This window comes from Pseudomonas agarici, assembly GCF_900109755.1.
Classification (GTDB): Bacteria; Pseudomonadota; Gammaproteobacteria; order Pseudomonadales; family Pseudomonadaceae; genus Aquipseudomonas; species Aquipseudomonas agarici.
Genome location: NZ_FOAR01000011.1, coordinates 115344 through 165334, shown reverse-complemented (window position 1 = coordinate 165334; position 49991 = coordinate 115344). Strand labels below are relative to the sequence as shown.

Sequence of the window (49991 nt, the reverse complement as noted above, 5' to 3'; positions counted from 1 at the left end):
CCCGTGAGGCTTGACCCTATAACACCCAAGCAATTTGTGAACTTGAGCCTGAGGGCCAGAGAGCAGATTGCGGGGTGTGAAGACGAAACGAACCGAAAGTTTGTGCTGATTCGCATCGAAAATACCTGATCACATACCCGATTTGCTGAAGCGCGGCCGATGGCCACGACTCGGTACCCGAATTTCTTGACGACCATAGAGCATTGGAACCACCTGATCCCATCCCGAACTCAGCAGTGAAACGATGCATCGCCGATGGTAGTGTGGGGTTTCCCCATGTGAGAGTAGGTCATCGTCAAGATTGAATTCCGAAACCCCTATCTGCTCAGCAGATAGGGGTTTTGTTTTTTATGCGCGAAACTTTGAGCGGGCCAGAGGTGCTAAAGTCCCGCTTTCGTTTTGAATTTTCCAAGGAAGTCGGCATGCCGGACGCGACGTCACTCAACCCTGCCTTCATGGTTGTCCAGAGCAACAGCCCTGAAGAACTGCGCAGCCTAGTGATCAACGTGATGCGGCGTTACCCCTTGGGTCCCCTTGAGAATGAAATCGCCCTGGTCCAGAGCAACGGTATCGCCCAGTGGCTGAAACTGGCCCTGGCCGAAGACGCCGAGGCCGACGATTTGGGAGGCTGCGGCATCGCCGCCGCCATCGATGTGCAATTGCCCGGTACCTTCATGTGGCAGCTCTACCGCATGGTCCTGGGCCGTGATGAGATCCCGGCCAAGTCGCTGCTCGACAAAGACCCGCTGACCTGGCGGCTGATGCGCCTGCTACCGGAACTGATTGATCAGCCGCACTTCGAACCACTGCAACGTTTCCTGACCCATGACAGCGACCTGCGCAAACGCTACCAGTTGGCTGAGCGCTTGGCCGACCTATTCGACCAGTACCAGGTCTATCGAGCCGACTGGCTGGAGGACTGGGCTCGTGGGAGCCACCAGTTGCGCGGTGGTCGCGGTGAAATCAAGCCGCTGAGTCCGGCCAACTGCTGGCAGGCCGAACTCTGGCGTGCACTGTTGCTGGATGTTGGCAGCGCCGGAATGGCCCAGAGTCGAGCGGGTGTACACCAGCGCTTTATCGAGCGCATCAACACCCTGACAGTCGCACCGGCGGGCTTGCCTGCACGGGTTATCGTCTTTGGCATTTCGTCATTGCCGGCCCAGACTCTCGAAGCCCTCGCCGGCCTGGCTCGTTTCAGTCAGGTGCTGCTCTGCGTCCACAACCCGTGTCGTCACCACTGGGCTGATATCGTCGCCGACAAGGATCTGCTGCGTAACCAATACAAGCGTCAGTCGCGTAAAGCCAGCATGCCGCTCGCTCTTGACCCCGAGACATTGCATCAGCATGCACACCCGCTACTGGCTGCCTGGGGCAAACAGGGCCGCGACTACATCAACTTGCTCGACAGCTACGATGATCCGAACAGCTACCGAGCGGCCTTTCGCGATGGTCGTATCGACCTGTTCAGCGAGAACATGCCCACGACCCTGCTGAACCAATTGCAGGACGATATCCTCGAACTGCGTCCTCTGGGCGAAACCCGCGAACTGTGGCCAGCCGTCGAACTCGGACAGGACCGCTCGATCCGTTTTGAGATCGCTCACAGCGCCCAGCGCGAAGTGGAAATCCTCCACGACCAGTTGCTCGACCGCTTCAGCGCCAATCCCGACCTGCGGCCTCGTGACGTGATTGTCATGGTCCCGGATATCGACAGTTACGCCCCGCTTATCCGTGCGGTCTTCGGCCAGCTCGAACGCAACGACCCGCGCTTTATCCCGTTCACCCTGGCCGACCAGGGCCAGCGCGGTCGCGATCCTTTGCTGATTGCCGTCGAGCATCTGTTGAAACTGCCGGATAGTCGCTTCCCGGTCAGCGAAATTCTCGATCTGCTGGACGTTCCCGCCTTGCGCGCCCGCTTCAATATCGACGAGCGCGACCTGCCGACCCTGCACCGCTGGATCGAAGGCGCCGGCATTCGCTGGGGGTTGAACGCCCGGCAACGAGCCGACCTCGGTCTGCCCGGCGAGCTGGAACAGAACAGTTGGCGTTTCGGCTCGCGACGCATGCTGCTGGGCTATGCGGTCGGCAGTGGCGACGGTTGCGAAGGTATCGAACCCTACGACGAGATTGGCGGTCTCGATGCCGCGTTGATCGGCCCGTTGATCGCGCTGCTCGATGCCCTGGAAATCGCCCACCGGGAATTCTCCGAACCCGCTCGCCCACAACAGTGGGGTGAGCGCTTGCAGGCGTTGATCCAGTTATTCTTTCAGGCCGGCACCGAGCATGACGATTATCTCCTGATCCAGCTCGAACAGTTGCGTGCCACTTGGCTGGAAACCTGCGAAGCCGTTGAGCTACGAGAGGAACTGCCGCTGACCGTGGTGCGCGAAGCCTGGCTGGCCGGCCTCGATCAGGGGCGCCTGTCCCAGCGTTTCCTCACCGGCGCGGTGAACTTCTGCACGCTGATGCCGATGCGAGCGATTCCCTTCAAGCTGGTCTGCTTGCTCGGTATGAACGACGGCGATTATCCTCGGGCCCAGCCGCCGCTGGATTTCGACCTGATGGGCAGCGACTACCGTCCCGGCGATCGGTCGCGACGCGAAGACGATCGTTACCTGCTGCTCGAAGCCCTGCTCTCGGCCCGGGAACAGTTGTATATCAGTTGGATCGGTCGCAGCATTCGCGATAACAGCGAGCGCCCGGCCTCGGTGCTGATCGGCCAACTGCGTGACCATATCGCCAGCGGCTGGCGCCTGCCCGACGCAAACGGCGAGCATCTGTTGGCGGCCCTGACCCAGGAACACCCACTGCAGCCGTTCAGTGCCCGCTATTTCCTCGACGACGACAGCCGCCTGTTCAGCTATGCCCGGGAATGGCAGCCGCTGCATGAGCCGCGAGGCCCCGGCCAGACTATCGGCGAACTGGCCGACTACCACCAGGAAGAACCGCTGACCCTGGCGCAACTGCAAGACTTCCTGCGCAACCCGGTACGACACTTCTTCAGCCAGCGTTTGAAAGTGTTCTTCGAGTCAGCCCAAGCACCGCTGGCCGACGAAGAGCCCTTTGTCCTCGATGCGCTGCAACGCTACAACCTCAGCGACAGCCTGCTGGGCGCGGCCCTGATGCATGCGGACCATCCCGAGCAGGCGCTGTGGCGGCAAGCCCGGCGCCTGCAAGGCAGCGGCCTGCTGCCGATGGCTGGCTTCGGCGAACTGCTGCAACACGAGTTGATCGAGCCGCTGCCCGAGCTGCTGCAACGCTACCAACAGTTGCTGATGCTGTGGCCGAGTCCAGTGACCCGCTCGGTACCGGTGAGTGTCGATACCAGCGGTGTGCGCCTCGAAGGCTGGCTCGCCGGTTTGCACCAGCGCGGCGATGGCGGCTACCTGGCCGTTACCACCATTGCCAACAGCATCGGTTCGCTCAAGACGCGCAAATGGCACCGCCTGACCAAGCCCTGGATCGAGCATCTGGTGGCCTGTGCCTGTGATTTGTCGATGACCACGGCTCTGGTTGCCAGTGACGATACCCTGCTGTTGCCGCCGTTCGAAGCGGAGCGGGCCGAAGCCATTCTCGGCGAGCTCTTGCTGGCTTGGCGGGCAGGCATGCGGCGCCCGCTGCCGGTGGCGGTGAAGAGCGCCTTCGCCTGGCTGTCGCAGCCTGACCCGCGCAAGGCCGACGCCGCCGCGCGTAAGGTCTATGACGGCGACGGTATCAACAGCGCGGGTGAGCGCCGTGAAAGCGCCGCCCTGGCCCGGCAGTTCGCCGACTACGACGCACTGATCGCCAGCGAGGAGTTCGAAGGTTGGTGCGAGACCCTCTATCGACCACTGCTCGAAGCGCCCTGGCGCTCGCTGGCGATCGAGGAGGCACGCCCATGACCGCTATCAAGACGCCGCTGGCCCTGGCCTTTCCGTTGCGCGGCAGCCAGTTGATCGAGGCGAGTGCCGGCACCGGCAAGACCTTTACCATCTCCGCCCTGTACCTGCGGCTGGTGCTCGGCCATGGTGGCGAAGCGACCGGTTTCGGGCGCGAGCTGCTGCCACCGCAAATCCTTGTGGTGACCTTTACCGATGCCGCCACCCAGGAGCTGCGCGACCGCATCCGCACCCGCCTCGCCGAAGCTGCGCGGTTCTTCCGTGACGAGACGCCGGCACCGGACGATCTGATCGGGCAATTGCGCGCTCAATACCCAACCGAGCAATGGCCCGCCTGTGCCAACCGTCTGGACATCGCCGCACAATGGATGGACGAAGCGGCCGTCTCGACTATTCACGGCTGGTGCCAGCGCATGCTGCGCGAACATGCCTTCGACAGCGGCAGCCTGTTTACCCAGACCCTGGAAACCGACCACAGCGACCTGCTCGGCGAAGTGCTGCGCGATTACTGGCGGCTCTATTGCTACAAGATGCAGGGCGAGGCGCTGAACTGGGTACGCGCCAACTGGGTCGGCCCGGTGGCCTTGTTGCCCAGGGTCAGGGCCCTGCTTGGTAGGGAAAGATCCACCAGTGCACGACAGGATGACCCCGAGCCTGGCGAACTGATCGATGCCTGCCTGGAGGAACGTCGCGCCGCTTTGGTGCAGCTCAAGGCACCGTGGAAACAATGGGCCGCGCAATTGCGCGAGATCTGCCGGCAAGGCGTGGCGAACAAAACGGTTGATGGTCGCAAGATGCAGGCGCGCTACTTCGAACCTTGGTTCGACAAGCTCAGCGCCTGGGCCGAAGACGAAACCCTGGAACAACTGGACATCGGCACTGGCTTCAGTCGCCTGACCGCCGATGGCCTGGCCGAAGCCTGGAAAGGCGAAGCCCCACGGCATCCCGGCCTTGACGCCATGTCCGGTCTGCAAGCCCGTCTCGAGGCCTTGCCGACTCCCGACGCCGCCGTGCTGGAACATGCTGCCTGTTGGGTCGGTGCCCGTTTCGAGGACGAGAAGCGCCGCCGCGCCGAAATGGGTTTCGACGATATGCTGCTGCGTCTCGACGCCGCGTTGCAGGCCGAAGGCGGCGAACGTTTGGCGAACCTGATCCGCGAACAGTTCCCGGTGGCCCTGATCGACGAGTTCCAGGACACCGATCCCGTGCAGTACCGGATCTTCGAAAGCATCTATCGCATCGAAGACAACCACCCCGACGCTGGCCTGTTTCTTATCGGCGACCCCAAGCAGGCGATCTACGCCTTCCGTGGCGCCGATATCTACACCTACCTGCGCGCCCGCCTCGCCACTCGCGGTCGCCTGCATACCTTGGGCACCAACTTCCGCTCCAGCCAGGCGATGGTCGATTCGGTCAACCATGTTTTCGCGCGGGCCGAGCAGCGTGAGCGGGGACGCGCTGCGTTCCTGTTTCGCGACGGCGAGCAGAACCCGGTGCCGTTCCTGTCGGTGGCCGCCCAAGGCCGCAAGGACGTATTCGAGATCGATGGGCAGCCACCGCCGGCACTGCATCTCTGGCACCTGGCCTCCGAGCAGCCGGTATCTGGCGCGGCCTATCGCCAACAACTGGCGGCGACTTGTGCCAGTGAAATCGTCGGTCTGCTCAATGGTGGGCAACAGGGCCGCATCGGCTTCAACCGTGATGGCGAGTTCAAGGGCGTGTTGCCATCCGATATCGCCATCCTGGTCCGTGACGGCAAGGAAGCGCAGGCGGTGCGCGGCGAACTTGCCGCTCGCGGTGTGCGCAGTGTCTACCTGTCGGATAAGGACTCGGTCTTCGCCGCCCAAGAAGCCCACGACCTGCTGGCCTGGCTCAGGGCCTGCGCCGAGCCGGATGTCGAACGTTCGCTACGGGCGGCACTGGCCTGTATCACCTTGAACCTGCCATTGGCCGAGCTGGAGCGACTGAACCAGGACGAACTGGCCTGGGAAGCGCGGGTCATGCAGTTTCGCGGTTATCGAACGCTGTGGCGGACCCAGGGTGTGCTGCCGATGTTGCGTCGTTTGTTCCATGACTTTCAATTGCCCAAGGCACTGATTGCCCGCAGCGATGGCGAGCGGGTGCTGACCAATCTGTTGCATCTGTCCGAGTTGCTGCAACAGGCCGCTGGCGAGCTGGATGGCGAGCAGGCGCTGATCCGTCATCTGAGCGACCACCTGGCACTGTCCGGCCCGGCCGGCGAAGAGCAGATTCTGCGTCTGGAAAGCGACGAGCAACTGGTCAAGGTGGTGACTATCCACAAGTCCAAGGGCCTGGAATACCCCTTGGTGTTCCTGCCCTTTATCTGTTCGGTCAAACCGGTGGACGGTAGCCGGCTGCCGCTGCATTACCACGACGGCGAGGGGCGGGCCCAGGTCAGCCTCAAGCCTACCGCCGAACTGATCGCCCAGGCCGACGACGAGCGCCTGGCCGAGGATCTGCGCCTGCTCTACGTGGCCCTGACCCGGGCGCAGCACGTTTGTTGGCTGGGTGTTGCCGACTTGAAGCGAGGCAATAACAACAGCTCGGTGCTGCACCTGTCGGCCCTCGGTTATCTGCTGGGCGGCGGCGACGTACTGGGCGAGTCCACTGGCCTGGTTCGCTGGTTGGAGGCGTTGCGCCAGGACTGTCCGAGCCTGGCCTGCGAGCAACTACCCGTTGCCACCGATGCGCCGTTCCAGCCGCCGCGCAACCCGGCGAACTTGCGCGAGCCCCTGCTGCCCAAACGTCGTGCCTCGGAGCATTGGTGGATTGCCTCCTACAGTGCCCTGCGCATCGGCAATCAGTTCAGTGCCGAGCGCGACGAAGCGCCGGAAAGCCCCCAGGCACAGAAACTCTTCGACGATGAGCACCTGGACCCGGATGCTCCCCGCGAAGTTGCCACCGGCGGCGGCGATATCCATCGTTTCCCCCGTGGTCCGAATCCCGGCACTTTTCTCCATGGCTTGCTGGAGTGGGCCGGCAGCGAGCGCTTCACGGCTGATCGTGGGGTTATCGAAAAAGCACTGGCGCCACGCTGCAACCTGCGGGGCTGGAAAGGCTGGATCGAGACCCTCGTCGATTGGCTTGCACATCTGCTGCAAGTGCCGTTTCGCCTCGGTAACGACCAGCCTGCGGTGGTTCTCTGGGACCTGGACAACTATCAGGTCGAGATGGAGTTCTGGTTCGCCAGCCACAAGGTCGATGTGCATCAGGTCGACGAACTGGTGCGTCGCCACACCCACGGCGGCGTGACGCGGGCGGCGGCGGAGCCGGTGTTGCTCAACGGCATGTTCAAGGGCTTTATCGACCTGACCTTCGAGCACCAGGGGCGTTATTACGTGGCCGACTACAAGTCTAACTGGCTGGGCGCCGACGACGCCGCCTATACCGAGCGCGCCATGGCCGCGTCGATCCTGGAAAACCGCTACGACCTGCAATACGTGCTCTACCTGCTGGCCCTGCATCGCCAGCTCAAGGCTCGTCTCGTCGATTATGACTATGACCGGCATATGGGCGGCGCGCTCTATCTGTTCTTGCGCGGCAGCCGCTCGCCGAGTCAGGGCGCGTATTTCGTCCGGCCACCGCGGGAGCTGATCGAGCACCTGGACCTGTTGTTTCAGGGCAAACCCGTCGCGAAATCCGAGCCCGCCTGGGAGCAGGGGAGTCTGCTATGAAACGTACTTTTGCCCAATTGCTGCCGACGGCGCTGAGCGATGCCAGCCTGGCCGAACTGGCGCCACTGAGCCGCGTGGAAGACCTGCTGCTGTTGCTCGAACGCTGGCTCGAACGGGGCTGGGTACGAGCACTGGACAAGGCCTTCGTAGCCTTTCTCCATGAGCTCGATCCGAGTGGTGAGCCGCTAGTGCTACTGGCGGCAGCCCTGACCAGCCACCAACTCGGCCACGGACATGTTTGCCTCGATCTGTTCGAAACCCTGAAAGAGCCGGACTTCGCCCTATCATTACCCCCGGAAGGCGATGTGCAGAGTGGTGCGATGCTACTGCCGTCGCAACTGCTGGAGGCCCTGGACGGTGAAGCCTGGTGCCGGGCCTTGCAGGCCAGCCCGTTGGTGGCGTTGGCCGCCGATCATGGCGTCGAGACCGGGCAGCGGCCACTGGTCTTGAGTGGCCGACGCCTGTACCTGCGACGTTATTGGAGCTATGAGCGGCGTATCGACAACGCCTTGCGCCAGCGCCTCGCCGAACACGAAGCAACGCCCGACGATCTACACCGGCGCCTGAGTGAACTGTTCGGCGCGGCAGGCGCAAGCGAGCGCATCGACTGGCAGAAGTTGGCCTGCGCCCTGGCAACCCGTGGCGCCTTCAGCATCATCACTGGCGGTCCCGGCACCGGCAAGACCACCACCGTGGTGCGTCTGCTGGCGTTGCTTCAAGCCCCGGCGGTAGAGGCCGGGAAACCGCTGCGCATTCGCCTCGCCGCGCCGACCGGCAAAGCGGCGGCGCGCCTGACCGAGTCCATCAGTGCCCAGGTGCGTTCGTTGCGCGTCGATGAAGCGGTGCGTGCCCGAATCCCCAGCGAAGTGACCACCGTGCACCGGCTGCTGGGCAGTCGTCCCGGTACCCGGCACTTTCGCCATCACGCTGGCAATCGCCTGCCGTTGGATGTGTTGGTGGTGGATGAAGCCTCGATGATCGACCTGGAAATGATGGCTAATCTACTGGACGCCTTGCCGGAGCATGCGCGGCTAGTGCTGCTGGGGGACAAGGACCAATTGGCCTCGGTAGAAGCGGGTGCGGTGCTCGGCGACCTGTGCCGCGATGCTGAAGAGGGCTGGTACGGCGCGCAGACCCGCCATTGGCTGCAAGCGGTCAGCGGCGAGGACCTGAGCGGCAGTGGCTTGCGCGAAGACCTCGATCACTCCCATCCGTTGGCCCAGCAAGTGGTGATGTTGCGCCACTCGCGGCGCTTTGGTGAAGGCAGTGGCATCGGCCAGTTGTCGCGTCTGGTCAACCAGCAGGCGGCTGATGAGGCCCGGGCCTTGTTGGCGGCGGGCAGTCATGACGATCTGTTTGCATTGGCTCTCAAGGGCGAGCAGGACCGCAAGTTCGAGACGCTGGTGCTCGACGGCCAAGGTGTCGAACGCAAGGGCTATCGGCACTACCTCGGGGTGATGCACGGTCAACGCCCGGTGGCGGGGGTCGATCTTGATGACCCGTGTTGGTCGGAGTGGGCCAGCGCCGTGTTGCAATCCTTCGACGAGTTCCAGTTGCTCTGCGCCGTGCGCAAGGGACCTTGGGGGGTCGAAAGCCTGAATCAGCGCATCACTGGCGCGCTGTTCGCCCGACGCCTGATCGACAGCGACCAGCACTGGTACGAAGGTAGACCGGTGCTGATGACCCGCAACGACTACGGCCTGGGCTTGATGAACGGCGATATTGGCATCGCCTTGCGCCTGCCGGAGCGCGGGGGGCCGACGGCAGGCCAGCAAGTGCTGCGCGTAGCGTTCCCGCGTAACGATGGCCGGGGCGGAGTGCGTTTTGTCCTGCCGAGCCGGCTGAACGACGTGGAAACCGTCTACGCCATGACTGTGCACAAATCCCAGGGCTCGGAGTTCGCGCATACCGCCCTGATCCTGCCGCAGGTGCTGAACCCTGTGCTGACCAAGGAGCTGATCTACACCGGAATCACCCGGGCCAAGGGCTGGTTCAGCCTGATCGAATCCCGTGATGGTGTGTTCGAGGAGGCGGTGCGGCGCAAGGTCAAACGGTTGAGCGGGTTGATGCTTGAGCTGGGGTAACTGTACAAGCGATTAGTTCGCAGGGGCATCCGTGGCGCCGGGGCGTGACAGCCCACGGACATAGAGAAGAATAGATGCCCTCAAATCCATATTTCAGAGGTTTATGAACCCGTTAGCCTGCGATCTACTGCTTCGGTTTAACGCTGGTTAGCCAGTGATATGCTATCGTTGCGGCTTTATTCCTACGTTGTTTTAAGAGAATTCCTGCATGGGCTTGGCGGTCTGGGCGACTGGAAGATTGTTTGGTTGGAAACAGTTAGGAATGTCCGCCGTGCTCTGGTTGTTCTCGCACATGAGCATTGCCCAGGACACCGTCTTGTCTGGCACCGCCGACCGGCGTGCCGAGGCCGTGACCCAGGTGGTGCTCGGCATCCTCAGTTATGCGCGCTGGCCAGTCGAGCCCGCGCAACTGCAGTTATGCATCATTGGCCCCACCGAATACACCGACGACCTGATCAAGGGCACCACTCAGGTCACTGGCCGACCGGTGCTGGTTCGGCGCTTGATGGTTGATAGCATTGCCGTCGCCAGCACTTGTGACGCGGTGTATATCGGCAAACTGACCCGCGACGAACGCAACCACCTGTTCAGCACCCTCGATGGCCATGTCGTGCTGAGCATCAGCGAAGGCGGCGATCAATGCACGGTCGGTAGCCTGTTCTGCCTGCGCGTGGCGGACAACCAGGTGTCGTTCGAGGTCAACCTGGACTCAGTGGCCCGCAGCGGTGTACGCATTCATCCCAGCGTCCTGCAACTATTCCGCCGCCGGGCCGTGCAGCCATGATCGGCCTGCACGAACCTGAAAGCCGCCGCAGCCTACGTTCGGTGGTGGGGAGTGGGCACCTGATGGCCGCGCTGGCGGCAGTCGGCTTGGTCAGCGTATCCCTGACCTTTCTCGGTGTGCTGGCGCTAAGAGTCTATGCCGACCATAACCTGCACCTGATCGCCCGCTCTATCAGCTACACCGTCGAAGCGGCGGTGGTGTTCAACGACAGTAGCGCCGCAGCCGAAGCCCTCGACGTGATCGCCATGACCGAAGAAGTGGCCGATGCCCAGGTATTCACCGTTAGTGGCCAGAGCCTGGCCCATTGGCGGCGACCGGAGACCGGCCTGATGTCGCGGGTGGAAATGCAGTTGGCTAGCAGCCTGCTCGAACAACCTATCGAGCTGCCGATCTTGCACCGGGACCGCGAGATCGGCGTTGTACGCCTGACCGGTCATGGTGGCAGTCTCCTGCGTTTCTTGCTCAGCGGCCTGGCGGGAATTCTGGTCTGTAGTGTGTTGGCCGGCTGGCTGGGGCTGTATCTGGCACGTCGGCTGTTGCGCGGGATCACCGAGCCACTGCGCAGCCTGGCGGAAGTGGCCCACGCGGCTCGTAGCGAGCGGGCCTTCGACCGCCGCGTGCCGCCGGCGCAGATTGCCGAGCTGGACAACCTCGGCACCGACTTCAATGCCTTGCTCGATGAACTGGAAGCGTGGCAAACCCACATCCAGAGTGAGAACGAATCCCTCGCGCATCAAGCCAGCCATGACAGCCTGACCGGCCTGCCCAACCGGGCGTTTTTCGAGGGGCGGCTAATGCGCGCCTTACGCAATGGTGCCAAGCAGGGCGAACGGGTCGGCGTACTCTTTCTCGACAGCGACCGTTTCAAGGAAATCAACGACAACTTCGGCCATGCGGCGGGCGACGCGGTGCTGGTGGCCGTAGCCACACGGGTACGTGCGCAGTTGCGCGAGGAGGACCTGGTGGCCCGTCTGGGCGGTGACGAATTCGCCGTGCTGCTGACGCCGCTGCACAAGATCGAAGACGCTGAGCGGATTGCCGACAAGATCATCGCCAGCATGGAAATACCGATTGCGGTGCCTGGCCAGGCGCAAATCTTTAGCTCCCTCAGTATTGGCATCGCCGTCTATCCCGAGCATGGTGCCACGCCCGGTACTTTGCTCAATGCCGCCGACGCCGCGATGTACCAGGCAAAGCGCCTTTCCCGAGGTGGTCAACACACTGCGGAGTCGGAGCACCCCGTAGCCTCTGTACCGGTCAGGAGTTGAACCGTTGTCCACATTGATCCAATGTTCTCTACGATTTTTCGGCATGGTCCTGTTCACCGCATTGCTGGCTCTGGCCGGCTGCCAGACCGCCCCGCAAAAAGGCCCGAACCCGGCGCAGATTGCCGTTCTCAAGCTGCAGGGTTTTGAACTGACGGATGAAGGCTGGGCCTTCGGCCTGTCGGGCAAGGTGTTGTTTGGCCGTGACTTGGGAGTGCTGAACCGGGAAAGCCACGATATCGTCGAACGCATCGCCAAGGCTTTGATCAGCGTGGATATCCAGCGTGTGCGAATTGACGGTCACACCGATGCGTCGGGCCAGGAGGCCTACAACCAACAGCTCTCCGTGCGGCGCGCCAACAGCGTGGCGACAGTGTTGGCGCAGACTGGCATGAAGCAGGAAAACATCGAGACTCGTGGCCTGGGCAGCCGCCAGCCGGTGGCCTTCAACGATACGGCGGCCGGGCGCACGGAGAATCGCCGGGTGTCGATCGTGGTGATTGTTGACTGAGTGTCCCAGTAACCGCGGGTTCGGATGGAGGTCACGTCTGCCACCCATGCCTTGTTCACCGTCTCGGGCTCGAACTGGCGATTCAATACATTCTCGGCAATCGGCAAGTCCTGATGACTATCGGTTGTATGCACAAGTTTGCGTTTGCAGGCCGAGCGCAAGCCGTTGGTTCGCATCAAACAGCGGACTTTATAAAGACCTATCTCCATCCCTCTGACGTGCGGGGCTTTACGCAGCGGACGACCGCCGTAGCAACCGCCACTTTCGCTAAACGAGGCCTTGAGCTGCCGTGACCTTGCAAAAGCTCTGGAGTTGCCGAATAGTCAGAACAACGCCGGTTGCATCGGCTAGGCCCTCAGAAACGTCGTTGTTTTGTTACCGACAATCATCATGTGGTAAGCCTCGTTGCTATCCATATTCTCAACTCCACAATATCTGTTGTTAAGGGTGTACATGCTGCCGGGCTGTTAGATCGAGGCCCATAGCGCGCATTACAGCCAACATGGTTTTCAAAGTCGGATTACCCTTTGCGCTGAACGAGCGGTAAAGCTGTTCGCGCGATAGCCCGGACTCTTTTGCAAGTTCCGTCATGCCTTTAGCACGGGCGACCACCCCTAGCGCCTGGGCGATAAAGGCCGCGTCTGCGGTCTCGAAAGCATCAGTCAGAAAGACTGCAATGGATTCAGGGTCGGTCAGTGCTACCGCTGGATCGTAATCATAGATTGGCTCTTTCATTCATCTTCACCCCACTGACTAGCTAGTAACTTGGCGGTTTCAATATCGCGGGTTTGACTGCCTTTGTCGCCGCCGCATAGCAACAGACCGTTGGCAACTCGGAAAACTCGAGCCGCAATAATCGCCTTAGCGCGATGGTCCTTAAGCTTGCGCTCCCAGGTCAAGAACGTGGCGGTTTGCTTGATCGTTTTCATAGGCGTAATGTAGTTTATAAATTACATTTGCGCAACATGGTTTAGCCTTATGGGGCAACGGAATTTTCGGCGATTCTGGCTTTAGACCCCCTACCAGGTTAAAAGGAGGTCACTGACATGTCGTCAGAAAAGTCGATCTCGAGTAACACTCGCCACGCAACGATTCCTATTTAGTCCGAGGATCATTTCGATTATTACAAGTGATGTCACAAGCCATTGCCACACAGGCCACTAGGTTATCCTTTGTAGACACTCAATCCGCAAACCGCAGCTCCCGCGTTTCGCCCAGCAACAACGGGTGATTCAGCTCGGTCACCTCCCTGATGTAATCCCACAGCAGGGTGATCCGCTTGAGCTTGCGCAGGTCCTCGCGGCAGTACATCCAGAACTGCCGGGTGACACTCACCTCATCGGGCAGCACCGGTAGCAGGCGTGGGTCCTGGGCCGCCAGGAAGCATGGCAGGATCGCCAGGGCGTGGCCCTGCTGCGCCGCGACAAATTGGGCGATCACGCTGGTGCTGCGCAGGCTGGCGGCGGCACTGGGCAGGACATTCGCCAGGTACAGCAACTCGTTGCTGAAGGCCAGGTCGTCGACATAACTGACAAAACGATGCCGCCCCAGGTCGCTGGCGCGGCGGATCGCCGGGTGCTGGTCGAGGTATTCCCGGGTCGCGTATAGCTGCAAGCGGTAGTCGCAGAGTTTGCAGCAGACGTATGGCCCGTGCTCCGGGCGCTCCAACGCAATGACGATATCCGCCTCGCGCTTGGACAGGCTGATGAAGTGGGGCAGCGGCAGGATGTCGACGGAAATCGCCGGGTAAGCTTCGACGAAATGACTCAGTTGTGGGGTGATGAAAAAGCTGCCGAAGCCTTCGGTACAGCCCATGCGCACATGCCCTGAAAGCGCCACGCCGGAACCGGAAACCTGCTCGCAGGCCATGTGCAAGGTGCTTTCGATGGACTCGGCGTAGCCCAGCAGGCGCTGGCCTTCGGCGGTCAGGACAAAACCGTTGGTCCGCGATTTCTCGAACAGTAAGGTGCTGAGTGCCACCTCCAACGAGCCGATGCGCCGCGACACCGTGGTGTAGTCCACCGCCAGGCGCTTAGCCGCGCTGCTGGCCTTGCGGGTTCGAGCGACCTCGAGGAAAAACTTCAGGTCGTCCCAGTTCAATGAACCCAACGTGATGTTTTTTTGCATGTTGATCCGGTTTTTATGTGCGTTTTTATTAGAGGAATGCACACCTATACTCCAAAAACAGTCCGGTCACCATGTTCGGGTGCTGCCGTGCCCGCGTCGGACACGCTCCCAGGATTCGTCCCTACAATAATCATTCAGGAGACTTCCATGAACGTTTCTCTCAAGCCTGACGCTACTCTCAAGACCGCTAGATTGCTGATCGATGGCGAGTGGGTCGAATCCAAAACCAGTGAATGGCATGACATTGTCAATCCGGCGACCCAGGAAGTCCTGGCCAAGGTCCCGTTCGCCACCGTCGATGAAGTCGAGGCCGCCATTGCCGCCGCGCAGCGGGCCTTTCAGACCTGGAAGCTGACTCCGATCGGTGCCCGTATGCGCATCATGCTCAAGTTGCAGGCACTGATCCGCGAACACGCCAAGCGTATCGCCATGGTCCTCAGCGCCGAGCAGGGCAAAACCATCGCCGACGCCGAGGGCGATATTTTTCGCGGCCTGGAAGTGGTGGAACACGCCTGTTCCATCGGCACCCTACAAATGGGCGAGTTCGCCGAGAACGTCGCTGGCGGTGTCGACACCTACACCCTGCGCCAACCCATCGGCGTCTGCGCCGGGATTACCCCGTTCAACTTCCCGGCGATGATTCCGCTGTGGATGTTCCCGATGGCGATTGCCTGCGGCAACACTTTCGTGCTCAAACCCTCTGAGCAGGACCCCCTGTCGACGTTGCTGCTAGTGGAACTGGCGCTGGAAGCCGGAATACCGCCAGGAGTGCTGAACGTGGTGCACGGCGGCAAGGATGTGGTCGATACGCTGTGCACCCACAATGACATCAAGGCGGTGTCCTTTGTCGGTTCGACCGCGGTCGGTACTCATGTGTACGACCTCGCCGGTCGCCACGGCAAGCGCGTGCAGTCGATGATGGGCGCGAAGAACCATGTGGTGGTGCTGCCCGATGCCAACCGCGAACAGACCCTCAACGCTTTGGTCGGTGCCGGTTTCGGCGCTGCCGGCCAACGCTGCATGGCCACCTCTGTGGTGGTGCTGGTGGGCGCGGCGAAACAATGGCTGCCGGACCTTAAGGCCCTGGCGCAGAAGCTCAAGGTCAACGCCGGTAGCGAGCCGGGCACCGATGTCGGTCCGCTGATTTCCAAGAAGGCGAAAGCGCGCGTGCTGGGCCTGATCGAAAGCGGGATCAAGGAAGGTGCCCGGTTGGAGCTGGATGGTCGCGATATCCGGGTGCCGGGCTTCGAGCACGGTAACTTCGTCGGTCCGACCCTGTTTTCCGGGGTAACCACCGAGATGCAGATCTACACCCAGGAAATTTTCGGTCCGGTATTGGTAGTGCTGGAAGTCGCCACCCTCGATGAGGCGATTGCCCTGGTCAATGCGAATCCGTTCGGCAACGGCACCGGCCTGTTTACCCAGAGCGGTGCGTCGGCGCGCAAGTTCCAGAGCGAAATCGACGTCGGCCAGGTAGGAATCAATATCCCGATTCCGGTGCCGGTGCCGTTCTTCAGTTTCACCGGTTCACGCGGTTCCAAACTCGGCGATCTGGGCCCTTACGGCAAGCAGGTGGTGCAGTTCTACACTCAGACCAAGACAGTCACCAGTCGCTGGTTCGACGATGACACCGCTAATCACGGTGTGAACACCACCATCAATCTGCGCTGAAGAAGGGACAGGCCATGAAGATCGCATTTATCGGGCTGGGCAACATGGGCGCGCCGATGGCGCGCAACCTGATCAAGGCCGGGCACAGCCTTAACCTGTTCGACCTGAACAAGACCGTGTTGGAGGAACTGGCGGCCTTGGGCGGGACAATCAGCCAATCGCCGAAAATCGCGGCACAGGGCAGCGAGCTAGTGATCACCATGCTCCCGGCCGCCACCCATGTGCGCAGTGTCTGGCTGAGCGAAGACGGTATCCTGGCGGGTATCGCCAGTGGTGTACCGGCGCTGGACTGCAGCACCATCGACCCGCAGACCGCCAAGGATGTCGCCGCCGTCGCCGCGAAACAAGGTGTGGCCATGGCCGATGCGCCGGTGTCCGGCGGTACCGGCGGTGCCGCAGCCGGTACCCTGACTTTCATGGTCGGTGCATCGAAGGAACTGTTCGCGACCCTACAACCGGTGCTGGCACAAATGGGGCGCAATATCGTTCATTGTGGCGAAGTCGGCACCGGGCAGATCGCCAAGATCTGCAATAATCTGCTGCTGGGCATTTCCATGGTCGGTGTCAGCGAAGCCATGGCCCTGGGCGCCGCGTTGGGGATCGACACCCAGGTGCTGGCCGGTGTGATCAACAGCTCCACCGGGCGCTGCTGGAGTTCCGATACCTACAACCCATGGCCAGGGATCATCGATACGGCGCCGGCTTCGCGGGGTTATACCGGGGGTTTTGGTGCCGAGTTAATGCTCAAGGACTTGGGGCTCGCCACCGAGGCCGCACGACAGGTCCACCAACCGGTGGTACTGGGTGCCGTGGCGCAGCAGTTGTACCAGGCCATGAGTTTGCGCGGGGAGGGTGGCAAGGACTTCTCGGCGATCATCAATAGTTATCGCAAGCCCGAGTAACGTTTTTTCGAAGGCTCGCGTCGGGCGGGCCTTTGGTTTTTCCGTGGATGAAATAAACGCTGCGCTCAAAGGTTGTCCGCTCAACACCCGACGTAATGAGCGCGTCACGTACTATCACTTCTGCTGGACCGCCTGATCAATGTAGCGTGCCGACTTCAATAGGCGGACCCAAGAGCGCGCGATGCCCGATGAGTCGCGCGACGGTAATCTGCGGAATTTTCCGATCGATGCCCGAGTCAGGGTGCCGAAAGCGTCTAGACTGCCCCCGATACGCTCCATAAGACCGTGCCACAAGCTGCGCACACTTGAGCGTGCCGTGCCATTAGGCACCGATATTAACCTGGACCGGGACTCGATGTGACCTGCTTATGGATAAGCCTGTACTGCCGTTCTCCTATGAACAACTGGACCGTTGGGTCGCTTCGCTGCGCTCTCGGCTGGCCGACGAAGCCTTCGCCTGTGTGGTGGGCATTCTACGCGGTGGGGCGCCGCTGGCGCTGATGGTGTCGCACGCCACCGGTCTGATGCCGGCCTTCCTGCGCTATGAGCGTGGCAGTCGCCTCGTCAGATGGGATTCGTCGTTGCCGATACCCGCACCGGGCAGCAAAGTGTTGCTGTGCGAGGACATCGCCGGTGCCGGATATACCCTCGCCGACTGTATCGAATTCCTACAAGGTCATGGCTTGTCCCTGAAAACCATGACTGCGGGTTTCGACGACCTCAGCCGTATTCGTCCGGACTACACCCTCGATGGCCGTGGCGCGTTCCTGCTGTTTCCTTGGGAACGCCATTCCCACACCGCTGAATACCGTGCTCGCTGGCAGGCCACCGCCGGCGGGCAGACCGGGCCGGTGGGCGACGATCACGACTACGAAACCTACGGCATCGACCTCGACGGTATCCTGTTGCCGGATATTGCTCGGCAGCGTTATGCCGCCGACCTGCATCAGGCATTACGTGAGCGAGACCGCCTGGAGCCGTTCGATCCCCCGGCCTGGTTGGCCTTGTCACGGGTCAGGGCAATTATCACCGGGCGTCCGGAGATGGACCGAGCGCGCACCCAGCATTGGCTCGACCTACACGGTTATAGCGGGATTTCGCTGCTGATGCGCGATGTTTCCACCCACGACGACAGTCTGGAACAGGTATCTGCCCACAAGGCGACGGCGGCGTTGCAACTGGGCTGCACGCACTTTGTCGAAAGCGATGCACGACAGGCAATCCTGATCTCGACGCGCCTGCCGCTGTTGCGGGTGATCTGGTGGGAGGCTCAGGTGCGTAGGGGGCGCGTGATCGGTGCCCATGACTGGGGTCATGTCCCCCAGCAACTGGAAGGTGTACAAAGGGCGTGAGAGAAGGGCTCCCTGGCAGGCAATGACGAGTAGAATTACCGCCCAGAAACAGTTTTGAGGTGGCGGTGGTGGATCTACAGCAGGGTTTTGTCCTGACCCGGCATTGGCGCGACACCCCCGTGGGGACGCAGGTCGAGTTCTGGCTGGCGACCGATGACGGGCCGCGCCATGTCCGCCTGCCGCCGCAACCCTCGGTTGCTTTTATCCCCGTTGCCCAGCGCGAACGCGCCGAAATCCTGTTGCGCAACGAGCGCGGCGTCGAGTTGCGCCCGCTGCAATTGCTGGATTTTCATCACCGCCCGGTACTCGGCGTCTACTGCCAGCAACATCGACAGCTGATAAATATCGAGAAACTACTGCGATCAGCCGGCGTGGATGTCTACGAAGCCGATATTCGTCCGCCTGAGCGCTATCTGATGGAGCGCTTTATCACCGCGCCGGTGCTGTTCGGCGGTACGGTGCACGGCGCTGGGCCGCTGCTCGACACCCAGATGAGGCCAGCGCCGAACTATCGACCACGGTTGCGGCTGGTGTCCCTGGATATCGAGACGACTATGCAGGGCGACCTGTATTCCATTGCTCTGCAAGGTTGCGGCGAACGCCAGGTGTACATGCTCGGGCCGGAAAACGGCGAGGCTGGCGAACTGGATTTCAAGCTCGACTATCGCCAGAGCCGTGGCGAACTGCTTGAGGCCCTCAACGAATGGTTGGACCGCCACGATCCCGATGGAATCATCGGCTGGAACCTGGTGCAGTTCGATCTGCGGGTTTTGCATGAACATGCCCAGCGCCTGAAAGTGCCGCTGCGCTTGGGGCGCGACGGCAATGTCATGGGCTGGCGGGACAACGGCGCGCGTAACACTCACTACTTCGCCGCCGCCGCCGGGCGCCTGATCATCGACGGTATCGAGGCGTTGCGTTCGGCGACCTGGAGCTTTGCCTCGTTCAGCCTCGAATACGTGGCGCAACAGCTGCTGGGCGAAGGCAAGTCGATCGACAATCCCTACCAGCGCATGGACGAGATCGACCGCATGTTCGCCGAAGACAAGCCCGCGCTGGCGCGCTACAACCTCAAGGACTGCGAGCTGGTGACGCGGATCTTCGACAAGACCCAGTTGCTGAGCTTCCTGCTCGAACGCGCCACCATCACGGGCCTGCCTACCGACCGCAGCGGTGGTTCGGTGGCGGCCTTTACCCACCTGTACCTGCCGCTGATGCATCGCCAGGGCTTCGTCGCGCCCAACCTCGGCGAGCGCACGCCCGAAGCCAGCCCCGGCGGTTTTGTCATGAATTCCCAACCTGGCCTGTACGAGTCGGTACTGGTGCTGGACTACAAGAGCCTTTACCCGTCGATCATCCGCACCTTCCTGATCGACCCGGTAGGCTTGATCGAGGGCCTGCGCCATCCGGAGGACAACGAGTCGGTGGCGGGCTTTCGCGGGGCGCGGTTTTCCCGCACCCGGCATTGTCTGCCGGCGATTGTCGAGACGGTCTGGCAGGGGCGCGAGGCGGCCAAGCGCGAGCACAATGCGCCGCTATCCCAGGCGCTGAAGATCATCATGAATGCCTTTTACGGGGTGCTCGGTTCCAGCGGCTGCCGTTTCTTCGATACCCGGCTGGCATCCTCGATCACCTTGCGCGGGCACGAGATCATGCGCCGTACCCGGCAACTGATCGAGGCCCAGGGCTACACGGTGATCTATGGCGACACCGATTCGACCTTCGTCTGGCTCAAGCGTGCCCATGACCGGCAAGAGGCTGGGCGGATTGGCCGCTCGCTGGTGACCGGGGTCAACGACTGGTGGCGCGAGCACCTGCGCCAGGAGCACGGCCTGACCAGTGCTCTGGAGTTGCAGTTCGAAACCCACTTCAGCCGCTTCCTGATGCCGACCATTCGCGGTACCGAAGAGGGCAGCAAGAAGCGTTATGCCGGGCTGGTCACGCGAGCCGATGGCACTCAAGAGATGGTCTACAAGGGCCTGGAGACCGTGCGCAGCGACTGGTCACCGCTGGCTCAGGAGTTCCAGCAGCAGCTGTACCTGCGTATCTTCACTCACCAGCCTTACCGGGACTATGTGCGCGATTATGTGCGGCGAACCCTGGCGGGCGAGCTGGACGCGCTGCTGGTGTACCGCAAGCGCCTGCGCCGGCAGTTGGCTGACTATCAACGCAACGTCCCGCCCCATGTGCGGGCGGCGCGATTGGCCGATGAGTACAACGATGCCCAGGGACGTCCACGGCAGTACCAGAATGGTGGCTGGATCAGTTACGTGATCAGTCTGGCCGGACCTGAACCGCTCGAGGTCCGGCGTGCGCCGATCGATTACGACCACTACATCACCCGGCAACTGCAGCCGGTGGCGGATGCGATCCTGCCGTTCGTGCAGGACGATTTCAGCACTCTGATCGGTGGTCAGCTCGGCTTGTTTTGAGACGGGCGGATCGTTCCCACAGTGGTGGTGTGGGCCTTGGGCTTCGGAACGGACAGGGTCGGGCGCTGGTGTAGGCCGGAACCAGCGAAACCGATCGATACCATGGCGAATGACCTCCGCCCTTGACCGTCAGTTGAGTGTTTTTGTAACGCGTCGCAGTCGGTGGAATAAGGCTCAAGAGGCTGATTTCGTCGGCCCGTTGCCGGTCGTGTCTAATGGCCATGATTTGTTATTCTCCGGTCATCACGCCTGTACTGCAGCGCGAGCATGATGGGACAAGTTTTGGTGGCGCTCGCCGGTCGGAAAACCGGCTTGCTTCAGGCTGAGTGGTCCGCACGGCGAAATGAGTTCCATGAAAAGGTACTCCTGGGCACTTCCACAGTCGAGCTGGTGGCCTTCTAACATTGGCAGTGAAGAGTTGGTAATCCCATCACTTTGACATTAGCCGTACATTTCCTGAGTATTTTGCCCACTACCCGATATTTGAGTTTCAGTCTTTGAATAAGGGTAGAGGAGAATAGCTTCCACCTGGATCTGTCGACGTAAGATTACGGTTGACAGGCATAAGTACGAATGTATTCTTTGCCCACTGCCGGGTGTTAGCTTGTCTGCCGGCCTCCGTATCAAGGGATGCCGATCTTTATCGGTAATGGAATATGAGTGATCAAGCAATCTTTCAAACGTTTGTACGAAACTCTCTCAGAAGATCTTTTTAGGATTTTTTGTGTGCGTAATCTTGTTTAATACGCTGTTAATACTGCCCGCTTCAGAGTAGTGAAATTGTTGAGTGGCAGCATTCGTCGGTTTGTTTCAAGTTTATGACGCTGATGTAGTCCTAAATAAAGTGAGCTGCCAGATTTTAGGCGCTCCCGGAGTGTCATGATATTTTTTTGACGTTCTAGAGAATAAAAACTAATGGATTCTTCCGCTCGGTAAGTTGTTCCGGGTGCGAGGTTTTGTTGGCGATAGCCATCGGGTGAAATGTCACTAGATGGTGACAAAAGAAGCGGCAGTCTCGCTTGATGGAAAATTTAATTGAGCGGATCGATCTGGAGATCGTAGATGGGTGTGTATGATTGCTTTGATTGTGAGTTTGACTCCGAGAAGGAGATTCCCAATATAAAGATCATTGCGCAAAGTACCTCTCAACTGGGCATCGATTTGCTGCTTTCGGGCGAGACGGGGACCGGCAAGGATACCTTGGCCCAGCGTATCCATGAGCTCTCGGGACGCAGTGGGCCTTTTGTGGCGATGAACTGTGCGGCGATTCCCGAGTCACTGGCCGAGAGCGAATTGTTTGGTGTGGTCAGCGGGGCCTTTACCGGGGCCAATCGGTCACGGATGGGCTACATCGAGTCGGCGCAGGGTGGCACCCTCTATCTCGACGAGATCGACAGCATGCCGCTGAACTTGCAGGCCAAACTGTTGCGCGTGCTTGAGGTGCGGGCCATCGAGCGCCTGGGGTCGACTACGGTCATTCCGCTGGAGTTGTGTGTGATCGCTTCGGCGCAGCGGCCATTGGGAAAAATGGTCGAGGAGGGGCTGTTTCGGCGCGACCTGTACTTTCGCCTCAACGTCCTGACCATCCAGTTACCGGCCTTGCGCGAGCGCCGCGAGCAGATCATCCCGTTGTTTTCCAAGTTCGTCAGCGCCGCCAACCGCGACCTCGGGCGGGGCCATAAGCCGTTGAGCGCCTCGTTGGCGCAAATGCTGCTCAGTCATTCCTGGCCGGGCAATATCCGTGAGCTGAAATCGGCGGCCAAGCGTTTCGTCCTGGGCTTTCCGTTATTGGGCGGCGATGGGTCGGACGATGTCGAGGGGCAGAGCCTCAAGGCGCAGATGCGGGTGATCGAGCGCACGCTGATCCAAGAGGCACTCAAGCGCCACGGTCAGTCCGTCGATGCGGTCAGCATGGAGCTGGGCCTGCCCCGGCGCACGCTGTACCACCGAATCAAGACCTTGGATATTTTTCTGAAGAGCGATGGCCTGGAAAAAAAGATGGAACTCAAATCGACGAGGGATCCACACATGGATATCCCACACTAACGTGGGTGAATCAGGAGCGGTGAAAATTATGAACCTTGCAAATAGAGTCACTAATGGCGCCAACACAGCGGTCAATGGTTACAACTCTGTCAAAGAGACCGGTAACTCCATCAAGGGCAATGCACAAAACCAGTCTGCTGCTGCGGATCTGGCGGGGGGGGGCAAGGCCGCTGAAGCACAACTGGCGATGATGAAGATGCAGGACGAGCAATCCGCGCGCAATATCATGTTGCAGGGCCAGGCGGCCATGCAAACAGAACAACGTAACACGCTGCAGGCCATTAGTTCCGCTCAAACTGACGCCGCGAACAAAGAAATTTCCAACGTGGCGCAAACTGCCAAAGGCATCAGCTATTAATCATCCCCGGCCCCTTGATTGTTCAGGGGGCATTGTGATCGCTAGCGAGATTCTTCTATGTTGAATTCTGTTTCCGGCTCTGCCGGCGCATTTGGACGGGTAGGTACTGTCATTCCATCCGCTTCAACTTCGGGCGCTTCTGACTCGCCCAGAACCCTCAAGGAGGTTATCGAAAAGTTAGCCGATACCTTAATGGCAGGCGGTCATCTTTCTACCGATTCGCCACTGGGTAAGATGATTGAACAGCAACTAAAGAAAAATAATTCGCTGATGGAATTAACGGGCAATAATGATGTCGATGCCGTTAAAAAAGCCTTGGGCGAAGTTATCCAGGACAAACTGGGGGGTAAGGCCGGTGCCGCTGCCGATGCCTCGATGGCCGTCGGGCAAGGCGGTCTTGACCTGCTGTCGCAGGTTATGCACGGCCTGAGCAAGGCCATCCTCAATCATGCCCTGACCGATAAGGGCGATGGGTCGACTTTTGCCAGTGCCGACAAGCCGATCTTGCAGCAGATCGCGGACTACATGGACAAGAACAAGGCGGTGTTCGGCGCGCCCAATTCCGGTTCGTGGAGCAAGGAGCTGGACGAGGACAATTATCTCGACAAAGGCGAAACGGCGAAATTCAAAGCCGCTCTCGAGCAGGTTTCCCAACTGTTCGGCGCGGGCGACGCGCCCGCCCATCAAGCTAATGCTGGCGGTCTGGGTAGCCTTGCGCCGGCGTCGATCGGTGGCGATGCGAATAATGCCTTAGGGGATGTCAAGGAGCAGTTGGCGAATCTGTGGGGGGCGAAGAGTCCGGTGGATATCTTCAAGCAGGGATTGGAGATGGGTCTTGGCCTGGCCAGTGGTTTGCAGTCTGGCGCCCTGGCGCATCAACTGCAGCAACATGACCTGCGCAACTCCGCCGCCGAGGCGGCGCAAAACATTCTCGACGTGATGACCAGCAACCTCGCCTAGGCTCTGTAGAAAATGTATCTGCGCTCGCCGTGCGGCTTCGAAAGCGGGCTCGCCATGCTCATTGACCACTTGTCAACTGCGCTGGCTTGCCTGCTTTCGCCTGGCCCGGTCTTCGCTGGAAAATATTTCGTACAGGCCCTAGTGGCGTTATTTTATTCTTTGCTACCGTTTGCCGGAGAAACCCCATGACCCTCGCCCCCATCCACACTTTCAAGGGTTTGCCTGTCGATCATGATCAGGGACTGGTTTCGGGGCCTGCGCAGGCGGATGTCGATCTGTTCAACCATGCCATGAGTCACTCCTCTGAGCCCTCCGGGCACCTGGCCGACGACATGGTTCAGGCCCTATCCGACCGCTTGCAGTCCCAGGGGCGCTTGTCTGAGCAGGCCATGCGGGCGATGAAGGTCGCCGCCGGTTCGTCCGATCCGATGGACGTGGTCAAGATGAGCCGCTCGTTGTCGCAGTATTCCCTGCAAATGGCGATGACCACCAAGGTGGTAAACAAGGGTGCCCAGGCACTCGATAAACTCACCAACCTGCAATAGGGCCGTCTGTGAGATTTTTCGGCCCGATCCTGCTGCTGTGCCTGACGTTGCTCGCCGGTTGCAGCGATGAGAGCAAGCTCTTCGGCGCGTTGTCGGAGCAGGATGCCAATGAAGTAATCGCGCAACTGGCCGACCAGCATATCGAGGCGCACAAACAGTCGGAGAAGCTGGGTGTGACAGTAATCGTCCCCAGCCATGAGATCAACCGCGCGGTGCGCATTCTCGATGCGGCAGGTTTGCCTCGACGGACACGCACCAGCCTTGGAGAGATCTTCAAGAAGGAAGGTGTGATCTCCACGCCGCTTGAAGAGCGCGCGCGTTATATCTATGCCCTGTCCCAGGAACTGGAGTCGACCCTGTCGCAGATCGATGGGGTGGTGGTGGCTCGGGTTCATGTGGTGCTGCCCGAACGCATCGCCCCCGGCGAGCCAGTGCAGCCGGCGTCGGCGGCGGTGTTTATCAAGCACACCGCCGTGCTGGATCCCGATAGCGTGCGTGGACGTATCCAGCAGATGGTCGCCAGCAGTATTCCGGGAATGTCCCAGGAGGCCCTGAACTCGAAGAAATTCGCCATCGTCTTCGTACCCGCCGTGGAGTTTGAAGACAAGCAGAAGCTGGTGCAGTTCGGACCGTTCCTGGTGGACAGCCGTGACCAGGGCTTCTGGAACATGGCCCTGATCGCGTCGTTGGTCGGTGCGCTGTTGTTGGTGGTGCTGATTGCCCTGGCCTTGCGGGCCGACTGGCGCCAGGCGCTGCTGGGACGCTTGCGTCCGGGGCGCAGCGGCTCTGGCGGTTACCCGGCGCGGCTGTGAACGAACTCGACTGGATCAACTGGTGGTGCTGCACCTGGCGTTGGGCGCACCCTGACTGGCGGTCGGGGCTCCTGGCGGCGCACGGGCTGGACGGCGATCACGATGCTGCCTTGGCCAGCAGCCGGCACGCCGCGCTGATGAGCGCGCTAGGAGTGACCCCGTGCCAGCCCCCGCCCCTGGATGCCAATGTCGCGCTGTGGTTGTCGCTGACCGTCGAGCAGCGCGAGCAGGCGTTGTTACTCGCCCGTTCGATCTGTGCGGCGTCGGTGGCGAATCAGCCGACCGTCCCCGAACGCCATGGGCACTGGTGCCGCAGCCTGGCGAAAGCGCTGCGCCCGGGCTTGTGGCTCGATCACTCGAACGTGGATCCGCGGGTGTTGTTAGCCAGTTGGCTGGGAGCACCGTTCTGGTCGCGCCTGCGCCTTGCCTGGGCGCCGGGGGAGCAACTGGAGCCTTTGGTCGATCTGCCACGGCACAAACTCGATACCCTCTGGCGCGCCGTGCTCTGGCGGGTCGATACACCATGAGTCGTTTGCGGAGTCCCTTATCGTGTTGAGTCTCAGGCGCTTGTCTCTCGGCGTGTCGCCGCTGCCGCAGTCGCCCATTGTGCGGCTGGAGCAACTGGCCCAGGCGCAGGAAGCCACGGATGTCCTGGCGGCGGCCCGGGAAGAGGCCGAGCGGTTGCTGGCGAACGCCCATGAGCAGTGCCAGCGTTATCTCGACCAGGCCTTGGGGCAGTTCTGGGAGCAGGCTAATGGTTTTCTCCAGGCCCTGGACAACGAACGTGCGGTCTTGCACCAGGAAGCTGTCGCTTCGGCTGAGAGTGTACTCGCTGCTGCCATGACCCAACTGTTCAGCGAAGTCGGGCCCGTTGAGCGGGCTCGGGCATTGGTCGGCCATCTGGCGAGCAGCCAGCGCCAGGCGGTCAGCGCGGTCCTCAGTTGTTCTCCGGAGCTGTTCGACGAGGTTCAGGGCTGGTTGGCCAGCAGTCGCTTTGCGGCGCTCTGGCAACTGCGCGAGGACGCCTTCCTGGGGCCCCAGGCATTGTGCCTGAGCAGCGACACCGGCACTTTCGAGCTCGACTGGGAAGGGCTGGTGCGTTGTTTGTCCGGGCGCGGTGAGTGACTTGTCCGAGTTCGTTAAAAAAGTGGAACCCAGCGGTCGTTTTGTTCCACTCACAGGCATCACCTCGCTGGAGCGACCTCGATGATCAGTTTCAAAGCCTTGCAGCATCGCCTCGATCACTCGTTTACCCACAACCAGACGGGTACCGACGACGCTGCCATAGCGGCCGCCGAAAGCGGTTCGGTGGAGGACATGAGAGCGTTTACCGACGCGGCGCAGAAAATGGCCACCGCGACCTCGGTGATGAGCGAAGGGCTACGCGCCCAGCATGGCCTGACAAAGTCGATTATCGATGGAATTCAGTGACTTCACAGCGATTGTCGTCCAATGGTGCGAACAACCTTCCGGCGCTCTGGACTGCTGGATCGATGACGCCAATGCCCAGCTCGTCGTCACTGAAGGCGGGGTGCGCTGCAGCATCGATCTACTGGACCCCTACGATGCGACCGATCCGCAGCGGATGGATGCCCTCCTGAGCCAGGGCGCCGCTAGCGCTGCCTGCCGGTGCGAGGGGGCGTTGGGCTTCAACCCCGACAGCCATTGTCTGGTCCTGGTCAGTTGGCAACCGCGACCGTGTTCGCCGCAGCGCCTGCTGGAGCGTCTGGAAAATCTGGCCAATCAGCGAGCGGCGATGCTCAGTCTAATGCGTACCTCCCTCGACGGTCCGGCGAGCAGTACCGCCGGACGTCCCCTCCTTTATAACTGGCAGCCGGGAGTCTGAAATGCATAGGGTTGCCTGGTGGTTGCCGTGGTTGTTGATATGGCTCAGTGCCCCGGCCCTGGCGGTGGTCCCACCTGCCTGGAAGCACACCGCGTATGCCTATGAGGCCAAGCAGGTCGATGTGACCAAGGCCCTGGAGGATTTCGCCCGGGAGTTTGGCGTTGGCCTGGAAATGGGAGCGCTCGATGGGGTGGTCGACGGTCGTATCCGTGCGCCCAGCCCCCAGGCCTTTCTCGACCGGCTGGGGCAGGAACACCATTTCCAGTGGTTCGTGTACAACGAAACGCTGTACGTCAGCCCGACCGAACAGCAGACCTCAGAACGCATCGAGGTGTCGCAGGACGCGGCGGATGATCTTAAGAGCGCTTTGACCGATGTCGGTCTGCTCGACCCGCGCTTTGGCTGGGGAGCCTTGCCCGACGAGGGCGTGGTGCTGGTCAGCGGGCCGCCGCGTTACGTCGAGATGATCCGCAACTACAGTCGCAAGGTCGAGACCCCGGAGGAAAAGCAGGATGTCGTGGTGCTGCCGTTGCGTTATGCCAACGCCGCCGACCGGGTCATTCGTTATCGCGATCAGCAGCTGACGGTGGCCGGTGTGGCGACCATTCTCCAGGACCTGTTGGAAAGCCGCTCGCGGGGCGACTCGGTGAACGCCGCCAACCTCCTGCAAGGCGCGGGGCTGGGTGGCGGTCAAGGGGGCAACCCATATGGTGCGTCCTCGACGCTACTCGGCGGTCTGGATACCGAGAGCCTCCAACAGGGGCTCGACCGGGTACTGGCCAACACCACCGCCGGGGGCAAGAACAGCCATGGCGCACTACCTGGCGGCGGCAAGTCGCGAATTCGCGTCAGTGCCGATGTGCGCAATAACGCGGTGCTGATCTATGACTTGCCCAAGCGCCGGGCTTTGTACCAGACATTGGTCAGGCAGCTCGACCAACCGCGTAACCTGATCGAGATCGACGCGATGATCCTCGACATCAACCGCGATGACCTGGCCGAGCTGTCCAGCAGTTGGAACGTCTGGGCCGGCGGGACCAATGTCAGCGGTTCGTTGCTCGATTCGGGGGCGACCCTGTCGGCGGAAAACTCCGGTCGATTTGCACTGGCGGTGCATTCCTTGGAAGCCAAGGGGGCGGCGACGGTGGTGGGCAACCCGTCGATCCTGACGTTGGAAAACCAGCCGGCGGTGATCGATTTCAGCCGCACCGAGTACCTCACCGCCATCGGCGAGCGGGTCACCGATATCCAACCCATCACTGCCGGCACCAGCCTGCAGGTGATCCCGCGTTCGCTGACGGGTAACGGCAAGTCGCAAGTGCAACTGATCCTCGATATCGAAGACGGGCAGATCGACCAGTCGGTGCTCAATGTTACCCAGCCCAGCGTGCGCAAAGGCAATGTCAGTACCCAGGCGATCATTGCCGAACGAGGTTCGCTGGTGGTCGGCGGTTTTCATGGACTGGAGTCCAACGACAAGGTCAACAAGATTCCCTGGCTCAGCGATATTCCGTGGATCGGTAAGGTATTGTTCACCTCCACCAGCCATCGCACGACCAAACGCGAGCGGCTGTTCATTCTTACGCCGCGCTTGATTGGCGACCAGGTAGACCCGGCGCGTTATGTCGAGAACGGCAACCCCGACGATATCGATGCGGCTGATCAGCGCATTAAAAGGCGACGCAGCGAAGAGTGGCCGACGCGGATTCAGGTACAGAACGCCTTCAGTCAATTGCTCGACGGCCTGCAGCCAAGCGGTTTCAGCAGCGGCGGCGCCTTGCCGTTCGTACCGGACAGCCTCTGCGACTCCGGTGGCGGCCTGGTTATCGACCGTCAACGCGCCCAATGGTACGGCCATAAGACGTGGGGTGTGGCGGTGGTAGTCGCGCGTAACACCGGCACTCAGCCGGTGCGTGTCGACGAGAGCGGCTGTGGTGGGCGTTGGGTGCTTGGAGTCGCGGTCTGGCCCCATGCCTGGCTGCGGCCAGGAGAAGAGAGCGAAGTGTTTATCGCCCTGCGCCAGCCTCGCGCCTCCCAGGGCAATAGCCCGGTGCGGGCCTCCCTGCTCAAAGGAGCACAACCATGAACAAGTTCGTCCGTTTCGCGTTGGCGGGACTGGGAACCGTACTGTCCGGCTGCGTCACGGCGCCGCCACCAGTGGGGTGTTCGGGCTTGGCGTGTAGCCGACCGGATTCTACCGATCGGAGCCTGGTGATCTGGTGGCCCGAGGAAATGCGCCACGGTTTGGAAGGTTCCGAACGAACATCGGATTTTACTGTCATGTCATTGAAGGACTAAGCGTCATGATTCGCGTTTCCGGTAAGGCGGCGTTTTACGAGCGAGTAGCAGCAGAGCAGGATGCGATTTGGCCTCTGGTCAGCGGGGTATCCTTCCTTAGTCGACGGGAGCATCATGATTGGGGGATTGCACTACATATCGAGAAGAGTGCGCTAAAACCTCAACAACTGCGTGAAACCCTTGAACGGCGTTTCAACCAATCGCATCGGTTTCCCGATTATTTTTTATTTCTCGATCCCCAGCGTAACTTCGTCGTGTGGCACGCTGTGTCGAACAACGGCGAGGGGAACCTGTCACTCGATCAAATCCGCCAGCATCAACTGATGCTGGCGGGGCTTGAACACCTCAACGACCTCCCTCGCTGAAGCACCCTACGACGCGTCCCCCTCAATGGTGGCGCGGGCGTTGGGGCGCCGGTTGACCAGGCCTGCCTGTGCCTCGATCCGTGCTTGTGCCGGTTCAACCGCTACGGCGGTCGCTGGCCTGGCCTCAATGGCTTTGCGCACGCTGCCATGAGCCTGGACCGTCTGACTCATGGTGCGATAAGCCAACCCCATGGCCAAGGCGGTGCCGGTGTTGCCGAGGAAGCTGGACAGGGCCGGCGCGGTCGTGCCCCGCGTCAGTTCGCCCATGGCCATGTTGACGGCACTGGCCAGCGAGGACCATGCCACCCGTACCGGCGACTGATCCAACAGACGACCATAATCCTTGAGCGGTAAACTCGCCTTAAACCGCTGGGTGGTGCCCGCCTGCCGGGTGTCGAGATGCTTTTGCAGGTGCCCGTCGAGAATCGCCGTGACGGTGTTGAATGCGGCGCGGGTACCGGCCAGGGTCTGGATCGAGCGGGCCAAGGCTTCGCCGCGTAGTGGCCGGTGGTCGGCACCGGTCAGGGCCGGGCTCGATAGGGTCTGGCCAGGCGGCAGAGTCCTGGGGCTGATGGAGTCCTGAATAAACCCCATGCTCAGGGTCATGGCGCCGTAGGCCCAGCCGAGCATCGCCATGTTGTCTTCGTTGACGCCATAGGTCTTGGTGTGGTCGTGCTTGCCGGTCAGGCTCAGGCTGGCTTGCAGGGTTTCGCGCGACACGGCGTAGAGCACGTTGCGCAACTGGGTCGCCAGGATCCGAGCGCTCAAAGCGCCGTCACCACGGGCCGTGCCGAGGGCGCCGAGACCGAGGTAGATCGCTTCGGCGGCGATCTGATTGCGCGTGACGTTGCGCGAGTCGCGCTGCATCTGTTCGCGTCGGGCCTGCTGCTGGTCGGCACCGAGGGCGTTCCATTGCGATTCGCTGAGCGCGAAATGCCCACGCACGGCGACAGTGGATTCGGTACCGAGGCGATCCAGGCGGGGCTGACGCACGTAGACATGGCTGGCCACGGTGGCCAGTGAAATGGCCGCCTGCAAGGCTAAGGCGCCACCTGGACTCTTTTGTGCCAGGCCGTCGGCGAGGGCGCTGTAGGTGTGCATGAAAGCGACTTCGCGGGCATAGGTCGGCAATCCACAGGTGACCATCTGTTGCAAGGTCTGCCCGGCTGCCGCCAGGGTGCTGCGTCCGGACGGTAGGTTGGCCGCTGTGTCAGCCCAGCTTTGCACGGCGGTGTGCTTGATAGTGTTGCCGGCACTGACACCGCCCTGGTAGGCCGCAGCTCCAGCGGCACTCATGCTCTTCCAGGCCGGAGCCAGGCACTGGCGATGAAATGCTTGGCTCAGCCCACTCGCTGCCTGGGCGGCACGTGCGGCGAAGCCCGGTGGTGGGGCGGCAATCTGGGCATTTTCCATATCGCTGGCGGTGCGCGCCACCAACTCGATGGTCGCTGCCGGTGGCGTAGTACTGACCGCGGGTGTCTGTATTCTCATGACCATGTCGGGCTCCTTAGCGTAGTTTTGGTAACGGAAGGAGGGGCGAAGCTATCGGCGAGTGCGACGAAGTCCAATAGCCAATCGACCCAGGCTTCGGCGTCCAGCCCCTGGCTGTCCCAGCGCGCCTGCAGGCAGGCGCCTTGTGGCGCGAGGGCGATAGCGCAGCCGGTCAACGTCATTAGCTGCAAGTTGGCTCGCAGGGCGAGTTCGCGTTGATCGCCATGCTGCAGCGGGGCATCTACCATCGTGCTGACCAGCAGGTGGCGTTGGTCGCTGTCGGCAATGATTTCCAACGCACGACCCTTGAGCCGGATCACGCCGACGGTCTGTGGGGCCGTGGCGGGTGGTGCGATGCCCAGATGGTGCAAGGCATGCTCCAGCAACGGGCGATGCCAGGTTTGTGCCATGGCCATTTGCGCCTGCTCCTGGGCGGCGGGGCTGGCCGGCGTTGGCGGCCCGGCAGGGGTGTCGTGGGGGGCCAGAGGTGAACTCAGAGCGGTGGCGCCCGCAATCAGACTTTCGCCCAACGCCAGCAAATGACTGAGCTCGGCAGCCAGATAATGGCTGTCCGAGTACGGTCGGTATTGCAGGCGCGCGACCAGCATCGCATCGCCGCCATCATCCAGCGCGGTGGTGCAGGCCGTCATCGCGCTGGTAGCGCAATTGGCTCGCAACAGCAGTTCGTACCAGAGTGTGGGGGGGCAATCCGCAGGTCGTGGCAAGCTGGCCAGCGCCAACCATTGTGGCACTGGTTGCGTCTGCCACTGAAACAGTTGCAGGCTCAGGCCCGGCAGCGGTAATTGACCGTTTCGGGCGAAGTCGCGAGCCTGCGGATCCGGTAGCCCGAGCTGCTTGGCAGCATTGAAAAGCCAGCTCGCAGCTGCGTCTGGAATAGGCGGACGAGGGCCTTTTTCGGCGGAGGGGTGAACACGTGGCTGCATGGGCTCTACCTATAGGAGTTTGCCGCCCATTTTAGCGTAACAATGTGTCGATATAATTAAGGAGGAGGCTCTAAATCAGGCATCTTCAAGCTGAATAATGTCTTCGGTGACTTCATCGAGCTGGCGAATCACCTGGTAGATATGGGCCACGTCGAGTAAGGTCGGACGTGGGATGTATTTGCCGGTCCTGACCTTGTACAAAGTGCGTGCTAGCCACACGCTTTGCACCACCGGAATCTTCGCGCGCCGGGCACGTTCGATCAGGGCCAAGGCTTCGGCATCCTCACCCTTGCAATGGATCAGCGGTAGCGGCGTTTGACCGGGGCGGTAGTACAGCGCCACGGCGAAATGGGTCGGATTGACCAACAGCATGTCGGCGTCCTCCACGGGCTTGGTCGGTGTGTGGGGCTCCTCGTTGAGCAGTTCATGAGCCAGTTGGCGGCGATGGCCCTTGACGTGCGGATCGCCTTCGGATTCCTTGTATTCCTTCTTGATATCCTCGTGGCTCATGCGCATTTTCTTGGCGTGAAAGTACTTCTGCATGGCAAAGTCGATCATGCCGATCACCAGCAGCAAGCCGAGGGTGGTGCGCAAGACACTGCGCAACAGCGCCAGTAACGCATGCCAGTAGGTGGTCAAGTCCGAGTCCGCCAGCAGCACCAGCGAGCCCAGCACCGGCTTGATCGAGACGTAGAGCGTGGTGCCGATGGCCGTCGCCTTGAGGATGCTCAGCAATAGGTTCATCAGGTTCTGTCCGGAGAACATCTGCTTGAGGTGGCCGAGCGGATTGAGCTTACCGAAGTCGATCTTCAGCGCCTTGGGCGCGAACAGAAAACCGATTTGCACCCAACTGCCGACCATGCGCATCAGCATCGCCAGGCCGACGCTCATCAAAATGAAGTGGATCAACAGCTCAGCAGCCTCGCCGGTTATTTCGGTGAGGCTGCTCAGGAAGTGCGAGTTGATGCGCTGCAGAGGCAGCGCCAGCAGATGCTCTAGACGCGCCACGCTGTCGTCGGCCTGGCCTAGAGCGACCTCGCTGACCACCATCAGCACCAGCAATTTGCCCAGGTCCTGGCTTTGTCCCACCTGGCCTTTTTCGCGGGCGTCACGCAGCTTCTTGGGCGTGGCCTTTTCGGTTTTTTCGCTCATGGCACTTGCACCAGCAAGCCGAGCACATGCTTGAGGTCCAGTAGCTGTCGCAGTTGGCCGTTGCCCATTTCCAGCAGCGTCGGCAAGTAGATCAGTAGGAATGCCAGGCCGGCCATGCTCTTGGCCGGCATCGACATGATCGAGACGTTCAGTTGCTGGGCGTAAAGGCCAATGATGGCGAAGGCCACGTCGATCAGCAGCAGCAGGCCAATAAAGGGCGCGGCATACAGCATCGCGTGTTGCAGGGTCTGGTTCAGTTGCTCGAGAAAGATGTCCAGCCCGCCGATATTGAGCCCTGGCAACCAGACAGTGGGCGGCCAGATTTCATAGCTGTCCCAGATCACCTGGGTGATCAGTGAGAGCCCGCCGCTGAGGATCACCAGCATGATCAGTGCTTCCTGGAACAGCTCGCCCAGAGGCGTGGCGTCCGGCCCCAGCGAGGGGTTGAGCTGACCACCACTGAGGGCACCGCGCTGGCTGTCGAGCAAGGCGCCGACGGTGGCGAACATCCAGAACGGCGCGTATAGCAACAGGCCCAGCAGGATGCCGAGGACCGACTCCTTGAGCAGTAGCCCGGCGATGGTGAACCAGGCGTCGTTTTCCAGGGCCAGGGCACGACCGATACTCGGCGCCGGGATCAACGCCAGGGCACAGGTCACGCCATAGCGCAGCGGGCCCTTGAGGTGTTTGAAGCAAAACGCCGGAACCAGGATCAGGCACGGCAGCAGGCGGGCCATGGCCAGGCCCATACCGAGCATCAACTCGAAGGCGCTCTCGGCATTGAAAGGCATCAATGGGCGCCACCGGTGCGGGCGATCAGGTCGAACGACAGGTTGATAAACTGGATCAGTTCCACGCCGATCCAGCGCCCCGTCGCGGCGAGGGTCAGGCCGACGGCGGCCAGCTTGATGCCGAACGGCAGCGTCTGGTCCTGGATCTGCATCAACGCCTGTAACAGCGAGGTGATCACGCCGACCAGCACCGCCACGCCAAGGGGCGGCGCGGTGAGAATCACCACCAGGAACATGCCTTGCTTGAACAGTGCCAACGCTTCCACGGCAGGTCTCACAGATAGGAATAGAAAAGGCTGTCGAGCAAGCGCGACCAGCCCTGTACCAGCACGAACAGCAACAGCTTGAGGGGCAGCGATATGGTCATTGGCGAGACCATCTGCATGCCCAAGGCCAGCAGCAGGTTGGAGACGATCAGATCGATGACAATAAATGGGATATAGATCAGAAAGCCAATCTGGAATCCGGCCTGTAGCTCCGACAACACGAACGCCGGGATCGCCAGCAGCAGGTCGCTGCTACTGGCCTTGGCGGCCATATCGGCGGGCCACATGCGATGGGTGTTTTCCAGTAGGTGGGCCTGTACATCGGGATCGGTGTTGCGGAGCATGAAGTGCTCAATCGGCTCCATGACGGTGTTGGCGCTCACTTGCAGCTTTTCCGTGGTGCCGATTTCCAGCGGATTGTCATGCACCCGTTGCTGGATCTGATGCGCGACGGGCGCCATGACGAACAGGGTTGCCGCCAGGGCAATACCGTACATTGCCATGTTCGGCGGTACCTGCTGCACGCCGATGGCATTGCGGGTGATCAAGAGCACCATGGAGATCTTCAGGAATGCGGTGCAGACGATCAGGAAGAGGGGGATCAGGGACAGCGCGCCGAGAAATAGCGCGAGCATGATCGGATTCATGCCATCAAGGATCATCGGTCGAATACCATCCGGGTGATCTGCAAGCCCAGTTGGCCTTCCAGGTCCACCAGTTCACCATGGGCCACCACGCGCTCGCCATGGCACAGGGTCGCCTGGCCGGGAGTCACACCTGTGACTTCCAGCACGACTCCTGGCGCCAGGCGCTGCAGGGCGTATAGCGGCAGACTGATGCTGCCGCTACGCACGGTCAGGTCCAGATTGAGGCCCGCGAGGGGTGATGGCGGTGGCTCGGCTTGCTGCTCCGTTGAGGGCTCTGGTGTCGGTGCCGGAGCCTCGTCGTGGTCCTCGGGTGCGACCGGCATGTCTTCATACACTGCATCATTGTCCATCGGGCGGGGTTTCCTCATGGTTGAGCTGTACAAACAGTGTGTCGTTAGAGACGTCGGTGGCGACGCGCCAGGTCTGGGCCGCAAGGTGCATGACGCCGTGCCCCGCGCAATCGAAGTACGCGCGGTCTGGCAGCAGTACATCGCCAGGGCGTAGCGAGCGCAGCTCGTTCAGGGTCAGGCTCAGCTCGCCAAGGACCACTGGCGTGAGCAGCGGCCAGTCCTCGGGCAACGGCTGTTCGATGGCCTGCCAGGGCAGGGCGTCCAGCAGGCGGATCAGGGTCTGTGCATCGCAACCGAGACGGGCATGCACCGACTCGTCGGCCCCATGCACCGCGAGTCGGCAAACGAAGGGCCAGGAGCGGTCATGGTCTGCCCGCACGCGGGGCTCCAGGGGGGTCAGCAACTGGGCCAAAGGCGGGCTCAGTTGCTGGTTCAGGTATTGCCAATACCAGGTCTGCACCGGGCCGCCGGTAACCGCCGGCACTTCGCCGAACAGGCTCAAAACGGCGTTGGCGTCGGTCAGGTACAGCGGACCCAGGGCGCTGTCGAAGGCGGCCCAAGCGGGGTCGTCGGGCGCGAGTTGATCGGCGTCGATCAATGGGCTCAGGCTCAGTCGAGCCGTGGCGCCGCGCAGCGGATAGTCCAGCCAGCGGCCACGGCCGAGCAGGCGGCTGGCACTGGCCAGTACCCGGGACACCGGGCGCAATGCCAGGGGCGTCATGCGTTGCCGATTCCCTGCAAGGACAAGCTCACGTCCTGACCCAGAGCCTCGCTGAAGGCGTCCTCGCATACTTGTCGGTTGCTGCGCAGGCGACCGAGCACATCGGCGCGTTCAACGTCCAGATCGATGTTCCAACGGTTGTCGCGCTTGCTGGCCCGAACCTGGATCTTGCCCAGATTGGGCATCAGCAAGGTGGCGCTGAAGGGCCGATCGCTTTGGACCGGCAGTTGCATCGCCAGCTCATCGATCAATTGTGTGAGCACTTCGTCAACCGGGTGGAACAGGCTGAAGCCGGCACCGCCGTGACGATCCGAGGAGTCGCCCTGGTCGGTGGTGGAGGGCACCAGCAACTGTTCGAAAAACAGGCCGTCGGCGGTTATCTCGTTGCTGGTGTCGCGGCGGGCGCCGAACGCGCTGCCGGCCTGGCGCGAACGTTCAGTCTCGGCGCGCCGCGAGAGGGGCGCCGATGGCAATCGGTTGTCAGTCTGCGGCGCTCGTGCCGCGGGCGCTGGCTTATGTGGCGGGGGCGCGGCGGCAGGCTTGATCGTCGTGGTCATGGCGGATTTATTCCTCACTCAAGTTCTCGCTCATACAGGCGAGTTTTTCCACGGCACGCTGGCGGGCCTTGGCTTCGATTCGGGCCTGCTCCAGGCGTTGCTGTTGCAGCTCGATCTCATGGCGTAACTGGTTGATGTTCTGCTGGATATAGGACAGCCGGTCGAGCATGCGGCGCTCTTTTTCATGCCAGCGCTCGATCTCTTTCAACGCCAGCTTCTGCTGCAAGTGCGCGTCGGATAGCTGTTGGCGGCGAGCCCGCTGGTTGTCGCGCTCCTGGACCCAGGACTGTTCGCTGTGCAGAAGCTGTTGGCGCATCGTCTCCAGTGCCTCCTGTAAGCGCCGCTGCGCACGCTCGGCGCTGGCCTGGCGGTGCTGGCGCAACGGCGTGAGAATCTGGATCACTTGGGCCAGGGCGACGCGGTTGGGGTCGGCTTCGAGTTCTTCGTCCATGGTCACTCGGGCAACTGCGATGTCAGGTGGGTGAGCAGATCCAGGGTGGTCTCCAGCGGTACCGGTTCACGCAGGTCCTGGCGCAGGAAATCATTAATGGCATCGTTGAGCCGCACCGCACAATCGGTGACCGGATCGGCACCGGGTTGGTACTCGCCCAGGCGTAGCAGCATTTCCACCTGGCGATAGGCGGCCATCAGCCGGCGCAGGCGGTTGTTGGCCTGCTGGTGTTCGCGTCCGGTGACGTTGCTGAGGATTCGGCTGATGCTGGCGGGGACGTCGATGGCCGGGTAGTGCCCACGCTCGGCGAGTTTGCGCGACAGCACGATATGGCCGTCGAGCAGCGAGCGAACTTCGTCGGCCACCGGGTCGTTCATCGAGTCTTGTTCGATCAACACCGTGTAGAGGGCGGTGATCGAGCCGTTTTCGCTCATGCCGGCGCGCTCCACCAGACGCGGCAGCAGGGTGTACACCGACGGTGGCAGGCCGCCGCGCCCCAACGGTTCGCCAGCGGCAATGCCGATTTCGCGTTGAGCCCTGGCGAAGCGGGTCAGTGAGTCGATCAGCAACAGGACCTTCATGCCGCGTTGCCGATAGGCTTCGGCGATAGCGGTGGCGGTAAAAGCCGCACGGGCGCGCTCCATGCTCGACCGGTCGGATGTTGCGCAGACCAGCACCGAGCGCCGACGCAGGGTGTCGTCCAGCTCATGGTCGAGGAACTCGCGCAGCTCCCGGCCACGCTCGCCGATCAGGCCGAAGACGATCACGTCGCAGGCCATGTTGCGGGCCATTTCCGCGAGCAGGGTGGTCTTACCGCAACCGGCTCCGGCAAACAAGCCGACCCGTTGACCCTCGCCCAGCAGAATAGCGCTGTCGATGGCGCGGATGCCGGTGGGCAGCGCAGCGCTAATCCGTGGTCGTTGGGTCGGTGGTAGCGCGTCGGCGATCACCGGCGTGGTGTGCCGGGTATCATGGGGGCCGGCAAAAGCGCCCTCGCCGTCGCCCAGCAACGGCCTGCCGAAACCGTCGAGCACGCAGCCCAGCAGACTGTCGTCGACGCCGATCCGATGGGCCATGCCCAGGGGGCGGATCAGTGCACCGGTTTGGATGCCATCGGGCGTGCCCAAGGCGCTGAGCAGGGTGCACTGGCTGGTGAAGCCGACGATCTCGGCGAGTATGCAACTGCCGTCGGCCTTGCTGACTTCGCACAGGTCACCGATCTTTGCTGCGGGAATCTGGCACTCCAGCAGGATGCCGTTGACCGCCGAAACCCGCCCGCTGATCCGTACTGCCGAGCGTTGCGTCAGGCGAGCGGTCTGCTCGCGAGCCCAATGAGCAAGGGCGGCGGTCACCAGCGCACCTCGTAGTGCTGGTCGCCGTCGAACTCGATACGCTGGTCGTCGATGCGGGTCAAGCGCAAGCCGTTGAATTCGTCGCCGATATACAGGCGATGGCCGTCGGCGGTGACCAGGTGGCCGTTGGCGCCGGAGATCACCTGGACGATCACGAAGGGCAAGCCGCTGCTCGCCGCAACCACGTTGTCGACAATCGGTATGGACGACTCATAGCGCTCGTGGAAACGCTCCAGCATCCGTTGGTATACCGACAGGGCGTCGCCCTTGAGTCCGCCTTCGAGGGTTAGGCCATCGGCACTGTTTACGATCTGGACATCGCTCAACAGGCGATCGCTGAGCAGCGTGTTAAGCCGACGCCGGACTTCGTCACGGCTGCTCAGGCGGGTTTTTCCTGGCGCCGGCGGGGCGATGCGCGTGGCTACCGTCGGGTTGTCGATGGGCGGTGCCGGTGCTTCGACAGTCGGTCCGACACCGCTGCGATGCCATGCCCAGGCGCCACCGAGAACGCTCAGCAACACGCCGATGAGTAGCGCATGACGCCGACTGAATCGGCCGGCGGAGCTGGCCTTTTCCAGCGGTGCCGAAGCGGTGAAATCATCGGGCTGAGGGTCGAAGGTCGCCGAGGAGGAAGCATTGCCGTTCGCCACTGGAACCAGCGGCCACGCCTCCTCGGCTGGCGCCAGGCACAACCAGACATTGCCCAGGGCGAAGGTCTGATTCGGTGCCAGCTCGGTGACGTGGTGGGCATGGCCTTCATCGTCGTTGATCAGGCTGTCTTCGGCGTTCAGAGTCCAGCCGTCGGCGCTACGCGTCAGCCGGCAGTGACGGGGTGCCACGCCAGGATCGTAGAGAGCCAGATCCTGCTCGGCGTCGGCACCGATCAACCACTGTTCGCCCACCAACGGCAACGCGGCACCCTGGTGCAGGCCATTCAAGACCCGCAGCTCGTACATCATGCACAACTCCCTGGATCATCAGGCCGCATACTCGTCCTCCAGTGGTTGCATATCGTCTTCCAGATCGAAGCGCCCCAGTACCTTGACTTCGGCGGCGTTGCTGATTTCGGCGAACGACAACACCGGTACATGATGGAACTCGTCTTGCAGCAGGGTCCGCAACGGACTGCGCAAATCCTGGGCCACCAGTAGCACCGCGCGTTCGCTGGTGCGTAGGGGAAAGGCGATGCGCAGTTGCTGCACCAGCAGCAAGCTGGTCTCGCTGTTCAAGGCAAAGAAGGTTTCGGTCTGGGTCTGGCGCAGGCCGTCGCGCAGGATACCTTCGCTTTCCGGGGTCAGTAGCCACACCAGCAGACCTGCGGGGCTGCTGTACTGGTTGTAGATCAGCGACTTCAAGGCGATGCGCACGTAGTCGGTAAGGGCGGTGACATCTCGTTCGTGCTGGCCGTGTTCGATCAGAGTTTCGGCGATCACGCGAATCGCCCGCAGCGGTACACACTCCGAGGCCAGGCGTTGCAGCACGGCAGAGAAGCGCGCTAATGGCAGAACCCGCTGCATCTCCTGGGCCAGCTCGGGTTGCTCGGATTCCAGCCAGCTCAAAATCGCCTTGGTTTCCTGCAAACCGATAAATTGCGGGCCACAAGCCTGCAAGGCGCGCTCCATGCGTTCGACGATCAGGGTGCTGGCGCTAACGGTTTCCAGTTGCTCGACCTGTAGCTGAGGCGCATCGGCGGGCATCCACACCCATTGGCTTTCCTGGCGGTCGAGGCTGCCGGCCACCGCCTGCTCGAACAAGCTTGCATCGAGCGCTTGGGCATCGACCGCGACGTGGGTCTGGTTGAAAGTGGCCTTGAGCAACGGCACTTCGTAGACCGAAAAACGGAATTCGTCAGGCTCCAGGTGGTCGGCGGCTTCGATGATGAAGGACGGCAGCGTCAGACCGTACTGCACCACCAGGCGGTTGCGTCGTTGACGGATTTCGCTGACCAGTTCTTCGATCTGCGCCAGGTTCTGTTGTGGGTGAAATTGCAGCAGGAACTGGCGACTGGGGATAAAGGTGCGCAGGTCTTCCTTGCCATTGTTTTCCGGCGCGACGACGGTCGGCTGGGCCTGTGGCGCCTTGGGCTTGGCCCGTTGCATTTGCAGTATGGCGCCGCTGCTGCAGATCAGCGCGATGACGATGAACACGGCGGTGGGCATGCCGGGCAGGGCAGCGAAGCCGCACATTGCCACCGAGGCGATGAGCCAGGCCTTAGGCTGGCTGGTGATCTGCTCGGCGATCTCGCGGCCGATATTGGCCTCAACGCCAGGGGTGTCGTTGTTCGAGACACGGGTGATGATCATCCCCGAAGTCACCGAAATCAGCAGCGCCGGAATCTGTGCAATCAGGCCGTCGCCGATGGTCAGCACAGTGTAGAGTTGCACGGCATCAGAGGCGCTCATGCCATGCTGGACCACGCCGATGGCGATACCACCGATCATGTTGATCGCGACGATGATCAGGCTGGCGATAGCATCGCCGTTAACGAATTTCATCGCGCCGTCCATGGCGCCGAACAACTGGCTTTCCTTGCCCAGTTCGGAGCGTCGGCGGCGGGCTTCCTGGACGCTGATCAGGTTGGCGCGCAGGTCACTGTCGATGGACATCTGCTTGCCGGGCATGGCGTCGAGGGTGAACCGCGCGCCGACTTCGGCGACCCGCTCGGAACCCTTAGTGATCACCAGGAAGTTCACCACAGTAAGGATCAGGAAGATCACCATGCCGACTGCCAGGTTGCCGCCGACCACGAATTGGCCGAAGGCTTCGACGATATGCCCGGCATCCTGGTTCAGCAGGATCAGGCGCGTGGTGGAGATCGATAGCGCCAGGCGAAACATGGTGGTGATGAGCAGCACCGAGGGAAAGGTCGAGAACGCCAGGGGACGTGGCAAGTGCATCGCCAACATGATCAGCAGACAGGAAATGCAGATATTGATCGCGATCAGCACATCCACCAAGCCGGTCGGCAGCGGCGTGATCATCATAAAGACGATGGCGAGTACGACGAAGGCCCCGACGATTTCCGAGCGGCGCATGGCCGCCAGCGCGATCTGGTTGAGCAGATTGATCACTCGATCCATCAGGCGTTGGCCCCTTTGGGCAGGTTCTGCTCCTGGTGGGTCAGCTCGGCCATCAGCAACAGCAGGTTGCCGAGGGCGTTTTGGCGCGCCTTGAGGTCACGCCAGAGCAGGATCGGCAACTGTTGCAGCATCGGCCGCAAGCCATTGAGAAAGGCCAGTTGATGCTTGAGTTTCGGGCCGCCGATGTGCTGGGTCAGTTGCAGGGTTTCTTGCAGGTTCATGCCTTTTCCCGATAGGGCCAGCAGGTGCTTGAGAAAGGCTGGCGCGCTGAGCTGCAAGGCCGGGTTTTTGTCGCGCATGCGGCCCAGCAGGTGCTCGCTGTTCTGCAGCAGCGTGGCGACATGGCGGGCGGTGTTCAGGCTGTGCATGAGGTTGCGCAGCTGCTGCGGGGTACTGGACGGATTCAACGCGGCGAGATCGTCGGCGATGGCCCCGCGCAGATCGCGCAAGGTAGGTTCGAATTGTCGCTCGCCTTCTTCCATGCCCAGTAACGTGTCGATCAGGCCGGAGAGGGTCTGCTGGCCGACCACCCCGGAGTAGTACAAGTCGCGCAGACCCTGGCGCCGCCGTGGATTCAGGCTGGAGCGGGCGAAAGCCCGTGCGGTATTCATACCGGCTCTGGCCCGGCTGCCATGTTCGCGGCGCAGCAACTTGAGTTGCTGGCTCAGCACCACGTGCTCGTTGACGTGGCCTTCATCCTGGGCCTGCTTAGCGGCTGCCTGCAGCGTCACATGGGCCTTGGCCGCGTCGCCATCACTGAATGCAAGAACTTGCGCGAGGCTCGCCGTCTGGTTTTTCAACTGGCGTCGCAACGCCCTAGCGGCCTCGTCGAGGCCCCTGTCTTGAGTACCCATCAGCAACTGATACAGCTCGCCGAGCTTGACTGCCTTCGATTGCAGGGCGGTACTGCTGGCCATCAGCTCACGCTGGCTCAGGCTGAGGCTCTGCTGCACCAGGGCTGAAGCAAAGCGGGTGACCTGCCGTGCCGAGTTGTCCTGGTGCGGCGTGCTTTGCGCAATCAGTGCCGCCGACTTGGCCGGAGCGGTCAGGCTCGGTAGCGAGATGGGCGAGAGGGTCGGAGCGACGATCTTCATGGAGCATAACTTCGTGGGGCAATAACCCATGAGTGGTCAGGCGCCTGATCCGGTTCCATTCACGCTTTCTGGTGAGCAGGTTTGTGCAATAAACCTTGTACTCGGAAGGGTGGTTTGTGCAATTTTTTGCAATGAAACCTTAAGTAACAAAAAATAAAATCTATTAAAATCAAAGAGTTATTTTTAAGTATCAGATGGCATACAAATCGCTACAGATGTTGGACACATTCTGAAATGGTTTATCTCCAATGTTCTCCAGCGATTTGATTACCCATTCACCACAGGCCTCCGGCATTCGTCAGCTCGACACCGAACAGGTGCAAAAGCTACGAGCGTTCATCAAGCGGCGGGTGATGAACCCCGACGACGTGGAAGATATCTTGCAAGGCACCTTTCTTGAGGCGCTACGCAACGAGCATAAGTTCCGTTTCGATTCCCGACCGCAGACCTGGCTGTGTGGTATTGCCCTGAATTTGATCCGTAACCATTTTCGCCGCCAATACAAGCAGCCGCTGCATGAGCGTTGGGAAGATCGTGAAGAAATGGAACTGTCCGATGGCGTCGATATCGGTGCGCAGATTGACGGTCATCGGCAGTTGACGCGAGTGGTCCGGGCTATCGCTACCTTGCCGCTGACCATGCGGCAGGTGATTCAAGTCAGCTTGGAAATGGACGGCAATTACCAAGACACGGCCCAGAGCCTTGGGGTGCCGATCGGCACCGTCCGCTCACGACTGTCACGGGCCCGCGAGCAACTTAAACGTAGCGTTCCCGGGGTGTTTTGAAGCAATTGTCAGCAGATTGGAACCGGTTGGGCCAATCGCGCCACATAACCATATGTTCGACTGACTATGGCGACCTCTCATGCGAATCTCCAATACACCCTTTTCCGGTAGTGGCGCTCCGATGTCGGGCGCCGACATGTCAACAGAACCGTCGGTCGATCCGTCGGCGGATCCGCTCAAACGCGCTAGCCTGCAAGGATTTGAGTTCGGCGCGCAGTTTACGTGCCATACCTTTGGGCAGCACCCGCCCGTCAATCAGGCCGATGAACTGCAGAGCATGATCAGCCAACTGTTGAGGCGGCTGTTGGGTGGTGGCAATGCCAAACCCGAAGGCCAGGGACCGGACAAGGCTCCGGCCACGGCTGCTCAACCCGCGCAGGCAGCCGGTGCATGTCAGGCGGCACAAGCCCTCACCGCTGTGCCGGCGGCCAGGAGCGACGATTGTTCGCCACCTGCCGCCGCACCGAGCCCGGAAGCCGCCTTTCTCGACGATTCGAAGTACTCCTCGCCCAAGGAATTGGAGCGCTGGGCACCGATGGTGGCGAACCTGCCGCCCGATCAGCGCCTGCAGGCAGAGAAAGAGCTCAATCGACCGATCGCCGCCGCGCGCATGGCCTTGGAGAAAGGCCCTGATGGGGCCAAGGCGATGAAGTTCATCAACGACAACCCGGCCATCAAGACCGCCATCGACACCGCCAAGCATGGTGGCAAGGCCGATGGCAAGATCACCGATGGCGACCTCAAGGCGTTCGCCAAGAAGATGCAGGGTGCCGCCGATAGTGCGGCCAAGGATCTTGCGCATTACCAGAAGGATCACCCCGACGCTGATCCGCAGTCCTTGCAGATGGTCCGTTCAGCCTTGTTGTTGAAAGCCAACGCCCCGCTCACCGCGGCGGCCGATCCCCACCATGGCGCTGGGACGGAAGGCGAAACCAAGATTAACGGCGAGACCAGTGCCGACGGCCTACAAGCCTTGCAGAAGAGCAATCCGGGTCTGTCCGGTGCTCTCAAGCAATCGGCGAAGACCTTCTCTCAACCGGGCTTTCTGAACATGCTCGACCAGGGCGGATTATCCGGTCGTGGCTTGGCGACCCATGGTCCGGACAAATTGTTCGACGCGGCAAATATCGGCGACTGGGTGAAGAAGCAGGCACCGACCAACGGTGGCGAATTCGCCTCCATGCTCAGTGATGCGGCGACCTTGAACGCTGTAGCCGGAACCGACATCAGCAAGCTGGGCAAGGACGTTTTCGAGCAACCACAGAACTACACCGGCGCGCAGAAAGCCGCGGTCATGGTCAAGCTACAGCAGACCCAGCAAAGCGTGGTGGCTGGTCGCGACCTGCACAAGACCGGCAAGACCGAAGATGCGCTGGCGGAAAAGATCGCCCAGTTGCAAGCCGACCCTGATGTCCAGGCCTACATGAAGCAGGCGGTGCCGAGCCAGGAACGCGCCTTGGTGGCGAGTGACCCGGCCCTGGACAAGGCAGTCAAGGGCCAGTTGCAACAGGTGACTAGTGGCCAGGCGCTACGCAACGATATGAACACCGCCGACCGTCAGGCCAAGGGCGATAGCAGCAAGGCTGACTACACGGGCGCGATCACCGGCCTTTCGGCACAGCTACAGATGCAACAGGATCTGCTGGGCCCGCAAGCCCAGTTGCCCAGCGCGCAGCAAGTGATCGGTGGGCAGCCGCAGGTACAGGCCAAGCTCAAGCAGTCCTATGAAGCCAACTTCAGCGAAGGCGGTGCGCTCAAGCAACTGCTGGGGCAGAAGAAGGCCGATGTCGGCGACTCCGTACAAACCGTCGATGCGCGCAAGGCGGCTTATGACAGCGTACTGCCCGATGACTTTGTTAGCGCTCGGCAGGACAGCTACATGAACACCACGGTTGATCAGTTGCAGCAATCGAAGAAGGGCCGCGAACTGCTCGAAGGCATGTCCGATCCGGGTACCGATACCGATACCGCGCCATCGACCAGCAAGGCCGAGCAGATCAAGAGCGGCTACGACAACACCAAGTCGGGGCTGTCGGCCGCCAAGAACGGTATCGAGACTGCCGGGAAGATGGCCGGGCGTGAGGCTTCGGTCGGGCTGGGGCGTATGGCCGTCTCCATCGGTGGGCGTATTGCCGGGGCCATAGTCGGTGAAGCAGTCGGTATGGGGGCGGTAGCCGCCATGGGCGCGGCGGCCGGACCAGTGGGCTGGCTAGTCGATGCAGCCATGAGCCTGGGCTTGGGCATCATGGCAATCATCGAAGCGGTCAGGAAACACCACGCGCAGAAACAGTTCGATCACAACGTCGATCCGACCCTGGACCAATTTGGTATCCCTCGGGCGCATTAATGTAAATCCTTAGTGACTGATGCCATCGAGCAGAGGAGCAGGACCATGAGCTTATCGATTTCTCCGGTTCGCACGGCTGTGCAAGATATTGCCAATAGGTTCGATTCCGAGCTGGCAAACCTTGGCCGGCCTGGCGGGCATGAACACGGCCTGGACAGCGGCCAGAGCGCCAACCAGAGCCCGGACCCTAGCGCCATGGGGATCTTCGCCGCCCAGCCGCAGAACCCGGTGAACTTTGCGCCGCCGGATGTCCCGAACAAAGTCGGCGCCGTCGGCGGTGCGGGTGAGGCCCAGCAGCCGGATATCCTCGATCAACTGCTGCAGGTGATTCAGAAGGCGGTGATGCAGTGGTTGCAGGCGATGCTCAAGCCCCAGCAGGACGACGACTCCGCTGACGACTCGGTGGCGCCGGCGCAGAATGGCGGTGGCGGTGGTGTTGGCGATGCCGGCGGTGGTTCGCCAGTGAAAGGCGCGAGTGGCGGTGCTCCGGCATCTGGCGCCGGTGGCGCGGGCGCGGTGGACAATGCCGGTGGCCTGAGCAGCGGTGGTGAACTGCACCTGCCCAAGCAACTGGAACCCTATCGTGCGGATATCCTCGACGCGGCCAAGGCCACCGGCATGCCGGCCAAGGTCATCGCTGGGCAAATCTGGGCCGAATCGCGAGGCAACCTGGGCGCCGCCAGCACCAACGTCAACGGCAAGACCGATGCCGGCCTGATGCAGATCAACGCCGACACCTTCGCTGGCCTGAAGAAAGAAAACCCCGGCCTGCTGGGTAACGCCAACGTCAATAACGCTCACGACAACATTTTGGCCGGTGCGCTTTATCTGCGCGATCAGGCCAAGGCGTTCAGCGGCAATATCGGCGCTGCGCTGCGGGCCTACAACTCCGGTCCCGACAAGGTCAACACGCGTAATCTGGCCGATACCGGCGGCGTCGGCAGTTCGAGCTACCCGGCCGATGTACTGAAATTCGCCGAGATCATCGGCAGCGGCAAAGGACAGTTGCCGGCCTGACGGCCGGTTGACATTTGATTGAACGGAAATTCTAAAATAACAAAATGAGGCAAGACGCCAATGACTATTTCCTCCACCGGAGCACATCACCCGAGCATTGCGCAGCGGCTCGCACATTCCGCGTCTGACGTGGAAATGCAACCGCTGGCGCAGACGTCTGCCGCCGGGCGGGTCGAGCTCAGCGCGACGCAAAACCTGGAAGGACTAAAGCAGAAGATGGCCGATGTTTTCGAGCCGCACAGGACCGTGGATAACGGGGGCTTTCTTGACGCACTGATCAATGATCGCGCCAAGGAACTGCAGCAGCTGGGCCAGACTGCTGCCGATGTCGAGAGCATGCTGAGCAAGGCCAATGGCATGGATAGGGTCACGATACCGGTTCATGGGGCGGTGGGCAGTATCCCGTTTGCCGTCGCTACGGTGTTGCTCGACAAGGTGCCAGGGATTTCCGCCGATGCGGCCAACAGTCCAGCCTATGCCGGTTTAATCGCCGGCACCGTTTCTGGTGCATTGGACGTGGTCGGTAACGGCCTATTGTCGAGAGCAACCCATGATGCGTTCTGGTTCAAGGCACCGACCGAAAAACTCGAACCTGTAATGCAGGCCGCGCAGAAGGCCAAGGCCTCGGAAAACCGCCTCATCCAGGCAGGGCAGAGCGCCTTAGCGCTTCAGACCTTTACCGTGCGTAATGTGGTGCGCGGCATACTCAACACCAGCTTGACCGCCACCGAAGGCTCGAATACGGCGGCGGCGGTGGATACTGGAGTGACCGCGCTGGGTGGGATGGTGGCAGGTGCCGGTTCGAATATCATCTCGCGCTCGTTTGACTTAAAGGCGCATCGGGCTGGTCCCGAGTACTTGTTCGGGCGTCAGGACTGGAAAGAGCAGTACCAGAAGCTGAGGGATTGTAACCCCCGTGTCGATCCTTTAACCAGCGCTCTCAAGCGTATAGCGAAGCTGCCAGTGGACATCATGACCGACGCTCTGAAATCCGCTAGCGCGGCGATTTCCATGAGTAGTCTGGCCAATAATGGCCTAGCCCTGGGCGGTGGTTTTGCCCTTGCTGGGGAGGTGCGTAGCGCGGTCAAGGGGGCCGCGACCGAGGCTGGTCTTTCTCTCGTGAAGGGGGTCGCATTAGACCAGTTGGCCAACGTTGTCATGTCGGCGCTGGCTTTTGCCGCTTTCGGAGCGACCGCGACCCTGGTCGGGCCGGCCAGCGACGGCGCGGTCAAGGTGTTGCAGGAAGACTTACCGCCCAAGGCTCAGGCTATCGCCAAGCAAGTGCACGCCGAGGTGGTGGCCAAGGCCGAGTCCGCCAGCAGACAGATCAGTTCAAGCTACACGGAGGTCAAGCAAGGCGTGAGCCACGTGATTAACGAGATTGGTGGTGCCGCGTCGTCTGGGGCCGATAGACTGGCGGGCATGGTCAACAACTCGAGACTTCGTAATCGCCCGGCGGCGCCCAACCCCAACGACCCGGCAGTCTGACTCGTTTGTGCATCAGCCTCCGGCTGCCGACGCGGCCGGTAAGCATCGCAGGCGCTATTCAGGCAAAGACGAAGTACTTGCGCACGGCTTCGAGCTCTTCCTTGGTTCCTTTTACCCCACATACGGCTACTATCAGGCCTGTTTCCGGATGAGGGGTCAAGGTGAAAGCCAGATCCGATGAGTTGCAGATCTTTGTCGGCGTGATTGAGTGCGGTTCGATTTCAGCGGCGGCTGAGCAGATCGGCCAAACCCCGTCGGCGGTCAGTCGCTGCTTGTCGCGGCTGGAAGCCAAGCTCGATACCACGCTGATCAATCGCACCACCCGACGCATGGACCTGACCGAGGAGGGCAAGTTTTTCTTCGAGCGGGCCAAGCAGATCCTGGAGCAGATGGACGAGTTGGAAGAGCGCCTGTCCCTGCGGCAGCGCACGCCGGCCGGGCGCTTGCGGATCAACGCCGCGTCGCCCTTCATGCTGCACGCAGTGGTGCCGTATATCGCCGAGTTTCGCGAGCTGTACCCGGATATCCAACTGGAACTCAACAGCAACGACCTGATCATCGATCTGCTGGAGCAGAGCACGGATATCGCTATTCGTATCGGCAATCTGGCGGACTCGACCTTGCACGCCCGTCCGCTGGGCAGCAGCCCGCTGAATATCCTCGCCAGCCCCGCGTACCTGGAGCGTCATGGTGTACCGGTCAGCGTCAATGACTTATCCGCGCACACACTACTTGGCTTCACCCAGGCCGAGAGTCTCAACCACTGGCCGTTGCGGCATGCCCAGGGGGATCGTTGGCCAATCCAGCCGAGCATCAGCGCATCCAGCGGCGAGACCTTGCGTCAGTTGGCGCTGGAGGGGCAAGGCATTGCCTGCCTGTCGCATTTTATGACCTGCGAGGACATCCGGTCCGGTCGCCTACGGGTGATCCTGGCGCCAGCCAACAGCGGCTATCGCCAGCCGATCCATGCGGTGTACTACCGTAACTCGCGGCTGGCCTTGCGCATCCAATGCTTCCTCGACTTTATCCAAGGCAAGCTGGCCAGGTATGCAAGCTGACTCAGGGGTCTCGCGCCGATGATTCGTGACTCCGACGCAAGAGTAAATTGGAAATAATAGGGTTATTCGGCACGGATAAGTCACCGATACTCATCCCATCACTTATCCACGCACGGAGTTTTTCCATGAACGTATTTGTTACCGGCGCCGCCGGCTTTATCGGCGGTTCCATCGCCACCGGGCTGGTCGCGGCTGGCCATCGGGTCAGCGGCTTGGTACGCCATGCCGGACAGGCCGAAGAGTTGCACGCCTTGGGGATCACCCCGGTGCTCGGCACCCTGGACGACAGCCGCTTGCTCGCCGAGCAGGCGCGTCAGGCCGATGCCGTGATCAACGCTGCCAGCAGTGACCATCGCGGTGCGGTCGAAGCTTTGCTCGACGCCCTGCGCGGTTCCGACAAAGTGTTCCTGCACACCAGCGGTTCGAGCATCGTCGGCGACGCAGCCGGCGGCAAGGCCAGTGATATCGT

General features: G+C 61.4%; 45 protein-coding genes and 1 rRNA gene (1 of these 46 only partly in view). 29 read left to right on the top strand and 17 right to left on the bottom strand.

The window, feature by feature from the left end; all coding sequences use genetic code 11:
* The first annotated feature begins 185 nt into the window (after positions 1–185).
* The 7 genes from rrf (at position 186) to yfiB (ending at position 12217) form a co-directional block, all read left to right on the top strand.
* Positions 186–301, top strand: a 5S ribosomal RNA gene (gene rrf, locus BMX68_RS12745).
* 121 nt (positions 302–422) lie between these two features.
* Complete coding sequence (recC, locus tag BMX68_RS12740) at positions 423–3881, top strand: exodeoxyribonuclease V subunit gamma (protein WP_026013316.1); 3459 nt, start codon at positions 423–425, stop codon at positions 3879–3881.
* Complete coding sequence (recB, locus tag BMX68_RS12735) at positions 3878–7573, top strand: exodeoxyribonuclease V subunit beta (protein ID WP_017133228.1); 3696 nt, start codon at positions 3878–3880, stop codon at positions 7571–7573. The genes recC and recB overlap by 4 nt, the downstream gene beginning before the upstream one ends.
* Positions 7570–9657: an exodeoxyribonuclease V subunit alpha gene (gene recD / locus BMX68_RS12730; protein ID WP_017133227.1), complete on the top strand. Its 2088-nt coding sequence runs from the start codon at positions 7570–7572 to the stop codon at positions 9655–9657. Before recB ends, recD begins: the two co-directional genes overlap by 4 nt.
* A 262-nt stretch (positions 9658–9919) precedes the next feature.
* Positions 9920–10441: a regulatory sequestration protein YfiR gene (gene yfiR, locus BMX68_RS12725; protein ID WP_017133226.1), complete on the top strand. Its 522-nt coding sequence runs from the start codon at positions 9920–9922 to the stop codon at positions 10439–10441.
* Positions 10438–11709 (top strand): diguanylate cyclase DgcN/YfiN, encoded by a 1272-nt coding sequence (dgcN, locus tag BMX68_RS12720; protein WP_017133225.1) that lies wholly within the window; start codon positions 10438–10440, stop codon positions 11707–11709. The genes yfiR and dgcN overlap by 4 nt, the downstream gene beginning before the upstream one ends.
* Before the next feature lie 4 nt (positions 11710–11713).
* Positions 11714–12217, top strand: a complete 504-nt coding sequence (yfiB, locus tag BMX68_RS12715) for an outer membrane lipoprotein YfiB (protein ID WP_482211624.1) — start codon at positions 11714–11716, stop codon at positions 12215–12217.
* 441 nt (positions 12218–12658) lie between these two features.
* Here yfiB and BMX68_RS12705 read toward each other — a convergent pair whose 3' ends face one another.
* The 3 genes from BMX68_RS12705 to BMX68_RS12695 form a co-directional block, all read right to left on the bottom strand.
* On the bottom strand, positions 12659–12952 hold the full coding sequence (locus BMX68_RS12705; RefSeq protein WP_017133223.1) for an addiction module antidote protein: 294 nt from the start codon (positions 12950–12952) through the stop codon (positions 12659–12661).
* A complete protein-coding gene (locus BMX68_RS12700; protein ID WP_017133222.1) occupies positions 12949–13146 on the bottom strand; it encodes a type II toxin-antitoxin system RelE/ParE family toxin in 198 nt (65 codons plus the stop codon). Before BMX68_RS12700 ends, BMX68_RS12705 begins: the two co-directional genes overlap by 4 nt.
* 253 nt (positions 13147–13399) lie before the next feature.
* A complete protein-coding gene (locus tag BMX68_RS12695; RefSeq protein WP_017133221.1) occupies positions 13400–14344 on the bottom strand; it encodes a LysR family transcriptional regulator in 945 nt (314 codons plus the stop codon).
* A 147-nt stretch (positions 14345–14491) separates the two neighbouring features.
* Between BMX68_RS12695 and BMX68_RS12690 the strand changes: the two genes are divergently transcribed.
* The 16 genes from BMX68_RS12690 (at position 14492) to BMX68_RS12615 (ending at position 29931) form a co-directional block, all read left to right on the top strand.
* A complete protein-coding gene (locus BMX68_RS12690) occupies positions 14492–16015 on the top strand; it encodes a CoA-acylating methylmalonate-semialdehyde dehydrogenase (protein ID WP_017133220.1) in 1524 nt (507 codons plus the stop codon).
* 14 nt (positions 16016–16029) lie between these two features.
* Entirely contained in the window at positions 16030–16917 is an 888-nt protein-coding gene (gene mmsB / locus BMX68_RS12685) for a 3-hydroxyisobutyrate dehydrogenase (protein ID WP_017133219.1), read from the top strand.
* Between the two features lie 368 nt (positions 16918–17285).
* Positions 17286–18269 (top strand): phosphoribosyltransferase, encoded by a 984-nt coding sequence (locus BMX68_RS12680; RefSeq protein WP_060783532.1) that lies wholly within the window; start codon positions 17286–17288, stop codon positions 18267–18269.
* A 68-nt stretch (positions 18270–18337) separates the two neighbouring features.
* The gene (locus BMX68_RS12675; protein ID WP_026013312.1) at positions 18338–20701 is read left to right on the top strand and encodes a DNA polymerase II; all 2364 of its coding nucleotides are present in this window, start codon (positions 18338–18340) and stop codon (positions 20699–20701) included.
* 1062 nt (positions 20702–21763) lie between these two features.
* Complete coding sequence (locus BMX68_RS12670) at positions 21764–22747, top strand: sigma 54-interacting transcriptional regulator (protein ID WP_017133216.1); 984 nt, start codon at positions 21764–21766, stop codon at positions 22745–22747.
* A 28-nt stretch (positions 22748–22775) separates the two neighbouring features.
* Complete coding sequence (locus BMX68_RS12665; RefSeq protein ID WP_017133215.1) at positions 22776–23105, top strand: type III secretion system major pilin HrpA; 330 nt, start codon at positions 22776–22778, stop codon at positions 23103–23105.
* A 57-nt stretch (positions 23106–23162) separates the two neighbouring features.
* The gene (locus BMX68_RS12660) at positions 23163–24065 is read left to right on the top strand and encodes a hypothetical protein (RefSeq protein ID WP_074862235.1); all 903 of its coding nucleotides are present in this window, start codon (positions 23163–23165) and stop codon (positions 24063–24065) included.
* A gap of 185 nt (positions 24066–24250) precedes the next feature.
* Positions 24251–24610 carry a type III secretion system inner rod subunit SctI gene (gene sctI, locus BMX68_RS12655; RefSeq protein ID WP_017133213.1) on the top strand — a complete coding sequence of 120 codons (360 nt, stop codon included), beginning with the start codon at positions 24251–24253 and terminating at the stop codon, positions 24608–24610.
* Positions 24611–24618: 8 nt separating this feature from the next.
* Complete coding sequence (gene sctJ / locus BMX68_RS12650) at positions 24619–25422, top strand: type III secretion system inner membrane ring lipoprotein SctJ (RefSeq protein WP_017133212.1); 804 nt, start codon at positions 24619–24621, stop codon at positions 25420–25422.
* Positions 25419–25949, top strand: coding sequence for a hypothetical protein (locus BMX68_RS12645; RefSeq protein ID WP_017133211.1), 531 nt, complete (start codon positions 25419–25421; stop codon positions 25947–25949). The genes sctJ and BMX68_RS12645 overlap by 4 nt, the downstream gene beginning before the upstream one ends.
* Positions 25950–25971: 22 nt before the next feature.
* Complete coding sequence (gene sctL, locus BMX68_RS12640) at positions 25972–26547, top strand: type III secretion system stator protein SctL (protein WP_026013311.1); 576 nt, start codon at positions 25972–25974, stop codon at positions 26545–26547.
* Between the two features lie 81 nt (positions 26548–26628).
* On the top strand, positions 26629–26853 hold the full coding sequence (locus BMX68_RS12635; protein ID WP_017133209.1) for a hypothetical protein: 225 nt from the start codon (positions 26629–26631) through the stop codon (positions 26851–26853).
* On the top strand, positions 26840–27268 hold the full coding sequence (locus tag BMX68_RS12630; RefSeq protein ID WP_017133208.1) for a hypothetical protein: 429 nt from the start codon (positions 26840–26842) through the stop codon (positions 27266–27268). The genes BMX68_RS12635 and BMX68_RS12630 overlap by 14 nt, the downstream gene beginning before the upstream one ends.
* 1 nt (position 27269) lies before the next feature.
* The gene (sctC, locus tag BMX68_RS12625) at positions 27270–29354 is read left to right on the top strand and encodes a type III secretion system outer membrane ring subunit SctC (RefSeq protein WP_017133207.1); all 2085 of its coding nucleotides are present in this window, start codon (positions 27270–27272) and stop codon (positions 29352–29354) included.
* Complete coding sequence (gene hrpT, locus BMX68_RS12620) at positions 29351–29566, top strand: HrpT family type III secretion system protein (RefSeq protein ID WP_017133206.1); 216 nt, start codon at positions 29351–29353, stop codon at positions 29564–29566. The genes sctC and hrpT overlap by 4 nt, the downstream gene beginning before the upstream one ends.
* A gap of 5 nt (positions 29567–29571) precedes the next feature.
* Positions 29572–29931, top strand: coding sequence for a hypothetical protein (locus tag BMX68_RS12615; RefSeq protein ID WP_017133205.1), 360 nt, complete (start codon positions 29572–29574; stop codon positions 29929–29931).
* Between the two features lie 6 nt (positions 29932–29937).
* On the opposite strand, the gene BMX68_RS12610 is transcribed toward BMX68_RS12615, so the two are convergent.
* The 14 genes from BMX68_RS12610 to sctW form a co-directional block, all read right to left on the bottom strand.
* Positions 29938–31428 carry a hypothetical protein gene (locus BMX68_RS12610; RefSeq protein WP_017133204.1) on the bottom strand — a complete coding sequence of 497 codons (1491 nt, stop codon included), beginning with the start codon at positions 31426–31428 and terminating at the stop codon, positions 29938–29940.
* Complete coding sequence (locus tag BMX68_RS12605; RefSeq protein ID WP_017133203.1) at positions 31419–32366, bottom strand: type III secretion system chaperone; 948 nt, start codon at positions 32364–32366, stop codon at positions 31419–31421. The genes BMX68_RS12610 and BMX68_RS12605 overlap by 10 nt, the downstream gene beginning before the upstream one ends.
* A 75-nt stretch (positions 32367–32441) precedes the next feature.
* The gene (gene sctU / locus BMX68_RS12600) at positions 32442–33518 is read right to left on the bottom strand and encodes a type III secretion system export apparatus subunit SctU (protein ID WP_017133202.1); all 1077 of its coding nucleotides are present in this window, start codon (positions 33516–33518) and stop codon (positions 32442–32444) included.
* A complete protein-coding gene (gene sctT, locus BMX68_RS12595; RefSeq protein ID WP_017133201.1) occupies positions 33515–34309 on the bottom strand; it encodes a type III secretion system export apparatus subunit SctT in 795 nt (264 codons plus the stop codon). The genes sctU and sctT overlap by 4 nt, the downstream gene beginning before the upstream one ends.
* Positions 34309–34575: a type III secretion system export apparatus subunit SctS gene (gene sctS / locus BMX68_RS12590; RefSeq protein WP_017126713.1), complete on the bottom strand. Its 267-nt coding sequence runs from the start codon at positions 34573–34575 to the stop codon at positions 34309–34311. Before sctS ends, sctT begins: the two co-directional genes overlap by 1 nt.
* Positions 34576–34583: 8 nt before the next feature.
* Entirely contained in the window at positions 34584–35237 is a 654-nt protein-coding gene (sctR, locus tag BMX68_RS12585) for a type III secretion system export apparatus subunit SctR (protein ID WP_017133200.1), read from the bottom strand.
* Positions 35234–35572 carry a FliM/FliN family flagellar motor switch protein gene (locus tag BMX68_RS12580; RefSeq protein ID WP_017133199.1) on the bottom strand — a complete coding sequence of 113 codons (339 nt, stop codon included), beginning with the start codon at positions 35570–35572 and terminating at the stop codon, positions 35234–35236. The genes sctR and BMX68_RS12580 overlap by 4 nt, the downstream gene beginning before the upstream one ends.
* Complete coding sequence (locus tag BMX68_RS12575; RefSeq protein ID WP_017133198.1) at positions 35562–36293, bottom strand: hypothetical protein; 732 nt, start codon at positions 36291–36293, stop codon at positions 35562–35564. The genes BMX68_RS12580 and BMX68_RS12575 overlap by 11 nt, the downstream gene beginning before the upstream one ends.
* The gene (locus BMX68_RS12570) at positions 36290–36850 is read right to left on the bottom strand and encodes a type III secretion system HrpP C-terminal domain-containing protein (RefSeq protein WP_017133197.1); all 561 of its coding nucleotides are present in this window, start codon (positions 36848–36850) and stop codon (positions 36290–36292) included. The genes BMX68_RS12575 and BMX68_RS12570 overlap by 4 nt, the downstream gene beginning before the upstream one ends.
* Before the next feature lie 7 nt (positions 36851–36857).
* Positions 36858–37301, bottom strand: coding sequence for a hypothetical protein (locus BMX68_RS12565; RefSeq protein WP_017133196.1), 444 nt, complete (start codon positions 37299–37301; stop codon positions 36858–36860).
* A gap of 2 nt (positions 37302–37303) precedes the next feature.
* Positions 37304–38653, bottom strand: coding sequence for a FliI/YscN family ATPase (locus BMX68_RS12560; protein ID WP_017133195.1), 1350 nt, complete (start codon positions 38651–38653; stop codon positions 37304–37306).
* On the bottom strand, positions 38650–39609 hold the full coding sequence (locus BMX68_RS12555) for an FHA domain-containing protein (protein ID WP_026013309.1): 960 nt from the start codon (positions 39607–39609) through the stop codon (positions 38650–38652). Before BMX68_RS12555 ends, BMX68_RS12560 begins: the two co-directional genes overlap by 4 nt.
* A gap of 21 nt (positions 39610–39630) precedes the next feature.
* A complete protein-coding gene (gene sctV, locus BMX68_RS12550) occupies positions 39631–41733 on the bottom strand; it encodes a type III secretion system export apparatus subunit SctV (RefSeq protein ID WP_017133193.1) in 2103 nt (700 codons plus the stop codon).
* Positions 41733–42827: a type III secretion system gatekeeper subunit SctW gene (gene sctW / locus BMX68_RS12545; protein ID WP_017133192.1), complete on the bottom strand. Its 1095-nt coding sequence runs from the start codon at positions 42825–42827 to the stop codon at positions 41733–41735. The genes sctV and sctW overlap by 1 nt, the downstream gene beginning before the upstream one ends.
* A 248-nt stretch (positions 42828–43075) precedes the next feature.
* Between sctW and BMX68_RS12540 the strand changes: the two genes are divergently transcribed.
* From BMX68_RS12540 to BMX68_RS12515, 6 genes are all read left to right on the top strand, one after another.
* Positions 43076–43612, top strand: a complete 537-nt coding sequence (locus BMX68_RS12540; protein ID WP_017133191.1) for an RNA polymerase sigma factor — start codon at positions 43076–43078, stop codon at positions 43610–43612.
* Positions 43613–43691: 79 nt separating this feature from the next.
* On the top strand, positions 43692–45959 hold the full coding sequence (locus tag BMX68_RS12535) for a type III effector HrpK domain-containing protein (RefSeq protein ID WP_074862232.1): 2268 nt from the start codon (positions 43692–43694) through the stop codon (positions 45957–45959).
* A gap of 45 nt (positions 45960–46004) precedes the next feature.
* The gene (locus BMX68_RS26655) at positions 46005–46976 is read left to right on the top strand and encodes a lytic transglycosylase domain-containing protein (protein ID WP_017133188.1); all 972 of its coding nucleotides are present in this window, start codon (positions 46005–46007) and stop codon (positions 46974–46976) included.
* A gap of 60 nt (positions 46977–47036) precedes the next feature.
* Entirely contained in the window at positions 47037–48464 is a 1428-nt protein-coding gene (locus tag BMX68_RS12525) for a hypothetical protein (protein WP_017133187.1), read from the top strand.
* Positions 48465–48625: 161 nt separating this feature from the next.
* Positions 48626–49522, top strand: a complete 897-nt coding sequence (locus BMX68_RS12520; protein ID WP_060783530.1) for a LysR family transcriptional regulator — start codon at positions 48626–48628, stop codon at positions 49520–49522.
* A gap of 125 nt (positions 49523–49647) precedes the next feature.
* On the top strand, positions 49648–49991 hold the 5' portion of the coding sequence (locus tag BMX68_RS12515) for an NAD-dependent epimerase/dehydratase family protein (RefSeq protein ID WP_017133185.1). It continues 550 nt past the right edge of the window; 344 of the gene's 894 nt are visible here — the first part of the coding sequence; it begins with the start codon at positions 49648–49650; its stop codon lies off the right edge, out of view.

Excerpts from the sequence above, each read along its gene's own strand:
- sctV (WP_017133193.1), bottom strand. The coding sequence starts at position 41,733 with ATGGATCGAGTGATCAATCTGCTCAACCAGATCGCGCTGGCGGCCATG.
- BMX68_RS12660 (WP_074862235.1), top strand. The coding sequence starts at position 23,163 with ATGTTGAATTCTGTTTCCGGCTCTGCCGGCGCATTTGGACGGGTAGGT.
- BMX68_RS12580 (WP_017133199.1), bottom strand. The coding sequence starts at position 35,572 with ATGGACAATGATGCAGTGTATGAAGACATGCCGGTCGCACCCGAGGAC.
- hrpT (WP_017133206.1), top strand. The coding sequence starts at position 29,351 with ATGAACAAGTTCGTCCGTTTCGCGTTGGCGGGACTGGGAACCGTACTG.
- BMX68_RS12610 (WP_017133204.1), bottom strand. The coding sequence starts at position 31,428 with ATGGTCATGAGAATACAGACACCCGCGGTCAGTACTACGCCACCGGCA.
- sctI (WP_017133213.1), top strand. The coding sequence starts at position 24,251 with ATGACCCTCGCCCCCATCCACACTTTCAAGGGTTTGCCTGTCGATCAT.
- BMX68_RS12700 (WP_017133222.1), bottom strand. The coding sequence starts at position 13,146 with ATGAAAACGATCAAGCAAACCGCCACGTTCTTGACCTGGGAGCGCAAG.
- recB (WP_017133228.1), top strand. The coding sequence starts at position 3,878 with ATGACCGCTATCAAGACGCCGCTGGCCCTGGCCTTTCCGTTGCGCGGC.
- recD (WP_017133227.1), top strand. The coding sequence starts at position 7,570 with ATGAAACGTACTTTTGCCCAATTGCTGCCGACGGCGCTGAGCGATGCC.
- BMX68_RS12605 (WP_017133203.1), bottom strand. The coding sequence starts at position 32,366 with ATGCAGCCACGTGTTCACCCCTCCGCCGAAAAAGGCCCTCGTCCGCCT.
- recC (WP_026013316.1), top strand. The coding sequence starts at position 423 with ATGCCGGACGCGACGTCACTCAACCCTGCCTTCATGGTTGTCCAGAGC.
- BMX68_RS12680 (WP_060783532.1), top strand. The coding sequence starts at position 17,286 with ATGGATAAGCCTGTACTGCCGTTCTCCTATGAACAACTGGACCGTTGG.
- BMX68_RS12615 (WP_017133205.1), top strand. The coding sequence starts at position 29,572 with ATGATTCGCGTTTCCGGTAAGGCGGCGTTTTACGAGCGAGTAGCAGCA.
- BMX68_RS12535 (WP_074862232.1), top strand. The coding sequence starts at position 43,692 with ATGCGAATCTCCAATACACCCTTTTCCGGTAGTGGCGCTCCGATGTCG.
- dgcN (WP_017133225.1), top strand. The coding sequence starts at position 10,438 with ATGATCGGCCTGCACGAACCTGAAAGCCGCCGCAGCCTACGTTCGGTG.
- sctT (WP_017133201.1), bottom strand. The coding sequence starts at position 34,309 with ATGCCTTTCAATGCCGAGAGCGCCTTCGAGTTGATGCTCGGTATGGGC.
- sctC (WP_017133207.1), top strand. The coding sequence starts at position 27,270 with ATGCATAGGGTTGCCTGGTGGTTGCCGTGGTTGTTGATATGGCTCAGT.
- BMX68_RS12540 (WP_017133191.1), top strand. The coding sequence starts at position 43,076 with ATGTTCTCCAGCGATTTGATTACCCATTCACCACAGGCCTCCGGCATT.
- BMX68_RS12690 (WP_017133220.1), top strand. The coding sequence starts at position 14,492 with ATGAACGTTTCTCTCAAGCCTGACGCTACTCTCAAGACCGCTAGATTG.
- sctW (WP_017133192.1), bottom strand. The coding sequence starts at position 42,827 with ATGAAGATCGTCGCTCCGACCCTCTCGCCCATCTCGCTACCGAGCCTG.
- BMX68_RS12695 (WP_017133221.1), bottom strand. The coding sequence starts at position 14,344 with ATGCAAAAAAACATCACGTTGGGTTCATTGAACTGGGACGACCTGAAG.
- BMX68_RS12635 (WP_017133209.1), top strand. The coding sequence starts at position 26,629 with ATGATCAGTTTCAAAGCCTTGCAGCATCGCCTCGATCACTCGTTTACC.
- BMX68_RS26655 (WP_017133188.1), top strand. The coding sequence starts at position 46,005 with ATGAGCTTATCGATTTCTCCGGTTCGCACGGCTGTGCAAGATATTGCC.
- BMX68_RS12630 (WP_017133208.1), top strand. The coding sequence starts at position 26,840 with ATGGAATTCAGTGACTTCACAGCGATTGTCGTCCAATGGTGCGAACAA.
- BMX68_RS12705 (WP_017133223.1), bottom strand. The coding sequence starts at position 12,952 with ATGAAAGAGCCAATCTATGATTACGATCCAGCGGTAGCACTGACCGAC.
- BMX68_RS12555 (WP_026013309.1), bottom strand. The coding sequence starts at position 39,609 with ATGTACGAGCTGCGGGTCTTGAATGGCCTGCACCAGGGTGCCGCGTTG.
- BMX68_RS12570 (WP_017133197.1), bottom strand. The coding sequence starts at position 36,850 with ATGACCACGACGATCAAGCCTGCCGCCGCGCCCCCGCCACATAAGCCA.
- BMX68_RS12565 (WP_017133196.1), bottom strand. The coding sequence starts at position 37,301 with ATGGACGAAGAACTCGAAGCCGACCCCAACCGCGTCGCCCTGGCCCAA.
- BMX68_RS12575 (WP_017133198.1), bottom strand. The coding sequence starts at position 36,293 with ATGACGCCCCTGGCATTGCGCCCGGTGTCCCGGGTACTGGCCAGTGCC.
- BMX68_RS12665 (WP_017133215.1), top strand. The coding sequence starts at position 22,776 with ATGAACCTTGCAAATAGAGTCACTAATGGCGCCAACACAGCGGTCAAT.
- BMX68_RS12525 (WP_017133187.1), top strand. The coding sequence starts at position 47,037 with ATGACTATTTCCTCCACCGGAGCACATCACCCGAGCATTGCGCAGCGG.
- sctR (WP_017133200.1), bottom strand. The coding sequence starts at position 35,237 with ATGATCCTTGATGGCATGAATCCGATCATGCTCGCGCTATTTCTCGGC.
- yfiR (WP_017133226.1), top strand. The coding sequence starts at position 9,920 with ATGTCCGCCGTGCTCTGGTTGTTCTCGCACATGAGCATTGCCCAGGAC.
- BMX68_RS12670 (WP_017133216.1), top strand. The coding sequence starts at position 21,764 with ATGGGTGTGTATGATTGCTTTGATTGTGAGTTTGACTCCGAGAAGGAG.
- mmsB (WP_017133219.1), top strand. The coding sequence starts at position 16,030 with ATGAAGATCGCATTTATCGGGCTGGGCAACATGGGCGCGCCGATGGCG.
- sctU (WP_017133202.1), bottom strand. The coding sequence starts at position 33,518 with ATGAGCGAAAAAACCGAAAAGGCCACGCCCAAGAAGCTGCGTGACGCC.